General features: G+C 70.4%; 37 protein-coding genes (1 of these 37 cut by a window edge). 22 read left to right on the forward strand and 15 right to left on the reverse strand.

Going from position 1 to position 57,671, the window contains the following annotated elements:
* The 3 genes from AC07NS_RS21715 to AC07NS_RS21725 form a co-directional block, all read left to right on the forward strand.
* Positions 1-1,951 (forward strand): DUF7507 domain-containing protein (locus tag AC07NS_RS21715; RefSeq protein WP_494606640.1); only part of this gene is annotated, 1,951 nt, incomplete at its 5' end.
* Positions 1,948-3,747, forward strand: coding sequence for a type I secretion system permease/ATPase (locus tag AC07NS_RS21720; protein WP_494606642.1), 1,800 nt, complete (start codon positions 1,948-1,950; stop codon positions 3,745-3,747). The genes AC07NS_RS21715 and AC07NS_RS21720, both read left to right, overlap by 4 nt.
* Positions 3,744-5,120: an HlyD family type I secretion periplasmic adaptor subunit gene (locus AC07NS_RS21725; protein ID WP_494606644.1), complete on the forward strand. Its 1,377-nt coding sequence runs from the start codon at positions 3,744-3,746 to the stop codon at positions 5,118-5,120. The genes AC07NS_RS21720 and AC07NS_RS21725 overlap by 4 nt, the downstream gene beginning before the upstream one ends.
* Positions 5,121-5,141: 21 nt before the next feature.
* On the opposite strand, the gene AC07NS_RS21730 is transcribed toward AC07NS_RS21725, so the two are convergent.
* Complete coding sequence (locus tag AC07NS_RS21730) at positions 5,142-5,777, reverse strand: glutathione S-transferase family protein (RefSeq protein ID WP_494606646.1); 636 nt, start codon at positions 5,775-5,777, stop codon at positions 5,142-5,144.
* Positions 5,778-5,876: 99 nt separating this feature from the next.
* Here AC07NS_RS21730 and AC07NS_RS21735 point away from each other — a divergent pair, with 99 nt between their 5' ends.
* From AC07NS_RS21735 to AC07NS_RS21795, 13 genes are all read left to right on the forward strand, one after another.
* A complete protein-coding gene (locus AC07NS_RS21735) occupies positions 5,877-6,863 on the forward strand; it encodes an AraC family transcriptional regulator (RefSeq protein ID WP_494606648.1) in 987 nt (328 codons plus the stop codon).
* A gap of 249 nt (positions 6,864-7,112) precedes the next feature.
* A complete protein-coding gene (locus AC07NS_RS21740; RefSeq protein WP_494606650.1) occupies positions 7,113-11,747 on the forward strand; it encodes an autotransporter domain-containing protein in 4,635 nt (1,544 codons plus the stop codon).
* Positions 11,748-11,919: 172 nt separating this feature from the next.
* Positions 11,920-13,608: a ShlB/FhaC/HecB family hemolysin secretion/activation protein gene (locus AC07NS_RS21745; protein WP_494606652.1), complete on the forward strand. Its 1,689-nt coding sequence runs from the start codon at positions 11,920-11,922 to the stop codon at positions 13,606-13,608.
* 26 nt (positions 13,609-13,634) lie between these two features.
* Positions 13,635-20,204, forward strand: coding sequence for a YDG domain-containing protein (locus AC07NS_RS21750; RefSeq protein ID WP_494606654.1), 6,570 nt, complete (start codon positions 13,635-13,637; stop codon positions 20,202-20,204).
* A 105-nt stretch (positions 20,205-20,309) separates the two neighbouring features.
* Positions 20,310-20,687: a hypothetical protein gene (locus tag AC07NS_RS21755; RefSeq protein ID WP_494606656.1), complete on the forward strand. Its 378-nt coding sequence runs from the start codon at positions 20,310-20,312 to the stop codon at positions 20,685-20,687.
* 16 nt (positions 20,688-20,703) lie between these two features.
* Entirely contained in the window at positions 20,704-20,988 is a 285-nt protein-coding gene (locus tag AC07NS_RS21760) for a putative quinol monooxygenase (protein WP_494606658.1), read from the forward strand.
* 218 nt (positions 20,989-21,206) lie between these two features.
* Positions 21,207-21,722, forward strand: coding sequence for an RNA polymerase sigma factor (locus AC07NS_RS21765; RefSeq protein ID WP_494606660.1), 516 nt, complete (start codon positions 21,207-21,209; stop codon positions 21,720-21,722).
* Positions 21,723-21,821: 99 nt separating this feature from the next.
* Positions 21,822-22,769 (forward strand): FecR family protein, encoded by a 948-nt coding sequence (locus AC07NS_RS21770; RefSeq protein ID WP_494606662.1) that lies wholly within the window; start codon positions 21,822-21,824, stop codon positions 22,767-22,769.
* A 75-nt stretch (positions 22,770-22,844) separates the two neighbouring features.
* Positions 22,845-25,250, forward strand: a complete 2,406-nt coding sequence (locus AC07NS_RS21775) for a TonB-dependent receptor (protein WP_494606664.1) — start codon at positions 22,845-22,847, stop codon at positions 25,248-25,250.
* 102 nt (positions 25,251-25,352) lie between these two features.
* A complete protein-coding gene (locus tag AC07NS_RS21780; protein ID WP_494606666.1) occupies positions 25,353-26,183 on the forward strand; it encodes a glycosyltransferase family 2 protein in 831 nt (276 codons plus the stop codon).
* Entirely contained in the window at positions 26,180-26,935 is a 756-nt protein-coding gene (locus AC07NS_RS21785) for a DUF2334 domain-containing protein (RefSeq protein ID WP_494606668.1), read from the forward strand. Before AC07NS_RS21780 ends, AC07NS_RS21785 begins: the two co-directional genes overlap by 4 nt.
* A 122-nt stretch (positions 26,936-27,057) precedes the next feature.
* The gene (locus tag AC07NS_RS21790) at positions 27,058-29,982 is read left to right on the forward strand and encodes a M16 family metallopeptidase (RefSeq protein WP_494606670.1); all 2,925 of its coding nucleotides are present in this window, start codon (positions 27,058-27,060) and stop codon (positions 29,980-29,982) included.
* The gene (locus tag AC07NS_RS21795; protein WP_494606672.1) at positions 29,979-32,117 is read left to right on the forward strand and encodes a tetratricopeptide repeat protein; all 2,139 of its coding nucleotides are present in this window, start codon (positions 29,979-29,981) and stop codon (positions 32,115-32,117) included. Before AC07NS_RS21790 ends, AC07NS_RS21795 begins: the two co-directional genes overlap by 4 nt.
* An 83-nt stretch (positions 32,118-32,200) precedes the next feature.
* Here AC07NS_RS21795 and katG read toward each other — a convergent pair whose 3' ends face one another.
* Positions 32,201-34,435: a catalase/peroxidase HPI gene (gene katG / locus AC07NS_RS21800; protein WP_494606674.1), complete on the reverse strand. Its 2,235-nt coding sequence runs from the start codon at positions 34,433-34,435 to the stop codon at positions 32,201-32,203.
* A gap of 274 nt (positions 34,436-34,709) precedes the next feature.
* On the opposite strand from katG, the gene AC07NS_RS21805 reads away from it, so the two are divergent.
* From AC07NS_RS21805 to AC07NS_RS21820, 4 genes are all read left to right on the forward strand, one after another.
* Positions 34,710-35,312 (forward strand): RNA polymerase sigma factor, encoded by a 603-nt coding sequence (locus tag AC07NS_RS21805; RefSeq protein WP_494606676.1) that lies wholly within the window; start codon positions 34,710-34,712, stop codon positions 35,310-35,312.
* Positions 35,281-36,258, forward strand: coding sequence for a FecR family protein (locus tag AC07NS_RS21810; RefSeq protein WP_494606678.1), 978 nt, complete (start codon positions 35,281-35,283; stop codon positions 36,256-36,258). Before AC07NS_RS21805 ends, AC07NS_RS21810 begins: the two co-directional genes overlap by 32 nt.
* Positions 36,259-36,362: 104 nt before the next feature.
* A complete protein-coding gene (locus AC07NS_RS21815) occupies positions 36,363-39,590 on the forward strand; it encodes an outer membrane beta-barrel protein (RefSeq protein WP_494606680.1) in 3,228 nt (1,075 codons plus the stop codon).
* A gap of 40 nt (positions 39,591-39,630) precedes the next feature.
* Complete coding sequence (locus tag AC07NS_RS21820; protein WP_494606682.1) at positions 39,631-41,253, forward strand: alkaline phosphatase D family protein; 1,623 nt, start codon at positions 39,631-39,633, stop codon at positions 41,251-41,253.
* Positions 41,254-41,256: 3 nt separating this feature from the next.
* On the opposite strand, the gene AC07NS_RS21825 is transcribed toward AC07NS_RS21820, so the two are convergent.
* From AC07NS_RS21825 to gltX, 9 genes are all read right to left on the reverse strand, one after another.
* The gene (locus tag AC07NS_RS21825) at positions 41,257-42,273 is read right to left on the reverse strand and encodes a Rieske 2Fe-2S domain-containing protein (RefSeq protein ID WP_494606684.1); all 1,017 of its coding nucleotides are present in this window, start codon (positions 42,271-42,273) and stop codon (positions 41,257-41,259) included.
* Positions 42,270-43,397, reverse strand: coding sequence for a hypothetical protein (locus AC07NS_RS21830; protein ID WP_494606686.1), 1,128 nt, complete (start codon positions 43,395-43,397; stop codon positions 42,270-42,272). Before AC07NS_RS21830 ends, AC07NS_RS21825 begins: the two co-directional genes overlap by 4 nt.
* Positions 43,394-44,554, reverse strand: a complete 1,161-nt coding sequence (locus AC07NS_RS21835) for an ATP-grasp domain-containing protein (RefSeq protein ID WP_494606688.1) — start codon at positions 44,552-44,554, stop codon at positions 43,394-43,396. The genes AC07NS_RS21830 and AC07NS_RS21835 overlap by 4 nt, the downstream gene beginning before the upstream one ends.
* Positions 44,551-45,810, reverse strand: a complete 1,260-nt coding sequence (locus tag AC07NS_RS21840) for a cell division protein FtsA (protein ID WP_494606690.1) — start codon at positions 45,808-45,810, stop codon at positions 44,551-44,553. The genes AC07NS_RS21835 and AC07NS_RS21840 overlap by 4 nt, the downstream gene beginning before the upstream one ends.
* Positions 45,807-46,652 (reverse strand): MBL fold metallo-hydrolase, encoded by an 846-nt coding sequence (locus AC07NS_RS21845; protein ID WP_494606692.1) that lies wholly within the window; start codon positions 46,650-46,652, stop codon positions 45,807-45,809. The genes AC07NS_RS21840 and AC07NS_RS21845 overlap by 4 nt, the downstream gene beginning before the upstream one ends.
* A complete protein-coding gene (locus AC07NS_RS21850; protein WP_494606694.1) occupies positions 46,649-47,650 on the reverse strand; it encodes an NAD-dependent epimerase/dehydratase family protein in 1,002 nt (333 codons plus the stop codon). The genes AC07NS_RS21845 and AC07NS_RS21850 overlap by 4 nt, the downstream gene beginning before the upstream one ends.
* A complete protein-coding gene (locus AC07NS_RS21855) occupies positions 47,650-48,654 on the reverse strand; it encodes a 3-oxoacyl-[acyl-carrier-protein] synthase III C-terminal domain-containing protein (RefSeq protein ID WP_494606696.1) in 1,005 nt (334 codons plus the stop codon). Before AC07NS_RS21855 ends, AC07NS_RS21850 begins: the two co-directional genes overlap by 1 nt.
* 142 nt (positions 48,655-48,796) lie before the next feature.
* Positions 48,797-50,077 carry a citrate synthase gene (gene gltA, locus AC07NS_RS21860; RefSeq protein WP_494606698.1) on the reverse strand — a complete coding sequence of 427 codons (1,281 nt, stop codon included), beginning with the start codon at positions 50,075-50,077 and terminating at the stop codon, positions 48,797-48,799.
* 67 nt (positions 50,078-50,144) lie between these two features.
* Entirely contained in the window at positions 50,145-51,566 is a 1,422-nt protein-coding gene (gene gltX, locus AC07NS_RS21865) for a glutamate--tRNA ligase (RefSeq protein WP_494606700.1), read from the reverse strand.
* 178 nt (positions 51,567-51,744) lie between these two features.
* Here gltX and AC07NS_RS21870 point away from each other — a divergent pair, with 178 nt between their 5' ends.
* Positions 51,745-53,805, forward strand: a complete 2,061-nt coding sequence (locus tag AC07NS_RS21870) for a ComEC/Rec2 family competence protein (RefSeq protein WP_494606702.1) — start codon at positions 51,745-51,747, stop codon at positions 53,803-53,805.
* A gap of 53 nt (positions 53,806-53,858) precedes the next feature.
* Positions 53,859-54,617 (forward strand): isocitrate lyase/PEP mutase family protein, encoded by a 759-nt coding sequence (locus tag AC07NS_RS21875; RefSeq protein WP_494606704.1) that lies wholly within the window; start codon positions 53,859-53,861, stop codon positions 54,615-54,617.
* Here AC07NS_RS21875 and AC07NS_RS21880 read toward each other — a convergent pair whose 3' ends face one another.
* The 4 genes from AC07NS_RS21880 to lepB all read right to left on the reverse strand — a co-directional run.
* Entirely contained in the window at positions 54,618-54,998 is a 381-nt protein-coding gene (locus AC07NS_RS21880; RefSeq protein ID WP_494606706.1) for a TonB family protein, read from the reverse strand.
* A gap of 121 nt (positions 54,999-55,119) precedes the next feature.
* The gene (locus tag AC07NS_RS21885) at positions 55,120-56,043 is read right to left on the reverse strand and encodes a bifunctional helix-turn-helix transcriptional regulator/GNAT family N-acetyltransferase (protein WP_494606707.1); all 924 of its coding nucleotides are present in this window, start codon (positions 56,041-56,043) and stop codon (positions 55,120-55,122) included.
* A 141-nt stretch (positions 56,044-56,184) separates the two neighbouring features.
* Complete coding sequence (gene lexA, locus AC07NS_RS21890; RefSeq protein WP_494606708.1) at positions 56,185-56,892, reverse strand: transcriptional repressor LexA; 708 nt, start codon at positions 56,890-56,892, stop codon at positions 56,185-56,187.
* 304 nt (positions 56,893-57,196) lie between these two features.
* Positions 57,197-57,671, reverse strand: the 3' portion of a protein-coding gene (gene lepB / locus AC07NS_RS21895; protein ID WP_494606709.1) for a signal peptidase I. It continues 311 nt past the right edge of the window; only the last 475 of its 786 coding nucleotides appear in the window; its start codon lies beyond the right edge, outside the window — the gene reads right to left on this strand; its stop codon occupies positions 57,197-57,199.

The raw sequence follows: 57,671 nt of genomic DNA on the forward strand, positions 1-57,671 counted from the left end.
CGCCGACGCGGGATCCCTGGTCCGCGGCTCCGATGTGGTGGGCGACAATGACGGCCTGCTGGAGGTCGGTGAAACCTGGGGCTACACGGCCAAGCACACCGTGACCCAGGCCGAGATCGACTCCAACGGCGGCGGAGACGGCGCCCTGGAGAACACGGCCACGGCCGACTCCAACCAGACGGGTCCCGACACCGATGACGCCAGCGTCCCGGTCGATCGCCGACCCAGCCTGAACATCACCAAGGACGCCACCGTCCCCGGAGGAACGGCCGACGCGGCCGGTGAACAGATCAGCTACGTCATCACCGTCGCCAACACCGGCAACACCACGTTGGACGGCGTGACGGTGACGGACCCCTATGCCGACGCCGGCTCGATCGTGCGCGGCGCTGACGTGGTCGGCGACAACGACGCCCTGCTCGAAGTCGGTGAGACCTGGGGCTACACGGCCAAGCACACCGTGACCCAGGCCGAGATCGACTCCAACGGCGGCGGAGACGGCGCGCTGGAAAACACGGCCACGGCCGACTCCAACCAGACGGGCCCCGACACCGACGACGCCAGCGTCCCGGTCGATCGGCGGCCCAGCCTGAACATCGTCAAGGATGCGACGGTGCCCGGCGGCACGGCCGACGCGGCCGGTGAACAGATCAGCTACGTCATCACGGTCGCCAACACCGGCAACACGACGCTGGACGGCGTGACGGTCACCGACCCCTACGCCGACGCCGGATCTCTGGTCCGTGGCGCTGACGTGGTGGGCGACAATGACGGCCTGCTGGAGGTGGGCGAAACCTGGGGCTACACGGCCAAGCACACCGTGACCCAAGGCGAACTGGACTCCAACGGCGGCGGTGACGGGCAACTGGAGAACACGGCCACCGCCGACTCCAACCAGACCGGCCCCGACACCGACGACGCCAGCGTGCCTGTCGCGCAGCGGGCGAGCATCGACATCGAGAAGTACGTCTCGATCGACGGCGGCGCGACCTGGGACGACGCGGACAACCCGATGGGGCCGATCGCGACCTCCGGCGCCAACATCATGTTCAAGTTCGTGGTCGCCAACACCGGCAACGTCATCCTGACCAACGCCTCGGTGACCGACTCGGTGTTCGATCTGAACGGCGCGGCGGCGGGCACGGCGCGGGCGCTGGGAACCCTGGGGGTCGGCGCGAGCACCGAGTTCCAGATCTCCGCCCCCTGGACGGCTGGCCAGCACGTCAACGACGCCACGGCCTCGGGCAGCTATTCCGGCGGTCCGGTCAGCGACCACGACCTGGCCTACTACTACGGCCTGATCGATTGCGTCGGCACCCGCACCCCGGGCTTCTGGCTGTCGCCTAACGGCCTGACCTTCTGGGACGGTACGGTGGGCAACGAAACCAAGTCCGGTCCCGAGTTCCCGACCGGCGAACTGCTGGCCTTCAACAATGGGATCACCGACGGCCCCGACCCGGGCAACAGCAACAAGGAAGAGCGCTACATCCTGCTGGGCGACTACAACGGCAACGGCGTCACCGACGCCGGCGAGGACACCCTGAAGATGTCCCTGGCCATGGCCCTCAAGGTCATCGACGCCTCGCAGAAGCCGTCGCAGGACGCGCGCTACGTCCTGGGTCGCGACGTCATCGCCGCCTGGCTGAACTTCGAGGCCGGCAACGGCGCGGGCGGGGCGCTTGATCCCAACAGCCCGACCTACAAGATGAACCAGGCCATCGACTGGCTGCAGCAATACGCCGACGCCAACCATGACGGCGTGGCCGACTTCAACGGTCAGGCGATCAAGCAGAACAGCGCGGCTTGGCAGGGCTCCGGTTCGGCCTTGCACACGGCGCTCGACGAGTACAACAACCACGGCACGATCAACGGCGTGGCCTATTCCTGCAGCGCCGACGACCACCTGTTCGTGACCATGCTGACCCGCTACCACGAGGACGCCCTCGCATGAGCGGCCGGGTCGGCGAGGGCAGGGCGGGAGGCTCGGGGCGGCGCGCCCTTCCCGAGCCGCTGGCCGGCGCCTTGGGAACCTGCCGGCGGCATCTTCTGATCGCCGCCGGCTTCAGCGCCCTGGTCAACATCCTCTACCTGGCGCCGACCCTCTACATGCTGCAGATCTATGACAGGGTCCTGCCCACCGGCGGGCTCCTGTCGCTGGCGTTTCTGACCGTGGCGGTCGTCTTCGCCCTGGCCACCCTGGCTCTGCTCGACAACCTCCGCCAGCGCATCCTGGTGCGCCTTGGCCTGCGCCTCGACCGCCTGCTGGCCCCGGAGGTGCTGAGCCGTCTGACCGGCGGCCTTGGTCCCGACTCCTGGCCGCGGCTGCGCCAGGCGATGCGAGAGTTCGACGCTTTCCGCAACGTCGTCTCCGGCCCCGCGGCCACGGCTATGCTCGACGCGCCCTGGACCCCGATCTACCTGACGCTCTGCTTCGTCCTGCACCCGCTGCTGGGCGTCATCTCGGTGATCGGGGCGGGGGTCCTGCTGATCCTCGCCATCCTCAACGAGCAGGCCACGCGCACCAAGCTCGAGGCCCTGAACCAGGCCTCGGCCGAGGCCTACGCCACGCAGGAGGCGATCGCCAGCCAGGGCGGACTGGTCAAGGCCCTGGGCATGCGCGAGCCCCTGATCGTGCGCCAGCTGCTCGATCGCCGCGCCGCCGTCGGCCTGCAGGCCGACGCCCAGTTCACCGGCGGCGTCTATACCGGCCTGATCCGTTTCCTGCGTCTCAGCCTGCAATCCCTGGCGCTGGGGACCGGAGCCTGGCTGGCCGTGCGTCACGAGATCTCGGCCGGCGGGGTGATCGCCGCCTCGATCCTGCTGAGCCGCAGCCTGGCGCCCGTCGAGCAGATCGTCGGGGCCTGGAGAAGCGTGATCCAGGCGCGCGACGGCCTGCGCACCCTGGTCGACCTGTTCGAGCGCGCCCCGGCCGCGCCGGTCCGCACGCGCCTGCCCGAGCCCAAGGGCCGGCTGCGGGCCGAGCAGGCCGGCGTCCGCGCCCCCGACGGCGCGGGCATGATCCTGCGCGGGATCTCCTTCGACCTCAATCCCGGCGAGATCATCGGCGTCGTCGGTCCCAGCGGCGCGGGCAAGACCACCCTGGCCAGGGTGCTGGTCGGCGCCCTGACGCCCGACCAGGGCTGTGTGCGCATCGACGGCGCGGACCTTTCCGATTGGCAGTCCGAGCGCCTGGCCGCCCACATCGGCTACCTGCCGCAAAACTGCGGCCTGTTCGCCGGCACGGTGAAGGAGAACATCGCCCGCTTCGCCAGCATCACCGAGTCCGACCCGCGCGAGATCGACGAGCGGGCGGTGGCGGCGGCGACCGCTGCCGGCGCGCACGAGATGATCCTGCGCCTGCCTCAGGCCTACGACACGCCGTTGGGACCGGGCGGTGCCGGGGTGTCGGCCGGCCAGGCCCAGCGCCTGGCCCTGGCCCGGGCGCTCTATGGCGGACCCCAGGTGTTCGTCCTCGACGAGCCCAACTCCAATCTCGACTTCGAGGGCGAGACGGCGCTGGAGCACGCGATCGCCGCCCAGAAGGCGAGGGGCGCGGCCCTAGTGGTCATCGCCCACCGCCTCAACATCCTGGGCGTGGCCGACAAACTGCTGGTGCTGCGCGACGGCGCCATGGACCTCTACGGCCCGCGCCGCGAGGTGCTGCAGGCCCTTGAGGCCCGGGTCGCCGGCCTGCCCCGGCCGGCCAACGCTCCGCCCGACCTGCGGGTCACCGGGGGCGCGCCATGACCGCCTCGCTCACCGTCAGAAAGACCGGGGCGCTGACCACGATCGACGCCTACAAGGAGGACGGCCCCACCGACGGACCTCACTGGGAGCTCCGCGCGGGTCTCGCCGCCGCCGGCCTGTTCTTCGTCGGCTTCATGGGCTGGGCCGCCTTCGCGCCCCTGGATGCGGGCGCCTATGCGCAGGGCGTCGTCGTGGTCTCGGGCAGCCGCCAGGCGGTGCAGCACCGCGAGGGCGGGGTGATCTCCGCCCTGCGAGTGCAGGAGGGCGACAGGGTCAGCCAGGGCCAGGTATTGCTGGAACTGAACGTCCAGGAGGTTCGGGCCCAGGAGCGGGCGCTGGCCGCCCGGGTGTTCGCGGTCGAGGCGCGCCGGGCTCGGTTGATCGCCGAGCGCGACGGCCTGGCCGAGCCGGTCACGCCGGTCGCCTTCGCTGGCCTGCCGGCCGAGGACCAGAAGCTGGCCGACGAGGCCATGGGCCTGGAACGCCGCCAACTGGCCGCCCAGCGCGCGGCCCTGGCCTCTCGGCGCGGCGTGCTGGGCGAGCGGGCCAGCCAGCTGGCCGAGCAGATCAACGGCTATAATCGCCAGCTCGCCGCGAACCGCGAGCAGCAGCGGCTGATCGGCGAGGAGCTGGACGGCATGCGCAAGCTGGCCGCCCAGGGCTATGCGCCGCTGACCCGGGTGAGGGCGCTCGAACGGGCCGCGGCCGATCTCGTCGGAACCGACGGCGCCTATCGCGCCCAGGCCGCCAGCGCCCGCGAGGGCATCGGCGAGACCCGCATGCAGGCCCTGCAGGGCGATCGCGAGCACATGGACGAGGTGATCGCCGACCTGCGCCAGTCGGAGATCGAGCTCAACGACCTCAAGCCGAGGCTGGCGGCGGCGCGCGACCAGCTGTCGCGCGGCATGGTCCGGGCGCCGGCCTCGGGCCAGGTCGTGGGGCTCAAGGTGTTTACGGTGGGCGGCGTGGCCGCGCCGGGCGACGTGCTGATGGAGATCGTGCCGCAGCGCGCGCCGCTGGTCATCGAGGCCCGGGTGTCGCCGAACGACGCCGACGACGTCCATGTCGGCCAGGCCGCCGACGTGCGACTAACGGCCTTCCACGACCGCCACCTGCCGCTGCTGCAAGGCACGGTGACCAAGCTCTCGGCCGACGGCTTCACCGACGACAAGACCGGCGCGCGCTACTTCCGGGCCGAGGTCGCGGTGCCGCCCGAAGAGCTGGCCGCGCTCAAGCAGCCGGGCCGTGAGCCGCCGGCGCTGAAGGCGGGCTTGCCGGTCGAGGTCGTGGCGCCGCTGCGCAAGCGCACGGCGCTGCAGTACCTGCTGGAGCCGCTGCAACAGCGGCTTTTCAGGAGTTTCCGCGAGCAGTGAGGCCGTCTCCGAGGGGCCTCGCTAACCGACCTGCACGAGGTGGCGCAGGCCCTCCGCCATCTCGTCGATCACGCGTTCCACATGCGGGTCTCGCCGCAGGAATTGGGCGTAGGCCTCGGTGACCGAGGCGGGCGCGATCAGGTCCATGCCGAGACGTTCCGCCGTCACGCCGATCGCGAAGAGGGCGGGCGCCAGGGCGCAGTCGGCGATCGTGAGGCGGTCGCACAGGGCGTAGCGCGGTCCCGGCAAGAGGTCTTCGAGCATCGCGACGCCGTTCAGCAGTTCCTCGACGGCCCGGCGGGCGCTCGCGGCGTCGGTGCGCGGCTTTGCCAGGGCGACCATCGACGGCATCAGATAGAGATCGACGTGCCGCACGAGAATCCGCGCTATCGCCCGGTCGAAGACATCGACGGGCATCAGGGACGGCGCCTCCGGGAACCGCTCTTCCAGATACTCGAGCAGGACAGCCGACTCCCAGATGGAGCCGCGGTCCTCGAGCAGGACCGGGATGCGGCCGGTCGGGCTCAGGTCTCGAAAGTGGCGATTGTCGCGCCAGCCCGCGGGCGGCGGGACCAGGTCGATAGGCAGGCCCTTGGCGTAGATCGCGATGCGGACGCGCGCGGCGAACGGGGACACGGGAAGGCTGATCAGGTCCATCTAGGTTTCAGCGGGCTCCGGTTGTCCTTTGCCGAGTCTTGGCATACCGGTTGGCGCTTGTCGCCAAGCCGACATAGTCCGCGACCTTTCCGCATCAAGATGACGTCCGCCAGCAAACCTTCCGCCTCGAGCGCCTTCGCCAGGTTCACCGACGCCGAGACGATGGCGCTGGCGATCGGCGACATCAATTCGGGCGCGAAGCCGCTTCCTCTGGAACGGACCAGCCGGCGCTTCGACGGCATGCTGGCGCGGGCCAGCTTCGGCGGGTTGAACCTGGGCATGGGCCGCTTCGCCCAGGGCATCGCCCAGACCGCTGCGATCCCCGGCGTCCACACCTTCATGTTCGCCACCGAGCCGGGGATCATGCGGCGTGTCTCGGGGCGCAAGCTGTTCGGCCGGCACATCTTCCACTTCCGGCCCAACGAGCGGACGGTTACGGGCTCTCCGCCCGACATGCCGTGGGCTTTCGGCATCGTCACCATGCCGTTCGATCGGCTGACGACGCACGCCCCCGACCTGATGGGCGCCGGCCATAAGGCGCCGCTGGACGAGGATCGGATGTTCGTCGCGCCGCCGGCGGCCATGAACGAACTCATCGTGCTGATGAGCGACATTTCCGGCGTGATTCAGAACACGCCCGAGATCCTGGCGGAGCCGCAGCCGTCCAAGGCCCTGTCGGGCGCGGTCGTGGACAAGCTCATGGCCTGCCTCGCCCAGGGACTGGTCAAGCCGGATCGGGCCGCGCTTGGCCGCCACCGCCAGATCGTCGCCCGCTTCGAGCGCGCCCTGGACGAACGCCCCGAGGAGATGCTGTCGCTGGGCGACATCTGCAGGGTCGTGGGCGCGGCCGAGCGGACGCTCAACCTTGCCTGCCAGGAATTCCTGGGGGAAAGCGCGGTGCGCTACGCCCGCAATCGTCGCCTGGACCTCGTCCATGCGCGGCTGCGAGCTTCCGATCCGGCGACCACCCTGGTGACCAATGTCGCCATGGACCACGGCTTCTGGGAACTGGGCCGCTTCGCCCAGGCCTATGGCCTGCGCTTCGGCGAACGTCCTTCGGACACCCTGCGCCGCAACGCGCACTGACCTTATCTCCAAACTCCACCGTTCATGCCGGGATCGCATAGTCCGATGCCCGCCTCGCTGGCAGGGACGGGCGGACACGTGTCATGCGGATCCTCGACTTGGCCGGCCTGAAGAGTCGCCGTCGATCCCTGTTTGCACGTGCGTTTCAGGGGGATCGGGCCTGGGCCCAGGCCAGCGCGTCGCGTGACGCGATCTGACGTCCCTGCGGTTCAAGAACGGCCCGCCAAGACGGGCCTGGCAGGTGTCAAAGTGCGGCAGTCGATCAACAAAGCGCCGGCGTTCAACAACACGCGGGCCATCCGCACCTCGGTCTCGCTCACGGTGTTGGCGCTGGCGGTCGGCCTCGGCGCCCCGATGGCCCAGGCCCGCCAGATCACCCAGGGCGGCGGCGCTGGCGCCGGCTATGGCTCCCATACGCCCCAGGGCGGCATCGCCGGCGGCGCCGGCGGCGCCTCCGGCGCTGGAAGCTACGGCGGCTCGGCGGCCACCACGCCGACCGGCTCGGCGGAAGCCGGCGCCGGTGGCGCCGGAGGGCAGCCCGGGGCGCTGAACGACCTCTCGGCCGGCGGCGGCGGCGCGGCCGGCGCCGGCGCCGGCGGCGACGGCGGCCTGGGCTGGCAGCTGGCTTCGACCGGATCCATTTCGCTGGCCGTCGACTTCGCCGGGACGGACGGCGCCAACGGCGGCGCTAGCGCGGCGGGCGGCGGCGGTGGCGGCGGGCTCGTGCTGACGGGGACGAACGTTCAGCTGTCGACCGCGGGCTATGACGTCACGGGCGGCGATGGCGGCGAGGGCAGCGGCGGCGTCGGCGGCGGCGGTGGCGGCGGTGGCGGCGGCGCTGGGCTGGTGCTGCTGAACGGCGGCTCGGTGACCGTGGAAGGCGGGGCGGGCGGTTCGGCCAGCGCCATCACGGGCGGCACCGGCAGTTCGTTCGGCAACGGCGGCGCGGGCCTGTTCCTCTACAACGGCGGCGCGTTGAACGTCGTCAGCGGCACGATCACGGGCGGGGCGGGGGGCACTTTCGCCAGCTGGGCCGGGGCCGGCGCCGCCGGTGTGCTCAGCAACCTGGGAACCATCGTCAACGCGGGTACGATCACGGGCGGCGAGGGCGGCTACGGCTATTCGAACGGCGGGGCGGCCGGCATCGGCGTGATCGCCTGGGGCGGCACGATCGAGAACAGCGCGACCGGGGTCATCGCCGGCGGCGTCGGCGGGCGCGGGAACGGCAACTTCGGCAACAACTATTCCGGCGCCGGCGGGGCGGGCATCGTCTTCACCGGTGGCCAGCCGGGGCTGCTGGTCAACGCCGGAACGATCCAGGGCGGGGCGGGCGGCCCGGCCTCCAACGCGATCCGGCGCGGGGCTGGCGGCCGCGGCGTGGTCGGCGCCAGCACCGGCTCCACCACCATCATCAACTCAGGCACGATCATCGGCGGCGTCAGCGTAAGCTTCCAGCGCGCCTATGCGATTGAGCTGTTCGGCAGCGACAACCGCCTGGAGCTCCATGCGGGCTCGTGGATCCGTGACGTCGTGGCGGTGACCGGCGGCGGCTCCAACAACGTGCTGGCCCTGGGGGGCGCGGACGACGACACCTTCGACGCCTCGCATATCGGGTCGGACGGGGCCGTCGACGGCTACGGCCTGATGGGCTTCGACACCTTCGAAAAGCTGGGCGCCAGCACCTGGACCCTGACGGGGACGGGCAACCAGACCTGGTCGCTGCTGGAAGGCGTGCTGAAGGGCGACAGCAACAGCCTGGCCGGCAGCGTGGTCTTCGGAACCGGCGCAGGCAGCCGGGGCGTCGTCTTCGACCAGGCGTTCGACGGGGTCTATCGCGGCCAGATGAGCAGCGGCGGCGCGGTGACCAAGACCGGCGCCGGGACCCTGACGTTGACGGGCGAGTCCGCCTCGAACTGGACGATCTCCGGCGGCGGGGTGATCATCCAGGCCGGTCTGTTCGGCAACGATGCGACGATCGACGCCGGCGCGTTCCTGACCCTCGACCAGAGCAGCAACGGAACCTATGGCTTCGTGCTTTCGGGCGCTGGCGAGTTCCGAAAGGCGGGCGTCGGAAAGCTGGTCCTGACCGAAGACTCCTCGGCCTTCACCGGCGCGACGGCCGTCAACGCCGGAACCCTGTCGGTCAACGGCTCCCTGGCGGGATCGACCATCACCGTCGCCTCCGGCGCGACGCTGGGCGGTTCGGGAACGGTGGGCGACACCATCATCCAGAGCGGCGGCCATCTGGCGGCCGGCAACTCGGTCGGTACGCTGTCGATCGCCGGCGACCTGACCCTGGCGGCGGGTTCGAACCTCGACATCGAACTGGGCGCGCCGGGCGCGTCTTCGGCCTTGCCCGGCGTCAGCGACCGCCTGGTCGTCAGCGGCGACCTGGCGCTGAACGGCGTGGTCAATCTTTCGCAGAGCGCCGCCTCGGCCGACGGCGTCGCCGGCATCGGCTACTATCGCCTGATCACCTATGGCGGGGCCCTGACCGCCAATACGGCGACGATCAACTCCACGCTGTCGCTGAGCAACGTGAACTACGCGCTGCAGGCCGGCAGCGGCCGGGTCGACCTCTACATCAGCAACGCCCTCGTTCCTGGCGACAACACCCTGCAGCACTGGCAGGGCGGCGACGGCGTCTGGAGCGCGACGAGCACCCAATGGCTGAATGACGGCGGCAACGCCCCGGCCGCCTGGGCGGGCAAGTACGCGATCTTCAAGGACGCCGGCGCCTTCACGGGCGGCACGGTCACGGTGGACGGCGCGCAGAGCTTCATCGGCCTCCAGTTCGTCGACGAGGGCTATGATCTGACCGGAACCGGTCAACTGGTCACCGTCCCGGGTACAAGCGAGATCCGCGTGCTGGCCGACGTCGCCAAGATCGGCGTGGCGATCACCGGCGCGGGCGCGATCACCAAGACCCAGGCCGGAACGCTGATCCTGACCGGCGCCAACACCTATGCCGGCGGGACAACGATCGATGCTGGCACGCTGCAGATCGGCGACGGCGGGACTTCGGGCTCGATCGTCGGCAATGTCGGCAACCGCGGCGTGCTGGTCTTCAACCGTTCCGACGCCATCACCTTCGCCGGTCGGATTTCCGGCTCGGGCGCGGTGCGCATCCTGGACGGCGGCGTGACCTTCACCGCCAACAACATCTATGCCGGCGGCACGACCATCGCCTCGGGCGCGCAGTTGAACCTCGGCGCCGGCGGCACGAGCGGCTTGATCGGCGACGCCGTCGTCAACGGGGCCTTGCTGTTCGACCGCTCCGACAGCCTGACCTTCGCCGGGACGATCAGCGGCTCGGGTTCCCTGCGCCAGGTCGGCGCTGGCAAGACCGAACTGACGGGCGCCTCCGGCGGCTTCACCGGCGCGACCACGGTCGAGCAGGGCACGCTGGCGGTGAACGGCGTGCTCGGCGGAACGCTGGACGTCTGGTCTGGCGCGCGCCTGCAAGGCGTCGGCACGGTGGGGACCACCGTCGTGTCGGGCACGATCGCGCCTGGCAACTCGATCGGCACGCTGAACATCGCCGGCGGGATCACCTTCAAGCCGGGCTCGGTCTTCGAGGTCGAGGCGAACGCGGAAGGACAGTCGGACAAGATCCTCGCCTCCGGCGCGGCCACGATCCAGGGCGGGACCGTCAAGGTGCTGGCGGGCGCGGGCACCTACAAGCCGCAGACCAGCTACCTGATCCTGCACGCCGACGGCGGCATCGCGGCCGGCGGCAAGTTCGACGACGTCACCTCGAACCTGGCTTTCCTGGATCCCTCGCTCAGCTATGACGGTTCGAACGTCTATCTGCGGCTGCGGCGTAACGATATCAGCTTCACCGACATCGGCGTGACCCCCAACCAGGTCGCGACGGGGGCTGGCGTCGAGCACCTGGGCTGGGACAACCCGGTCTTCGATACGGTGGTCAACCTCTCGGCCGAGCAGGCGCGCGACGCCTTCGACCAGCTGGCTGGTTCGGACCATGCCAGCCTGCGCGGGTCGCTGATCCAGGACAGCCGCTTCGTGCGCGACGCGATCCTGGCGCGCGGCGACCTGGCCGGCGTCGACGGAACGTCGGCGTGGGGACAGATCTTCGGCGGCTGGGGCTCGATGAAGGGTGATGGCAACGCGCAGAGCTACGACCGCGACATCCAGGGCCTGCTGACCGGCTATGACGGCTCGCTGGGCCGGGATATCCGCGCCGGCGTCGCCGTGGGCTACAGCGCCAGCGACCTGAAGACCACGCGCGCCAAGCACGAGGTCGAGACCTATCACCTCGGCGGTTATGTGCTGGCGGAGCGTGGCGGGGTGTCGTTCCAGTTCGGCGGCGCCTATGCCTGGCATGAGGTCGAGGCCTCGCGCCGGGTCGCGTTCGGGACGTTCGCCGAGACCCTGTCGAGCGACTATTCGGCCCACACCTACCAGGCGTTCGGCGAGGTCGCCCTGAAGCACGAGGTGGCCGGCACGACGCTGCAGCCGTTCGCCGGCTTGGCCTATGTCGCACTGACCGATTCCGATGTCGGCGAGCAGGGCGGCAGCGCCGCGCTGCACGGCGGCGGAGACGAGCACCTGACCTACGGCTCGGTCGGCGTGCGTCTGAAGAGCGATCTGAGCTCCGGGGAGCTTCACCTGCGTCTCGCCGGCTCGGCCGCGCTGCGCCATGCGTTCGGCGATCGCGCGCCGACCATCGACCTGGCCTTCGCCGGTGCGTCGTCGTTCCGTATCGTCGGCGCTCCGATCGACAAGGACAGCCTCGCCGTCAATCTGGGCCTGGAAGCCGACCTCGGCGCGAGCGCCGTGCTGGGCGTGAGCTACAGCGGGGACTACGGCGACCGCGCCACCGATCACGGCGCTCGCGCCCAGCTCAGCTGGAGGTTCTGACCGGCGGGCGAGGGGGCGGCTCACGATTGCTCGTTGCAGAACCGTGTTATACTAAACCGGCGCGAGTCATGACGTAACGGCGTTGTGACAACGCCGAGTTCGGTGGCAAGGGGGCTTGCAAGTGCTGATGAGGATGCGTCGCGCCATCTTGGGCGCGGGGGCGACGACTTGCATGGGCGCGGTCCTCGCCGCCGCCGTTTCCTTCGCTTCGCCCGCCGCGGCGCAGGTGACCCTGCCGTCGCGCCAGGAACTGGACCCCGCCAACGCCGCCCCGATCGCCGCCGCGCCGCGCGGCGACCTGTTCAAGGGCGTCGAAGCCGGTCCCTGCGCTTTCCGCGACAGCCCCGTCAAGGTCACCCTGAAGGCGGTGGAGTTCCAGGGCGCGCGGTCCGGGCCGCTGGCGCTGTCGGATCAGGCCCTGGCCTCGACCTATGCCGAGTTCATCGGCCGCGAGGCGCCGGTCAGCGTGGTCTGCGACATCCGCGACAGGGCCGCGACGCTCTATCTGCGGCGTGGCGTTCTGGCCAGCGTGGTCATTCCCGAGCAGCGGATCGTCGAGGGCAAGCTGGTCCTGACGGTCGTCGAGGCGCGGATCGCGGCGGTGAACTATCACGGCGACGCCGGCCCGGCCCAGAAGCAGGTCGTCCGCTTCCTGGATAATCTGCGCGGCCTGACGCCGTTCGATCTGGACGTCGCCCAGCGCTACCTGCTGCTGGCCTCCGACGTGCCCGGCGCGCGCATCCAGTCGGTGCTGAAGGCTTCGCCGCAAGGGCAGGGCGCGCTGGATCTCGAGATCACCATCACCCGCGACTCTATCGACGGCTCGGTGGTGACCCAGAACTACGGCTCCAAGACCGTGGGCAGGGACCTGACCCTGGCGCGCGTGGATTTCAACGGCTTCACGTCGCTGGGCGAACGCACCTCGATCCTCGGCTACGGCACGCTGTCCAGCGACGAGCAGCGAGTCATCCAGGCGGCCGAGCGCTTCTACATCGGCGGCGACGGCCTGGTGGCCGACCTGTCGGGCGCGTGGGGCTGGACCCGTCCGGGCGACGTGCTCGAGCCGCTGGAGCTGGAGGGTTATTCCTTCGCCGGCAGCCTGCGCCTGACCTATCCGTTGGTCCGTCACCGTCGCCACAACCTCAACATCGGGGTCGGGCTGGACTGGGTGGACCAGAAGGTCGAGTTCGGCGGCGGCGCGGCCGTGCTGACCGAAGACAAGCTGCGGGTGTTCTTCCTGCGGCTGGATGGCCACTACGCCCCGGCCGCGCTGGCGTCCCACTCGATGGCCATGACCGGCCTGGTCGAGTTGCGTCAGGGAAGCAACGGCCTGGGCGCTAGCAAGTACGGCGACCTGTCGGCCTCGCGCTTCCTGGGCAAGCCCGCCGCCACGGTCATCCGGGCCGAGGGCGAGGTCGGCGGCCGCCTGGCCGGACCGCTGATCGGCAAGCTGATCCTCGCCTGGCAGCATACGGACGATCCCCTGCTGTCCTACGAGGAGTACGGGGTCGGAAACCTGACCGTCGGGCGCGGCTACGACCCGTCGGCGGCGTCCGGCGACCGCGCGATCTCGGGCTCGGTCGAGATCAGCACCACGCCGCTGGCCCTGCCGTTCCGTCTGAAGAACGGGGGCAGGGCGGCCTGGCGGCCCTACGCCTTCTATGACGCGGCCCAACTGACCAACCTGGGCCTGGGCGGCGGCAAGCTTGACCTGGCCTCGGCCGGAGTGGGCCTGCGCGCGCAGGTCACCCCGCGCGTGGCGCTGGACCTGACCTGGGCCAAGCCCTTCGACAGCCCGTTCGGGGTCGGCGACGAGCCGCCCTCGCGGGTCCTGATCTCGCTGTCCGCCGCCCTGTTCTAGACCGTCGAAGACCCGGAGCGTCCACCATGACCCCGTCGCCGATCCGCCCGACCTTCTCGCGCAACGCTTCGCCTCCCACGCGTCGGAACAAGCTGCTGGCGGCTTCAGCCCTCGTCAGCTCCCTGATGGGTGGCGTGGCGGCGATGCTGGCCCAGTCGGCCGTGGCTGGAACCCTGCCGGGCATTCCCAGCGCCGCCAACATCACGGTCTCCTCCGGCGGCTCGCAGCCGGTGATCAGCTTTCCCGACGCCATCACGCTGCAGATCGACCTGAACGCGCCCCGGACGGTCATCAACTGGTCCGCCCTGCACGTCAGCAGCGGCGACACTATGGATTTCCTGTTCGACGCCAGTAGCGACATCGTCCTGAACAAGACCACCAGCCTGATCCAGATCGACAACGGTGCGGTCGTGACCGGCAAGGTCGGGGTGGCGACGGGCGGCAATATCTGGTTCTACTCGCCCCAGGGCGTGATCGTCTCGCCGGGCGCGACCATGAGCGCCGGCGGGTTCGTGTTCAGCAAGGGCTCGGGCCTGGTCGACGCCAGCTTCGTGGCGTCCGCCGCGCCGCTGAACACCTTGCGCGCGGCGGCAGACGCCCTGATCCAGATGAGCACGGTCAGCGCGGCGACCAGCGCCTCGGTCAACAGCAGCGGCGACGTGGTGCTCAGCGCCACCAGCGGCGCCCTCAGCGTCTCCACCGCCGTGGGCGCCACGGTGAGCATCTCCACCACCTCGGGATCGATCACCGCCAGCGAGGTCACCGCCACCAGCGGCGCGGCCACCGTCGCCGCCGGCGGCCCTGGCGCGACCGTCACCCAGATCACTGGCGCCACCGGGGTGACCGTCTCCTCGAACAACAACAGCTCGGTCGGGGCGGCCACCACCACGACCTCGGGCGACATCCTGATCACCAGCAACGGCTCGGCGTCGCTGACCCTGGGCAATTCGGCGCGCGACGTCACCATCAGCGCCCCGCAGGTCTTCGTCAGCACCATCGACGCGGCGCGCGACGTGTTCGTGACCGGTTCGACGACCGCCTATGTGACCAACCGCATCTTCGCCGGCGACGACATCGAGATCACGGCTTCCGCCGGCGACGTCTCGGCCGGCGGCGCCTATCTGAAATCGACCGGGCAGGACGCTACCGACGACGCGCACATCCTGCTGCGGTCCGACACGGGTTCGGTCAACGCCGGCAACACCCTGCTGACCCAGGGAACCGGCGCGCAGGCCGGCGACATCACCATCCAGGCGGCGACGACCGCGAGCCTGGGTACGGCCAGTTCCACGCGCGACATCAAGGTCAGCGGAACCTCCGCCAGCCTGAGCAACGGCTCGGCGGCGCGCGATATCGCCATCACCGCCACCAGCGGCACGGCGACCGTCACGACGGCGGCCACGGCCGGGGACGATGTCATAGTCAACGCGAACGGCGACGTCCTCGCCGGCGGCGCGACCCTGAAAGGCACGGGCGCGGGCAGCGTGGGCGTCCCGGGCAGTATGGGCGGCTCCTACGTCTATGTCGCGTCGGCGGCGGGGGCGGTCAATGTCGGCTCGGCCATCACGGAGGGAACCGGCACGGCGGCCGGCGACGTGGTGGTTTCGGCCAGCACCACCGCCACCCTAGGTTCGGGCAGCGCCAGCCGGGACTTGAATGTTTACGGGGCGTCGAGCAGCCTGACGAGCGGCTCTGCGGCGCGCGACCTCTTCGTCAACGCTGGGGCCGGGACCGCGACCGTCGTCACGTCCGCCACGGCCGGAGACGATGTCGAGATCACGGCGACCAGCGACATCCTGGCCAGCGCCGCAACGCTGAAGTCGACCGGCGTCGGCGCCACCGACGACGCCCACGTGCTGGCGCAATCGGCCAACGGCGCGGTCAATGTCGGCACGGCGATCACCCAGGGAACGGGCGTGGCGGCGGGCGACGTCACCTTCGACGCGGGCGACACGATCACCGCGGGCTCGGCCCAGGCGACGCGCGACGTGAAAGCGGTCGCGGCGGGCGACATCGACCTGACGTCGGCGACCTCCGCCCGCGATATCACCGTGACCTCCAACGGCGGCCAGGCGATCCTGCGCGCCGCGACGCTGACGGGTTCGGGCTCGGGCCACGACCTGTCGATCACGGCCGTCGGCAACGCGGTGCTGGGCGATCCCGACTATACGGCGATCACGACGGCCAATCTCTTCAGCCGCACCGGCGGAAACACCGGCACGGCCAGCGTCAAGTCGACGGGCGGCGACGCCATGGTCCATCTCGACACCAGCGCCCTGATCGACACGCTGGAAGGGGCCAATATCGACGTGACCGTCGCCAGCGGCCTGGCGAGCTTCGGCACGATCACCGCCCTGACCGGCAATCTCTACGCCGAGACCTACGAAGGCGGCCTGAGCATCGGTTCGGCCACGGCCAGCAGCGGCACGCTGGATCTCTATGTCGCCGGCGGCGACCTGACGATCACGGGCTCCGTCCACGGCGGCGGCCGCACCCACCTGGAGACCGACGGCCTGCTGGACGGAACGGCCGCGACGCTGATCTCCAGCGACGACGACCTGACCCTGATCGGCGGCGACGTCGACGTGGGCGAGGTGACGGCCGGTCTGGCGCTGGACGCCACCGCCGCGACCGGAAACATCGTCGTACAGAAGGCCGTGGCCGGCGAGACCGTCGTGGTGGCCGCGATCGATGGAGACGCCACGCTGCGCGGCGCCGAGGGGCCGGACGGCGTCACGGTGCTGGCCATGAACAAGGCGACCTTCGGCGCCGACGACAAGGCCTCGATCACCACCGCCAACTACGCGATCACCAATCCCAGTTGCGGTTGCGGCACGGATGGCCTGCAGATCCTGTCCTATGACGGCGACGTCGTGGTCAACATCAACTCGGCCAGTAATGGGATCACCCTGGTCGGGGCGGCGATCGACGGCAGCGCGACCGTCGTCCAGAAGACCGGCGACCTGGTGATCAGCGAGCTGGCGGCCTACGACATCACGATCGAGGCGATGGCCGGCACGCTGGACGTCAGCGCCATCAGCAGCGGCGGGGACTACACGGTCACCGCCCAGGATTTCGTGGGCGACAGCCTGACGCCCTATCTGTTCAACGGCGACATCCGCGACGTCACCATCACCGACACCCTGGGCGACCTGGACCTGGGAAGCCTGTCGCTCTACGCCGGCCGCAAGCTGACCATCACGGCCCAGAACGGCGCGGTGAAGGGTCTGGCTCTGCTGGACGCGGGCACGGGGGTCGGCGACGGCGAGGTCAGGGTGACCGGCGCCGGGATCGCGCTCGACACGGTGCAAAGCGACGGCGACGTCATTCTGGACGCCGGGACCGCCCTCGTGAACGTGGCGACCAGCGTCAGCATCGACGGAACCTATGGTCTGACCGGCGGCTCCTTCTCGGCCGCCGCCCTGACGCCGCTCGGCGCCAAGGCGGGATCCTGGACCATCGTCGACAAAGCCGGCAGCTTCGATTTCAGCGCCACTCCCCTGCAGTACGGCGGGGGGATCAGCGTCACCGTGGACGCCGGCGCCATCATCGGCGGCGACATCACCAGCGACACCGGCGGCATCTATGTCGAAGCCGACAGCGGTCAGTTGGGTGCGTTGGACGGCGCGGCGGGCCAGGTCAGGGCGATCGCCAATGTCGGCGGCATGTCGGTGGCGTCGGCCACGGGCGCGGACCTGATCCAGGTTTCGGCGACCAACGGCGCAGCCAGCCTGGGAGCGGCCGTCCTGACCGGAACCGGCGCCAACAGCCTGACGGTGCATAGCGCCAGCGGCGACGTGGTGTTGGGCGCGGCGACGCCGGGCGCCATAACCACGGCCAACATCGTCACGTCGTCGGGCGCCAGCACGATCGTCGAGGCTTCCGCTCCGGCTGGCCAGGTCGACGTCAATCTGGATCACACCACCACGGCCGACCTGACCACGATCGAAGCGTTGGGCGAGGTCGACATCACGGTCGTGAACGGCTCGCAAAGGATCATCGCGGCGCGGTCGACCAATGGAGCGGTCCGGATCGACGGCCCCGACGGCGCCCTGACGGTGGATGAGCTGGCTGCCGGCGCTAGCTCGTGGGTCAACGGCGGCGGCGACACGCGGCTGGTCTCGGCCGATGTCACCGGCGATCTCGACGTGACCTCGGCCACGGGCGCCCTGCGGTTCGGGGACGCGACGCCCGGCCGGGTGATCGAGGTCAGCGGCGCCCTGACCCTGGATGCGGCGACCGACGTCGCCCAGCAAGGCGTACTGAAGGCCAATTCGCTAGGCGTGACCTCTGGGACGGGCGTCGTCCTGCTGGGCGCCAACGAAATCTCCTATCTGGACGCGGTCAGCGTCACGGCCGGCGGTTTCGCCTTCAACGACACCCTGGCCTTCGACCTCTACGGCCCGATCACCGCGACCGGCCAGACGGTGGACCTGCGGTCGGCCCACGCCATCGGCCAGGTCTCGACCGGGATCATCACCGCCCAGACCCTGACCGGATCCTCGGTCGGCGGGGCCAATTTCGGCGCCGCCAACCAGGTGGCGCAGCTTGGCGACTTCACCAACACGGGCGGCCTGCTGAAGCTGGTCGACGGGCGCTCGCTCACCATCACCGGAACCGTGCTGAGCACGGGGGCGCTGGCCCTGACCTCTCACGCCGGCATGACCTTCGCCAGCACGGGCAAGGTGACGGCCGACGGGACGGGCGACGCGATCGTTCTGGCCTCGGACGGAACCTTCACCAATGCGCGCGGCGCCGACGCGGTGACCGCCACCAGCGCCGCCGGCCGCTGGTTGATCTACACCCAGGCGGTGGGCAATCCGTCCGGCTCGACGGCGGCTAACAGCTTCAACGGCCTGTCGGGCAAGAGCTTCTATGGCTCGGCCTACGACTTCTCGAACGAAACCTTCGCCGTGGCGCCCAATGCGGGCAACCGCTTCGTCTACGCCTATCAGCCGACCCTGACGGTGACGCCCGACAGCCGGATCGTGACCTATGACGGCAGCGTTCCGACCACCTCGGCGACCATCACCGGTCTGGTCAACGGCGACCTGGCCGCCGACGCCTGGTCGGGCGCGCCCACGGTTTCGGGCGCGACCAGCAGGAACGCGGGGACCTACGTCCTGACCGCCGGCGCGGGGACCCTGGCCTCGGACCTGAACTACGCCTTCTCGTACGGGACGGGTTCGCTGCGCATCGATCCCAAGGTTCTGACCGGCGTCCTGACGGCCGACGACAAGACCTATGACCGCAGCACCGCCGCCACGGGCGTGGTGACCCTGGCTGGGGTGATCTCGGGCGACACGGTCGGGGCCGCTGGGACCTATGCGTTCGCCGACTGGAACGCCGGGACGGGCAAGACCGTCACAGCCTCGGGCGTGACGCTGTCTGGCGGCGACGCTGGCAACTACAGCTTGAGCACGGTGTCGTCCGACACGGCCGACATCTTCAAGAAGGCGATCACCGGCGCCCTGACGGCCAACGACAAGACCTATGACCGCAGCGTCACCGCGACCGGCGTGGTGACACTGGCTGGGGTGATCTCGGGCGACACGGTCGGGGCCGCTGGAACCTATGCGTTCGGCGACTGGAACGCTGCAACTGGCAAGACCGTCACCGCCTCGGGCGTGATCCTCTCCGGCGGTGACGCCGGCAACTACAGCCTCGGCGCGGTGTCGTCCGACACGGCGGACATCTCCAAGAAGGCGATCACCGGCGCCCTGACGGCCAACGACAAGACCTACGACCGCAGCGTCACCGCGACCGGCGTGGTGACACTGGCTGGGGTGATCTCGGGCGACACGGTCGGGGCCGCCGGGACCTATGCCTTCGGCGATTGGAACGCCGCGAACGGCAAGACCGTCACCGCCTCGGGCGTGACCCTCTCCGGCGGCGGCGCCGGCAACTACAGCCTGGGCGCGGTGTCGTCCGACACGGCCGACATCTTCAAGAAGACCATCACCGGCGTCCTGACCGCCAGCAACAAGACCTATGACGGCGCGACGACCGCTAGCGGGACGATCGGCCTGACTGGCGTCGTGACCGGCGACACCGTCTCGGCCGCGGGGGTCTACACCTTCGCCGACAAGAACGCGGACACGGGCAAGGCCGTGACGGTGTCGGGCGCGACCCTGGCCGGCCTGGATTCGGGCAACTACAGCCTGGGAGGCGTCAGCGCCGGCCTGGCCGACATTCTGCGCCGGTCGGTGACGGTGTCCGCCGACGACACGTTCAAGGTCCAGGGCCATTTCGACCCGACCCTGACCTATCGCATCACGGTGGGCGACCTGGTGGCGGGCGACGCCTTCACGGGCGGCCTGGTCCGCGACGCCGGCGAGACGGCCGGCGTCTATGCGATCACGCGCGGAAGCCTGGGCCTGTCGGCGAACTACGACCTGACCTTCACCGGCGCGGTGTTCACGATCGATCCGCTGCCGCCGGCCGAGCAGAACGCCTCGACGACTCTGAAGCATCTCAACGCTTCGCCGGACTTCACCCTGGACTGGGATCCCGAGCTCAAGCTGGAAACCCAGGGGGCGGGCTGCCCGGGCGAAGGCTGTCCGCCGCAGCCCGCGACGGTGGCCTTGCTTCAGTAGACAAGCCGCCTGCGGTGCGACCGACTTTGACGTCGCTCGGCGGCACCTTTGCCACCGAGCGGCGACTCGCGGTCTGTAGGGCGTCGCATCGCGCGAGGATTCATCATGACCCCTGAGGCCTTTTCGACTCTGGCCGTCCGTCTGGGCGCGGCCGTGCAGGTGCGGCCCGTGCTCGACACCGTCCAGTTCCGAGTGGGCGGCCGCGCGTTCGCGACGCTGGGCTGGCCGGAAGCCGGCTGGGCCGTGGTCAAGCTGAGCCTGAAGGACCAGGCCGCGGCCCTGGCGATGAGCGATGCGGTGGCGATCGAACCGAAGCGTCCGCGCGCCTCGGGCGTCACGCTGGTCTGGCTCAAGGGCATGGACGAGGACACCATGGCCTACATCCTGGCCGCCGCGTTCGGCGTGGCCTACGCCAAGGCCGCGCGCTCGCGAGCGGGCAGGGGGCGCGGCGCCGTGCTCGGCGCGGCCAAGGGAGCGGCGTGAGGTCGTGAGCGCGGGCGTGAAGATCGTCGCCGTGCTGGCCGCCCGCGAGGGCAAGGGCGCTGCGCTGGAGGCGCTTCTGCTGGGCATGGCCGGGGCCTGCCGGGCCGAGCCGGGCAATCTGCGCTGGGACGTCTGGCGCGACCAGGCCGACCCGACCCGGTTCGTGCTCGACGAGCTTTATGTCGACGACGCAGCGGTGGCCGCTCACCGAGCCAGTCCGCACTTCGCGACCTATCTGGCCAGGATCGGCGACTTGGCCGAGCGGACGTCCCTGGTGCTCGATCCCGCCGACCTGGGGTGAGCCGTTAAGCCCGGACAGGTCCGTTTCAGGCGAAATTCCCCAGGTTCCTGCCGCCCGCCGGCAATATCGTATTTGCGTCCGTCGTCGGGATATGGTGGTGACAATTCAGGTTCGCTGGTCAGGTCCGCTGGCCAAGCCGGCCGGATCGACGCCAGTCGGGCGCGTTCGGACATGCGTAGGGGAGGTCGAGGCTGTCGGGGGTCCAGCAAGCGCCGTCTTTGCTTGCGCTTTATGAAGAAAAGCGCCTGAGCCTCGTACGCCTGTTCACCGCGCGGCTGCGTTCGCGCGCCGAGGCCGAAGATCTCGTCCAGGAACTCTATTTCAAGGTCACGGCCATCGAGGGCGACGCCGCGTCGGCCGGCGGCGGCGCGGCCCTGCTCTACCGCATGGCCGAGAACCTCATGCTGGACCGCCTGCGCAGCGCCCAGCGCGGCCAGGCGCGCGACGAGCACTGGCGACGCACCCAGGGCGGCGAGGGTCTGGTCGACGGTGATCAGGCCGCCGACGCGCCGTCGGCCGAGGCCGTGGTCGAAAGCCGCCAGCGGCTGGCCATCGTGCTGCGCGTGCTCGAAGAGTTGTCGCCGCCGGTCGCGCGCGCCTTCCGCCTGCACAAGCTGGAAGGGTTCAGCCATTCGGAGACCGCCGCGGCCATGGGCGTGAGCCGCAGTTCAGTTGAAAAGTACGTAAGCTCGGCCTTGAAAGCCGTGGCCAGGAGGCTGCATGACGAGTCGTGACGCGGCCTGCGGTTTTTTTGACGAACTTTCTGGAGGTGATCGTTCGTCGGTGACGTCTACTGTATGGGCGTGCGTCGGTGGGCGCGGGGACAGGGTGGCATGAGCCTTTCGCGAAGGAACATGGATGAAGCCGTCGATTGGCTGGTTCGCCTGCAAGGCGAAACGGTCGACGCCGACGACTGGCTTGCCTTCGACGCCTGGTTGAACGCCGCGCCGGAGCATGGCGAGGCCTACGACGTCGTCGCCGCCCAGGATGAGGAGCTCAAGCGTCTGTCGGCCGTCTCGCCGTCGGCCGTGGTCACCCCGCTTCGCCCGCGGCCGTCGCGCCGCGCGTGGCTGTGGAGCGGCGGCGCCGCGCTGGCCGCCGCCTTCGTGGCCGCGGCGGTGCTGGGCCCGGGCCTGCTGAATTCGCCGGACGAGACGATCTACGCCACCGGCAAGGGAGAGCGCAGGACGATCGCGCTCGAAGACGGCTCGCATGTCGATCTGGCGCCCGGCTCGCGCATGGTCGTGCGGTTCACGCGCGGCGAGCGCCACGTCGATCTGGGCGACGCCCAGGCGATCTTCGACGTCACCAAGGACCCGTCGCGGCCCTTCGTCATCGCCGCCGGCGACACGCGGGTGCGCGTGGTCGGCACCCGATTCGACGTGCGTCATCGCGACGGACGGGTCTCGGTGGGCGTCGAGCGCGGCCTGGTCGAGGTGTCTCCGGGCGACTCGAAGACCTATCGCCTGCCCCCGGGGCGCGGCCTGACCCATGTCGAAGGCGCCAATGACGCCAAGCTCGCCGATCTGGCGCCGGGCGAGGCCACGGCCTGGCGGAACGGGCGATTGATCTATCGCGACAGGCCTTTGACCGAGGTGGCGGGGGATCTGAACCGCCTGTTCGACAAGCCCGTGCGCATCGTGGACGGGAAAGCCGGGGGGATGCGACTTTCCGGCGTGTTGATCGTCGATGGCCAGGATGCGATGGTCTCGCGCCTGGCCAAGCTCATGCCGCTGGAAGTGGCGGTCGCGGACGACGCGATCGAACTCCGCGCGCGCTAGCGCCGCCAGAATTTTCTAGGCGGGCCTTTGCGGGCCAGGGGTGCGGCGGGGGCCATGCAGCGGGCAGTGGGACGAATGGCGCGGCCGCCCTGGCCGTCGCGACTCGCTCGCGCCCTGCTGGCGTCGGCAGCTGTCTCGGGCCTGGCCGCCGGTTCCGCCGCCGCCGCTGATCTCACGCTCCATATTCCCGCCAAGAGCCGCCGGGACGCGCTGATCGACCTGGGCGTCCAGGCCGGGGTCAGCCTGGGCGGCGCTTCCAACTGCTCGGGCCGCGCGTCGGCCCTCGATGGCCGCATGTCGCTGCGCAAGGCGCTGGAAAGCCTGACGGCCGGCGGCGGCTGCGATTTCCAGATCATCGACGCGGTCACGGTCAGGATTGTGGCCCGGGTGGCGCCGCCTCCGGCCGCCACGCCGCGCTCCTCGGCGCCGACCGAAGCCTCGACCCAGGTCGACAGCGTCCTCGTCAGCGCCACCAAGCGCGGCGCGCCGCTGAACGCCGCGCCCGGCGGGGTCAGCGTCGTACGGGGCGAGCGCCTGCGGGAGCTCGACGCCGTCGACACCACCGGCGTCTCCCTGCGTACGGCCGGCTTCCTGACCACCAATCTCGGCGCGGCCCGCAACAAGATCATGCTGCGCGGCCTGTCGGACGGCGCCTTCACCGGGCGCACCCAGCAGACGGTGGGCACCTATCTCGACGACGTCCCGCTGACCTACAACGCGCCCGATCCCGACCTGCGGCTGATCGACGTCGAGCGGGTCGAGGTGCTGCGCGGTCCCCAGGGCGCGCTCTACGGCGGCGGCTCGTTGAGCGGCATCTACCGCATCGTCACGCGCCGGCCAGAGCTGAACCAGTGGTCGCTCGAGGCGAGGGCTGTCGGGGCCTCCACCGAATCCGGCTCGGCCAGCGGCAAGATCGAGGGCGTGCTCAACGTTCCCCTGGTCGCCGACCGCGCCGCCATGCGCCTGGCGCTCTTCGACGATGTCGACGGCGGCTATGTCGACGACGTGAACCTGCGTCTGTCGAACGTCGACCGCACCACCCGCAAGGGCGGCCGCTTGGCGGTGACGACGCGCCTGAGCGACAACTGGACGCTGGATCTGTCGACCGCCGCCCAGGATCTGGCCTCGAACGACACCCAGTACACGACCCCGGACCTGGGCGGCCATCGCCGAGCCAACCAGGTGCGCGAGACCCACGGCAACCGCTTCCGCGAAGCCGCCGCCACCGTGACGGGATCGGGCGCCTGGGGGCAGTTTGAGTCCTCGACCGGCTTCGTGCGCCACCGCTACGCCAGCCGTTACGACGCCACCGCCGCCGTCGAGCAGATGAGCGACACGGCCGTGGACCTGGGCCTGTTCGACGAGGGCAGCGACGTGCGCCTGTGGGTCGAGGATATGACCTGGACCTCGCCGTCCGATCGGCGGCTGACCTGGCTGCTGGGCATCTACGGCCTGGTGGGCGAGGAGCGCAGCCGGGGCGAACTGCGCGGCAGCACCTCGCGCCAGAGCTTGCGACTGTACTACGACGAGACCCGCGTCGACCGCCGCCGCGAAGGCGCGCTCTACGGCGAGACGACCTGGGCCATCGGCGCGGGCTGGTCGGCCAGCGCCGGCGCGCGGGCCTCCGACAGCCGCGTGCGGACCGTCTCGTCGATCATCGCGCCGTCTCCGGGGCGATCGCGCGACTTCGACAAGGAGACCAGCTTCTCGGGGGTCTCGACCAAGCTGTCGATCCAGAAGAGCCTGAGCGGGGGAGGGATGATCTACGCTCTCACCTCCGAGGGCTACCGCTCGGGCGGGTTCAACTCCGGCGGCCTGACCCCGCCGTCGCCGAGTCTCGACCACTTCTCGCCCGATCACCTGCGCAACTACGAGATCGGCGCCAGCCTTCGCCCCATGGCCGGCAGGCTGACCCTGCGCGCGGCCCTGTTCCACGACGTCTGGCGCGACATCCAGACCGACCAGTACCTGAGCTCGGGCCTGTCCTACACCGCCAATGTCGGTGACGCCCGCAACACCGGGCTGGAGCTGGAGGGCCTCGTTCGGCTGGGCCAACGCTGGCAACTGCAGGGCAACGCCCTGCTTAATCGGCCGCGGATGGTGCGCATCGCCACCAGCTTCGCTTCGGTCAATGACGCGGCCCTGCCTGGGGTGCCCGACCTGTCGGCGGGCGCGACCCTTCGCTACGAGCGTCCGTGGGGAACCCGGCGGATCGTGCTGACCAGCGACGTCAACTATGTCGGCCGATCGCGCATGACCTTCGATCCGCGCTATTCACCGGAGATGGGCGGCTACGTCACCGGCCGGCTGAGCGGTCAGCTGCGCGGCGACGACTGGAGCCTGGGCCTGGCGGTCACCAACCCGGCCAACACCTCGGGCGACACCTTCGCCTACGGCAATCCCTTCTATTTCGGCCAGGTGCGCCAGGTCACGCCGCTGCGTCCGCGCACCTGGACCGTGGAACTCGCCAAGGCCTTCTGACGTTGTGCATGGTTATCGTGCATTTTCCTTGAGGGGGCGCCTTTCCGGCGCCGTCTGACCCATGACGGATCTGCGACACGCAGGTCCTCGGGGGAACTACCGATGACCATACTCTCGGGCCTGGTCTGCGCTCACAATGAGGAAGCGCGTCTGGCCGACTGCCTGGCCGCCTTGTCGTTCTGCGACGAGATCGTGGTGGTGGCGGACCGTTGCTCGGACCGCACCGAAGCCATCGCCCGCCGCATGGGCGCGCGGGTCGTGTCGGGCATCTTCCCGGTGGAAGGCGTGCGCAAGACGGCCGGCGTGGCGGCCTGCCAGGGCCAGTGGGTGTTCGAGCTCGACGCCGACGAGGGCGTGCCGCCCGAACTGGCCCGCGAGATCCGCACCGTGGTCAAGGCCGCCGACAGCGCTGACTGGTACCAGGTGCCGGTCGACAACTACATTGGCGAGCGGTTGGTGCGGCGGGGCTGGGGCGGCTCGTTCGGCGCCTCGTCGGTGGCGCGCCTGTTCCGCAAGGGCGTCAAGACCTGGAAGAACGACCGCGTACATCCCGGCACCGTGTTCACCGGCGAGTGCGGCGGCCGGCTGCACGCCGCCATCGTCCACAAGGTCGACGACGACCTCCCCGACATGATCCAGCGTCTGAACCGCTACACCGACCTGCGCGCCCAGGACCTGGCCGACAAGGGCAAGGTCAAGGGGCTGGCCGACGACGTCTTCCGCGGCGTGCGCCGGTTCTTCAAGTGCTACGTCTCGCGCCAGGGCTACAAGGAAGGCGATTACGGCTTCGCGATCGCCGTGATGGCCGCCCTCTATCCTCTGCTGTCGAACCTGAAGGCGCGCGAGCTGATGGCTTCCCGCCGCACCCTGGTGATCAGCGCAGAGCCGACCGGCGCTTCGGCGTCCGAGCTGGTTCTCGGCCAGGCCGGATGATCGATCGCCTGCTCATCCTGGCCATGCTCGGCCCGGAGCTGGCGCTGTGGCGCCGCGCCGGACGCCGGCCCGTGGTCTGGTGGCGCGACGACGACGCCCGCCGCACCGGACCGGCGCTGACGCTGCTGCTGGGCATGTCGGCCCTGTACGACGCACCCCTGACCGTGGCCGCGATACCAGACGGCGACCTTCCGGCCCTGGCCGGCGCCTGCGGCGTGACGCCCGGCGTCGAACTGGCCATTCATGGTTTCCGGCACGAGAACCGCGCCCAGCCGGGGCGGCCTTCCGGCGAGGTGGTCGATGGCGACAGCCTCGCCGACGTGCTCGGATGGTTGGACGCGGCCCTGGCCGCCTTCGCGACGGCCGGGGTCAGGCCCTCGTTGTTCGTGCCGCCCTGGAACAACGTGCACCGCACCCTGGAGACGGCCCTGGCCGTCCGTGGCATAGGCCTGTCGGGCTATGACGGGATGCTCGCGCCCGAGGCGCTGCCGCCGCGCATCGACGCCCATCTGGACCTGATGCGCTGGAAGCCGACCGCCCGCTTCCGCGGCGCTCGCCGGTTCCTGGATCGTGCGCGCCGCCTGCTGGCCGATCGCCGTCGCAAGCGCGCCTGGAACGAACCGATCGGGCTGCTGACCCACCATCTCGATCACGACGAGGCCGCCTGGCGCTTCCTCGCCCTGATCCTGCCGGTTCTGCGCCCGCAAGCCAGGCCCTTGTTCTCGACCGAGGTCGCTTCGCAGGCGGCCTGAGCGGCGCGAGACCCGCTGCGCAAGAGGCGGCTAGCCGAAACGTCCCACAACCGATAAGCACGCAGAGTTGCGTGAGCGTGTATGCTCTCGTGCGCGTTTCGGGGCGTCTTGGGGGCGTGAAAGTGTCGAGATACGGAGGCGTCGCGGGGGCGGCGTTGGTGATGGGGGCTGCTCTGCTGGGCGGTCCGGCCATCGGTGAGGAGCCGGCCAAGGCGCCGTCGGTCGAGGCGAAGGCGAACAAGGCCGACGCGAACAAGACCAAACCGGTTGAGAAGGCGGTCGATCCGACCGTCGCGCCCGATCCCGCCGTGCGCCAGGGCGTGCTGCCCAACGGCCTGCGATACATGGTCATGCGCAACGCCGTGCCGAGCGGCGCGGTGTCGCTGCGCCTGGCCGTCGACGTCGGCAGCCTGGAAGAAAGCGAGGCCGAGCGCGGCACGGCCCATTTCGTCGAGCACATGGCCTTCCGCTCCACCCGTCGCTATCCGGAGGGCGGTCCCGACCGGGTGTTCGCGCCGTGGGGCGTGGTGTTCGGCCGCGACCAGAACGCGGTCACCGACTACTTCTCGACCTCCTACATGCTCGACATGCCCAAGCCGGACGACGCCCAGTTGAAGACGGGCCTGGGCTGGCTGCGCGACGTGGCCGACGGCGTGATCTTCACCACCGACGGCGTCACCCGCGAGCGCGGCGTGGTGCTGGCCGAGATGGAGACGCGGGGCGGGCCGCAGATGGACGCCCAGCAGGCGATCTCGCGCTTCCAGGCGCCGGGCGCGCGCTCGGTCCAGCGGCTGCCGATCGGCACGCGCAAGACGCTGGACGCGGCCACGCCCGCCAGCCTGAAGACGTTCTACGACGCCTGGTACCGGCCCGAGCACGCCGTGGTCACGGTGGTCGGCGACCGGTCTGTCGAGGTGCTGGAGGCGCTGGTCCGCGAGACCTTCTCCGACTGGAGCGGACGCGGGCCCAAGCCTGTCCGGGCCCCGGTGACGGCCACGCCGGCCAAGCGTGACCTGGACGCCTTCGCCATCGCCCATGAAAGCCTGCCGACGGCGATCAGCGTCTGCCGCCTGCGGCCGGGCGTTCCGCCGCAGGTCGACACGGTCGAGATTCAGCGCCGCGAGATCATGTCCCAGGTCTGGCAGACGATCTTCAACCTGCGCCTGGCCCGCCGCGTCTCGGCCGGCGAGACCCACCTGCTGGGCGCCCTGGCGTTCGGGGCCGAGACCCGCGAAATGTCGGTGACCTGCATGGTCGCCATGCCCACCAACGACTCCTGGGAGGCGGCTCTCGCCGAGAGCCAGGCCGAGTTCAACCGCCTGGCCAAGACGCCGCCGACCGACATCGAGTTCGAAGCCGCCGTCGAGAAGATCCGCTCGATGGTGCGCGGCGCCAGCACCAACGCCGCCTCGCGCAAGTCGCCGGACCTGGCGTCAGGCCTGCTGGGCAAGGCCCTGGCCGGGCAGGTCGCCCGTTCGCCGGCCGACGCCCTCTACGTCTTCGACCGCGCGGTCGAGAACGCCACGGTCGACGACATGCGGGCCGCCATGGCCGAGGACTGGTCGGGAACCGGGCCGCTGCTGTCGGTGACCGGCGCCAAGCCGCCGACTCGCGAAGCCCTGCTGGCCGCCTGGACCCGCAACGGCGACGCCGTCAGCGACACGCCGCTCGTCAAGCCGGCCTCCAACGCCGTCTGGGCCTATGGCGATTTTGGTCCGGCGGGGCAGGTGGTCCGGCGCGAGACCATCGCCGATCCGGGCTTCGTGCGGCTGACCTTCGCCAACGGCCTCGTGCTGAACTTCAAGCAGACCGACATCCAGCCCCACAAGATCGAGGTGCGCCTCAACTTCGGGGCGGGCCGCCGCGAGATCGCCGACAAGGACAACACCATCGCCGAGTTCGGCCTGGCGATGATGAGCAGCGGGGGGCTGGGCAAGCACAGCGCCGAGGACCTGGAGACGCTGTTCCCGACCGGCGGCCTGGTGAACTTCGACACCAATCTGGGCGTCACGACCTTCTCGATCGACGCCTCGATCTTCGGCGACACCCTTGGCCGTGAACTGGAGATCCTGGCCGCCTTCGTGACCGATCCGGGCTTCCGCAGCACGCTCGACGCGCGCCTGCCGACGGCCGCCGATCTGGCCTATCGCTCGATGCGCAGCCTGCCGCCATCGACCCTGTCGGACGCCATCGCCAAGCGGTTCGATCCCACCGGCGCCAGCAGCCTGCCGCCGCAGTCGGAGCTCCTGGCGATCCGCTCCTCCGACTTCTCCCGCGTGCTGCGTCCGGTCCTGACCACCGCGCCGCTGGAACTGACCATCGCCGGCGACATCGATGAAGCCACCGCCATCCGCGCCGCCGCCCGCACCTTCGGCGCCTTGCCGGCCCGCCCGGTGACCGACCGCGCGCGCCCGGACGTCCACTTCCTGAGCTATCCGGACGGTCCCGTGCCGCCGATCCGCGTCGAGCACGGCGGCTCGGCCGACAAGGCCGCCGCGGCGCTGATCTGGCCGCTGTACGTGGCCTCGCCCGAGCGCCGCAAGGAAGAGTACGCCCTGAAACTGCTGGCCTCGGTGTTCGACACCGCGCTGCGCAGGCGCATCCGCGAGGAACTGGGCAAGACCTACGCGCCGGTCGTCTCGACCGCGACGCCCGACCATGGCGACCAGGGCGTGCTGGAGGTCTCGATTGAGGCAGATCCCAAGGACCTGGCCAATCTGGCGACCGAAGCCGAGGCCGTGGCGGCACGGCTGCGCAACGGCGAGATCACCGAGCAGATGCTGACCGACGCCCGCCAGCCGATCCTGGCCACCATCCGGGCCAATCGCGAGACCACCTCCTGGTGGGCCGGCGCCATGGCCGGTTCCGCCAGGGATCCGGCGGTCCTGCAGGAGGCCCTGCTGGTCGAGCCCCTGGTCACCTCGCTGACGGTCGAGGACCTGCGCGCGGCCGCGCGAACCTGGCTCAAGCGCCCGCCGATCGTCGGCTTCGCCTATCCCGCCGCCAACGCCAAGACCGCCGAAGTCTCGACGGGAGCCGCCCGATGATCTCTCGCGCCCTTCATGCCGCCCTTCATCCCGCCCTGCTGATCGCCCTGGCCGCGACCGGCGTCGCCCACGCCGCCGCCGATCCGCGCGAGGCGTGCCTCGCGGCCGACACCTCCAAGCGTCTCAGCGACCGCGAAGTCGTGGCGGCCGACTGCACCACGGCTCTGGACGCGGGCGTCCAGGATCCAGGGGTCAAGACCCGCCTGCTGGTGGCCCGCAGCAAGGCCCGTTGGCGGCTCGACAAGAACACCGAGGCGTTGGCCGACGCCGACGCCGCCCTGAAGCTGTCGCCGGGCGACGTCGAGGCCCAGGTTGCGCGGGGCGCGGCCCTGTTCCATCTCGACCGCGACGACGAGGCCCTGGCCATTTTCGACGCCGTGCTGAAGACCCATCCGGCGCACGCCGACGCGCTGCTCTATCGCGGCCGCGTCAAGCAGTGGACCAAGCAGGACGCGGCCGGCGCCCGCGCCGACTACGACGCCGCTATCGCCGCAGATCCTCGGTTCTTCCGCGCCTATCTGCAGCGCGCCGACCTGCTGGAAAGCACGGACCCGGCCGCGGCCGAGCGCGACCTGAAGACGGCCATGGGCGTGACCGACGATCCGTACAGCGCCCAGTTGCGCCTGGGCGAACTCTACGAGGGCCAGGAACGCTACGCCGAGGCGCGCAAACTCTATGACGCCATGGTCAAGGCCGATCCCAAGGACGGCTACGCGCTGAGTTATCGCTCGATCCTGCGCGGATCGACGGGCGACAAGTCCGGCGCCCTGCGCGACGCCAAGGAGGCCGTGCGGGTGGATCCCAAGGAGTCCCGCGGCTTCTACGCCCTCGGGGTCGCCTATGACCAGCTCGACCAGTTCGAGCCCGCCCGCGACGCTTATCGTGAAGCGCTGAAGATCGATCCCGACTATTCGCGGGTCCTTCGGGCGCTGGGCGAGCTGCTGCGTCGGAACAAGGCCTATGACGAGGGCCTGGTCGTGCTGAACAGGGCCCTCGAGCTGGACGCCAAGGACGGCGACGCACGGTTCCAGCGCGCCCTGTTGCTGAACGCCAAGGGTGAACCCGCCAAGGCCAAGGCCGACTACGACGTGCTGATCGCCGACAAGGTCGAATACGCCGCCGCCTACTACAACCGAGCCCTGTTGTTGAAGGATCAGGGCAAGTGGGAAGCGGCCCTGGCCGACTACCGCAAGGCGGCCGAACTGGACCCGAAGGACCCCGACGCCCCCAACGGCGCCGGCGAGGCCCTGGGCGAGCTGAAGCGGGGCGAGGAGGAACTGGCCGCCTACGCCGAAGCCCTGCGGATCGATCCGGCCAACGTCCAGGCCTATATCAACATGGGCGTCGCCTATAACGAGCGGCAGGACTGGCCGCGATCGCTGGACGCCTATCGCAACGCCGCCAGGCTGGCGCCCAAGCGGCCGGACCTGCAGGTCGCGATCGCCGAGCTGCTGTCGTGGCAGGGCGACGACAAGGGCGCCCGCAAGCTCTACGACAAGGCCATCGCCCTGAACCCCGACCGGGCCGCCAGCTGGGCCGCGCGGGCCGACTATCACCGCGACCAGGGACGCCCGAGCGACGCCCTGGCCGACTATGCCCGGGCGCTGAAGCTGGAGCCGGACGACATCGACCTGCGGGTGACCCGCGCCAGCCTGCTGCGGAACCAGGACGACTTCGCCGGCGCCATGGCCGATCTCGACGCGGCCCTGGCCGTCGATCCGAAGTCGGCCTACGTCCATAACAATCGCGGCCTGGCCTATTTCGCGGCCAAGGATGATGCGGCGGCGCTTGCGGCCTACGAGGCGGCCATCGCGGCCAAGCCCGACTACGAGCCGGCCTACTACAATCGCGCCGACGTCTTCATCCGGCAGGACCGCTATGACCGCGCCATCCGCGACCTCAACGTCTCGCTGAAGCTGTCGCCGGGCGACGTCATGACTCTGACCCGCAAGGGGGCGGTCTACTGGTACCTGTCGGATTATCGCCGGGCGACCGAGGAACTGGACGCGGCCATCGCGGGCGATGCGACCTATGCCGAGGCCTGGGAGTGGCGCTCCAAGGTCAAGGCCAGCCAGGGCGACACGGCCGGCGCGGCCCGCGACCTGGCGGAATCCAAGCGCCTCTCCGGAAGCTAAAGGAAAAGGCCGAAGCTGAAAAAGGGGAAGGGCGCCGTCCTCGCGGACAGCGCCCTTCTGTCGTCTAGAGCCGTTTCACAGGATCAGTTGAGGTCCAGGCGGTCGGCGTTCATGACCTTGTTCCAGGCCGCCACGAAGTCCTTGACGAACTTGCCCTGCGCGTCGGCGCTGCCGTAGACCTCGGCCAGGGCCCGAAGCTCGGCGTGGGAGCCGAAGATCAGGTCGACGCGGGTCGCGGTCCAGCGGGGCTGGCTGTCCTTGCGGCCGTGCCCGGCGAAGGCGTTGACCGCCGTCGGGCTCCAGGTCGTGCCCATGTCCAGCAGGTTGACGAAGAAGTCGGTCGTCAGCTGGCCCGGGCGGCTGGTGAAGACCCCGGCCTTCGAGCCGCCGGCGTTGGCGCCCAGCACCCGCAGCCCGCCGATCAGCGCCGTCAGCTCCGGCCCCGAAAGGCGCAGCAGCTGCGCCCGGTCGACCAGGGCCTCTTCCGGGGCCATGAACTGCTCGCCCGACCGCCGATAGTTGCGGAAGCCGTCCGACAGCGGCTCCAGCGGCGCGAAGGAGTCGGCGTCGGTCTGCTCGGCGCTGGCGTCGCCGCGTCCAGGCGCGAACGGCACTTCCACCGGCGTGCCGGCGTCCTTGGCGGCCTTCTCGACCGCCGCCGCGCCGCCCAGCACGATCAGGTCGGCCAGCGAGATCTTCTTGCCGCCGGAGCCGTCGAAGTCCTTCTTGATCCCTTCGAGCACGCCGAGAACCTTGGCCAGGACCGGCGGATCATTGACCTCCCAGTCCTTCTGCGGGGCTAAGCGGATGCGCGCGCCGTTGGCGCCGCCGCGCTTGTCCGAGCCCCGATAGGTCGAGGCCGAGGCCCAGGCCGTCGAGACCAGCTCGGCCACCGACAGGCCCGAGGCGAGGATCTTCTGCTTCAGCGCCGCGACGTCCGAGGCGTCGACCAGCGGGTGGTCGGGCGCCGGGATCGGGTCCTGCCAGATCAGCGTCTCTTCCGGCACCAGCTTGCCGAGGTAGCGCGGCTTGGGGCCCATGTCGCGGTGGGTCAGCTTGAACCAGGCGCGGGCGAAGGCGTCGGCGAACTGCTCGGGATGTTCGAGGAACCGGCGCGAGATCTTCTCGTATTCCGGGTCGAACCGCAGGGCCAGGTCCGTGGTCAGCATCCGCGGCACGTGCTTCTTGGAAGCGTCGTAGGCGTCGGGAATGTCGGCCGGGGCGTCCTTGGCCCGCCACTGCTTGGCGCCGGCCGGGCTTTCGTGCAGCTCCCATTCGAACTTGAAGAGGTTCTCGAAGAAGTGGTTGCTCCACTTGGTCGGGGTCTGGGTCCAGATCACTTCCGGGCCGCCGGTGATGGCGTCGGCGCCGATCCCGGTGCCGTGCTTGCTGGCCCAACCCAACCCTTGCGCCTCGATCTCGCCGCCCTCGGGCTCGACGCCGACAAAGGACGGGTCGCCCGCGCCGTGGGTCTTGCCGAAGCTGTGGCCGCCGGCGATCAGGGCGACGGTCTCCTCGTCGTTCATGGCCATGCGGGCGAAGGTGTCGCGGATGTCGCGCGCCGCCGCCTTCGGGTCGGGATTGCCGTTCGGGCCTTCCGGATTGACGTAGATCAGGCCCATCTGCACCGCGCCCAAGGCCGGGTGCAGCTGTCGCTCGCCGCTGTAGCGCTCGTCGCCCAGCCACGAGCCTTCGGGGCCCCAATAAAGCTCCTCGGGCTCCCACTGGTCGGCCCGGCCGCCGCCGAAGCCGAAGGTCTTGAAGCCCATCGACTCCAGCGCGACGTTGCCGACCAGCACGTAGAGGTCGGCCCAGGAAAGCTTGGCGCCGTACTTCTGCTTGATCGGCCACAGCAGGCGCCGGGCCTTGTCGAGATTGGCGTTGTCCGGCCAGCTGTTGAGCGGCGCGAACCGCTGCTGGCCGCCGCCGGCGCCGCCGCGCCCGTCGGTGATCCGGTAGGTGCCGGCGCTGTGCCAGGCCAGGCGGATGAAGAGGCCGCCATAGTGCCCGAAGTCGGCCGGCCACCAGTCCTGGCTGTCGGTCATCAGGGCGTGCAGGTCGGCGACCACCGCGTCGAGGTCCAGGCTCTTGAAGGCCTCGGCGTAGTCGAAGGCCTCGCCCAGGGGATTGGACCGCGGCGAATGCTGATTGAGGCCTTCGAGGCGAAGGCTCTGGGGCCACCAGTCACGATTGCCGTGGCCGCGGCCGTGTCCGACGGGGCATTGGCCCTTCGCGCCGGTCTCGACATTCCCATCCATCGTCGCCTTCCTCCCTGGCTTATGTCTGCTGCTTGCCCCCGGCGCGTAGTCAACGCGCATCCGCCGATAGGTAAAATTGATTGTTCCTATCATCGCGATAGACGCCGCCAACTGAAGCGGGGTCGAGCTTCAGATATAGCTGCAAGTAAATCGCAAGAGCATTTGTGCGCGACGCGACGATTACGCCGGACGCGGAGGAACTGCTCCAATCGCGTCACCGCAGCGGGACTGTCATGAAATCGGTCTAGGCATGCCGCCCAATCGAGGCGTCGACCGGTCCTGCGACCGCGCCGCGCCGTCCAACCTCCAGCGAGCGGATCAGGCCAGTCTGCGGATGAGCGGCGCCGACAGGGAAAGAACACGGTGGTTCCTGCGGAACATCCTGCCCCACGAGCCGGCGCTCAGGGGCTGGCTGTCGTGCGCCGCCCCGTCCGGCATGGATCCGGAGGACGTGATCCAGGAGGCCTACACCATCCTGGCCGAGCTCGAGACGGTGGAGGGCATCCGTCACCCAAAGGCCTATCTCTTCCAGGTGGCGCGCTCAGTGATCATGCGGCACGTCCGCCGGGCCCGCATCGTTTCCATCCACGCGGTCGACGATCTGGAGCGGCTGGATCACCCCGACGACGACGCCTCGCCCGAGCAGCGGACCATCGATCGCGACGAGCTTCGCCAGTTGGCGCGGGCCATAGCGGCCATGCCGCTCAAGACCCGCGAGGCCTTCGTGCTCAGGCGGGTGAGGGGGCTGCCCCAGCGCGAGATCGCGGCGCGGATGCGTATTTCGGAGAATACGGTCGAAACCCACATTTCCCGGGGCGTCCTGTTCTTGATTGATTGGTTCGGTCGTGGCGGAAACAAGCGGTCCCAAACCTCTAAGTACGCGGAACCGGAGATTGCCCCGCGAGATGGCGAAACGAGACACCAGTCGCGACATTGACCAGGCGGCGTCGCAATGGACGGCGCGACTGGATCGCGGGCCGCTGACTTCGGAGGAAGAGGCGGGTTTGCAAGCCTGGCTGGGCGGGGATCCGCGGGCCAAGGGCGCGCTGCTGCGCGCCCGGGCGCTGTCGATGATGAGCGAGTCCGCCCAGGCCCTGGGCGAGCGCTTCGACCCGGCCGTGTTCGAGGCGATCGCGCCGCCGCCGCCGGGCCGTTCCCGCCGCCAGGCCTTGCTGTGGGCCGGAGGCGCGACCGCCGCGGCGGCGCTGGGGGCCCTGGGCGTCGGCGTGGCGAGCGCCGGAACCATGGTCCGCACCCGCCGGGGCGAGATCCGCCTGACGCCGCTGGAGGACGGCTCCAGCGTGCTGCTCAACACCGACAGCCGCATTCGCATCCGCTACGACAGGGGCGAGCGGCGCGTGGCCCTGCTGGACGGCGAGGCCTATTTCTCGGTGGCGCGCGACGACGACCGCCCCTTCGTGGTCGAGGTCGACGGCCGCCGGCTGACGACGTCCCAGGCCGGCTTCAGGGTGCGCAGGCTCGACCGCGCGCCGGTCGAGGTGCTGGTCAACCAGGGCCGGGTGGACGTCGTGGACGGCGGACCGGGTCTGGCCCTGGCCGCCAACAGCCGCATGGCCCTTTCCGGCCCCGCCGCCGGGCGGCCCCAGCGCCTGGCGCCCGAGACGGTGACGCGCGAGCTCGCCTGGCGCGACGGCAAGCTGGCCTTCGAGGGCGAGCCACTCGCCGAGGCCGCGGCGGCTTTCGCCCGCTACAGCGACACGACGATCGAGGTGCGCGATCCCGTCCTGGCCCGCGAGCCGGTGACCGGCCTCTTCGCCGCCAACGACCCTGTCGGTTTCTCCCGCGCGGTGGCCCGGGTGTTCGACGCCCGGATCGAGGTCGAGCGCCGCGGCGTCGTCCTCACCCGCGCGCCGGCCTCCTGACGGCGCTTTCCGCGAAAGTTTTGTGAACGATAGCGGAAGCCCCGGGCCGGCGGCTCTCAACGGCGAACGTCGCGAGCCGAGCGACGATTGGGGGCTACCAGCCGATGCGTTCTCTTCATTCCGTCCTGACCTGCGGCGCGGCCGTCTGCGCACTGTCGATCGCCATGCCCGCCCAGGCGCAGGAGCGCGTGTTCGACATTCCGGCCCAGCCGGCGGTGCGCGCGATCCCTGAACTCGCCCGCCAGGGCCAGGTGCAGATCATCGCTCCGGCCCGTGGCCTGGAAGGCGTTCGCACCCCGGCCGTGAAGGGCAGGATGGACGTCCGCACCGCCCTGGCCCGCCTGATCGCCGGCACGCCGCTGCGCATCGACTCCGACGACGGCCAGATCATCACCCTGCGCGCCGAAGGGCAGGGCGGGGCGCGTCCCTCGGCCGGCGCCGGCGTGGTGCGCGGCCGCGTGCTCAACACAGTGACCGGCGAGTTCGTGCGCAACGCCGAGGTCCGCGTCGCGGGGACGCCCATCGTGGCCTACACCGAAGCCGGCGGCGACTTTCGCCTGGTCGGCGTTCCGGCCGGCGATCTCACGGTCGTGGTGAAGTACGCGGGCCTGCAGGAGGCCCGCGCGGCGGTCAGTGTCGCGCCCGGCCAGATCTCGGCCCTGAACTTCGAGCTCACGGCCTACGCCGCGGCCGGCGACGAGGTCGAGGCGATCACGATCACCGCCAAGCGCGACGGCGTCGCCAGCGCCATCATGGAGCGCCGGGCCTCGACCAACGCCAAGAACGTCGTCGCCGCCGACAATTTCGGCGCCCTGACCATGGGCGACGTGGGCGAGTTCATGAAGAACATGCCGGGCCTGTCGCTCGACTACACCGAGGTGGACGCCACCGCCGTGCGTATCGGGGGCCTGGATCCCAAGTACTCGACCTTCACGTCCGACGGCGCGCGGATGGCCACGGCCACTTCCAACAACAACGCCGGCCGGCAGAACTCCTTCGAGCAGATGTCGATCACCGGCGTCGACTCGATCGAGCTCAACAACACCCTGACCGCCAGCATGGACGCCGACTCCCCCGGCGGCGCGATCAACCTGCGCTCCAAGTACGCCTTCCAGCGCAACGGCCGCCTGCTGCGCTTCCAGCTCGGCGGCGTCGGCACGTCCGACTCCGGGACCACGCGGATCTATTTTCCCGACGACGAGAAGCACGCCCGCATCTTCCCCTCGGCCCAGATCGGCTATGGCGACGTGTTCCTGGACGGCCGCCTGGGGATCGCGTTCAACGCCAGCTACAACGCCAACTACGTCCAGCAGGACCGCATCCAGACCGACTGGTCCTATCTCGCCAACGGCCGGGTCATGCCCTACCAGGTCATGTGGCGTCCGGGTCCGAAGTTGACCCACCGCCAGGCCGCCAATCTCAGCGTCGACTACAAGATCACCGACAAGCTGGCCTTCAGCCTGCGCAGCAACTACTCGTTCTATGACGTTGAGTACTTCAACCAGTACACCTACCTGATCTTCGGCACCTCGACGACGTCGCAGACCACGGCTGACTCCACGCCGACCCACATCGTCGTCAATCCGAACGGAACCAACACCCGGCTGCACACCCAGTATTCGCACCGCTACGCCGGCACGCCGTCCTGGCTGGTCGCGCCCAAGCTGGAATATCGCGGCGACACCTGGGAGGCCGTGCTGCGCGGCAGCTACGCCGCCTCGGAGTTCAATTTTCGCGACAACAGCAAGGGCTTCTTTCAGCGCACCGACAGCTACCTGACGCGCATCGGCTTCACGCTGGACCGCGCCTCGGAGGACTCCAACGTCTGGACGCTGAAGCAGACCGCGGGCCGCTCCTGGAGCGACCCGACCAGCTTCAACCGCGACGACGACATCGGCAACAACATCCGCACCGCCGAGTCCGACGCCAAGAACAACATGTACGGCGCCTATTTCGACGTGAAGAAGCGGCTCGAGGTCGGCGTCGTTCCGGTCACGCTGCTGGCCGGCTTCGGCGGCCGCAGCAACGACTGGCGAACCAACGAGGGCTCCTACCAGCAGTTCCAGTATGTCGGCCCGACCGGCGACCTGACCCAGAAGGCGCCCGAGGCGGTCATTCCCTGGACCCAGGGCTACCAGTTCAAGATCCTCGGCTTCGACGCCGGCAACATGAACGCCCAGGGCTGGCGCGCCGACAGCAACTACGGCGTCTACGACATCTACGAGGCCCACCCCGAGTACTTCGTCGCCGACACGGTGGGGAACCTCAAGCGCAGGCTCGACAACAACAAGCGCATCCAGGAGGACATCACCTCGGCCTATTTCGAGGTCCAGCCGCGCTACGGCCGCGCCAAGTTCGATCTGGGCCTGCGTTATGAGAAGACCGAGACCGCCGCGCGCGTCGCCGACATCCGTCCGGCCAAGGAGGTCACCGCCGCCGGTCTGTCGACCAGCACGGTCGCGGGCCTGCTCTACCAGTACCACAACGGCGTCTACACCACCCGCCGCGGCGAGTACGACGACTGGTTCCTCAGCGGCGGGGCCAAGTACGAGTTCACCAAGCGGCTGGTCGGCCAGCTGGCCTTTAGCCAATCGATCCTGCGTCCGGACTACGCCAACCTCGGCGGCGTTGTGGCGGTCGACGACAACAACCTGATCGTCACGGTGCCCAACCCGCTGCTCAAGCCCGAGCACTCGACGAAGTATTATGCGGGCCTGCAGTATTTCCTCGAGCCGTCCGGCGTCGTCGGCGTGTCGGTCTACCAACTCGACATCAAGGACATGCAGGTCACCGGCATGACGGTCGATCCCGAGGACGTCGGCTACAGCGCCGGCGACTATGTCGGTTACACCTTCCGCAGCGCCCAGAACCTGCCGGGGACCAGCACCAACAAGGGCCTGACCCTCGAATACGACCAGCAGCTGACCTTCCTGCCGGGCATGCTGCGGGGCTTTGGCCTGCGCGGCTCGGTCACCCGCGTCGATCCCGACGGCGAGCGGGTGAACATGCCCAAGGTCTCGGCCAACTGGGGCCTGCGCTACAGCTACGGGGCGTTCGACTTCCAGCTGACCGGCAATTCGCAGTCGAAGTACCGGACCAGCGCGCTCAGCAACACCCCGACCACCGCCGCCAACGGCATTCTTTACCATGCGCCGCGCGAGCTCTGGAACATCAGCGCCAGCTACAAGATCAACAAGCAGTTCGAGGTGATGCTGGCCGGCCGAAACATCTTCAACGCGCCCGACGTCGTCTATTCGAACATTCCCAGCCGCGTGCAGCAGTACAGCATCTACGGCTCGATGTGGAACATCGGGGTCAAGGGTTCCTTCTGATCCGCCGCCTCAATTCATCACGTTCTTCGGAGGACCGGACATGGTTCTGAACATCGATCGCCGCAGCCTCGTGCTCGGCGCGGGCCTGGGTCTCGGCGCCCTGCTGCTGCCCGCGGGCGCGGCTCTGGCCGCCGGCCTGACCGGCGCGACCGGCTTCACCCACAACGTCGCCAGCGGCGAGCCGGCGGCCGACTCCATGCTGCTGTGGACGCGCTACGTTCCCGATGCCGCCGCCGACGTCGTGCGCCTGCAGGTCGAGGTGTCGCTCGACCAGGGCTTCGCCCGCATCGTCTCGGGCGGCGTCGTCCGCACCGGCGGCTATCGCGACTGGACCGCCAAGGTCACGGTCGACGGCCTGAAGCCGGGGACCGTCTACTGGTACCGCTTCATGGCGCCGGACGGGACGCGCTCTCCGGTCGGCCGCACCAAGACCCTGCCGGAGGGCCAGGTGTCGCGCTTTAACCTGGCCGTCTTCTCCTGCTCGAACCTGCCGTACGGCTACTTCAACGCCTATGGCCACGCGGCGGCGCGGACGGATCTCGATTTGTGGCTGCACGTCGGCGACTACATCTACGAGGGGCCGGGCGTGCAGCGCGAGGGCTTCGAGCCCGACCGCATTCCGCTGCCCGCCAACGAGATCCTGGCCATCGCCGACTATCGCCTGCGCTACGCCAGCTACCGCGCCGATCCCGACCTCCAGCGCCTGCACCAGATGGCCCCGATGGTCGCCCTCTGGGACGATCACGAGTCGTCCAACGACAGCTGGGAAGGCGGAGCCCAGAACCACCAGCCGGCGGAAGGCGACTGGAACCTGCGCCGGGCCGCGGCCATGCAGGTCTATCGCGAGTGGATGCCGGTCTCGGACGAACCGTGGAAGGCCTATCCGATCGGCGCCCTGGCCACGCTCTACCGCACGGAGTCGCGCCTGCTGGCCCGCACCCAGCCGGCCGACATCGGCGCGACCTTCAAGGCGGCCGATCCCGACGCGGCCCTGAAGGCCTTCCGCGACGGCCCCTGGCGCGACCCCTCGGCCACCATGCTGGGCACGACCCAGGAAAGCTGGCTGGCCCACGCCTTCAAGGCCAACGCCAAGACCACGGCCTGGCAACTGGTCGGCATGGGCACGATCATCGGCCGCACCGTCATGCCCGCCGACGCCGTCGACTGGCTGAAGCCGGACACCAGCGAGCGCAAGGTCGCTGGCTACCGCAACAACATCCGCGCCGCCAGGCAGGGCCTGCCGATGTGGATGGACCGCTGGGACGGCTATCCGCAGGCCCGCGCGCGGCTCTTGAAGGCCGCCCAGGCCGCCGACGCCGACCTCGTCATGCTGGCCGGCGACAGCCACAACGCCTGGGCCTTCTCCCTGGTCGAGGACGGTCGTCCCGCCGGTGTGGAGTTCGCCGGCCACAGCGTCACCTCCAACGGCCTGGAGGGCGACATGGGCGCCGATCCGGCCTTGGTGGCGCGGGGCTTCATGGCCGACAATCCGGAGATGAAATGGGCCGACACCAGCCGTCGCGGCTACATGATGATCGAGGTCACGCCCCGCCGCGTGACCGGCGAATGGCTGTTCATGAAGACCATCAAGACTCGTGACGCGGAGGTGGCGGGCGCGCACCGCATGTCGGTCGAGCGCGGCCGGCGCATTCTGTCGGCCTGATCTTCAGAGCCAGATGGTGTTGGGGCCGTCCACCGACGGCTCCAACGCCTCGCCCTGGTAGAGGCGCGTCAGGGGCGTGGTCACGCGGTCGGTGGGACCGGACTTGAACCGAGGGCCTCCGAAGGCGGCGATGGTCGCGTACTGCCGCTCCAGCGCGCGGCGGTCCTGGGCGGCGACCGGGCGCACGAAGGCCATGATCGCCTGGCGCTTCAGCCAGGCCGGCGCGCGGCCCTTCGGCGTGGTCCAGCAGCCGAAGCCCCGGAAGCGGTCCTGCGTCTCCGGCACGAAGAAGGCCGTGGCGCATAGGGTCAGGCTGTCCTTCTTCTCCCAGCGCCCCTGGAACGTCACCGGCGGATAGTAGCGGCCGACGCTGCGCTGGCGATCGCCCTCCAGCAGCCGCGACATCCAGCCCCGGTCGGGCTCGTCCTGCTCGTAGACCACCTCGACGCCGTTCGGGTGTTGGATCACGGTCTGGCGCACGGCCTGGCGCTTGCCGCTGACCCGGATCAGGCCGTCGTGCACGAAGTTGGTGTGGAACGGGTCTAGGATGTTCTCCAGCGCATCGAGGGCGCGGGCCTTCCACGGTGGCTGGCTCCACCAGAAATGATCGTGGTCGGGATCGCCTAGCAGCGGCGGCAGCACGAGGTCCGGTTGCTCCGGATCCGGCTCCAGCCGCACGAACACCGCCCCGTGCCGCTCGACCAGATCGATCCGTCGCGCGCTCAGGCGCTCGGCGTTCACCGCTTCGCTGGTCCCCGGGATCTCGACGCAGCCGCCCGAGCCGTCGAACTTCCAGCCGTGATAGGGGCAGCGGATCGCGCCATCGACCACCTTGCCGTCCGACAGCGGATAGTTGCGGTGTGGACAGCGATCCTCCAGCGCTGCGGCCGCGCCCTGGGCGTCGCGGAACAGCACCAGCGGCACGCCGGCCAGTTGGCGCGCCAGGGGCTTAGCCGTCAGCTCCCTGGACAGACAGACGGGCAGCCAGGTTCGGGTCAGGCCGGCGGGGAAGGGCGTCATCCGGCGGCGATCCTTTCCAGGGTCGGGGTCAGGGCGTCCAGCGCCTTGGCCAGCAAGGCGTAGCCCGCCCGCCGCCAGGGGGGAAGATGGTCGTCGAACACCATCTGGTGCTCCAGCGCAGGGGTCGCGCCCCGGTGGCGCTTGAAGGCCGCCGCGCCGGCCGAGCCGTTGACCGCCAGGCCCTGCTCGACGGCGTGCTGGACCGACAGCGCCATGGCGATCCGGAACAGGCCCTCGGCCTCGGGCCGGCTTCTGTCGTGACCCAGCATCGGCGTGGCCAGCTCGCCGCCGCAGGTCTGGTCGGCGGCGAAGGCGACAATCTGGCCCGACGCCGCGCGCACCAGCGACAGGTGCAGCACGCCTGCCGTGATGGCCGCCGCCAGCGCCGCCGCCGTGTAGCGCGGATTGGCGCGGGAATATTTGTCGATATAGACGCCGGCATAGAGCGCCAGCAGCCGCTCGATCTCCGCCGGCGTCTGCCTGGCGTCGGTCTCGACCGTGAAGCCGCCGGCTTGCGCGAGGGCGAGATCGCGCCTCACGTCGCGGCGCGGCGCCCATTGCCTCTCGGGATCGGGCAGGCGCCAGATCAGCCGGCTCAGCAGCCGCCGCCCGCCGGCCGTCCGCATTCGCGCCAGCAGGCCGGCGTGATCGACGGCGTTCAGGCTGCGCCAGACGATCGTCCGGTCGGGATAGGCCGCCCGCAGCGCCGTCAGCGCCTCGTCGAGCCCAACGCCGTCCCAGCCGCCGTGCAGGCTGGTCGAGAACAGCAGGTGGTTCACATGGACGGCGTCGTCGGCCCGGGTGACCCGCAGCAGGCCCTCGGCCAGCCAGGACGCGGCCTTGGCCGCCAAGGCCTCGCCGCCCTTCAGTTCGCGGTCGATCTCTTCGCGCAGGGTTGGCCCGTAAGTCACCGTCGGCGCGGTGAGCCAGCAGGCCTGCCGTCCTTGCGGGATCGCGAGCGCAAGCGCCCGATCGTGTAGCTGCAGCGCCGCCAGGTCGAAGCGAGCGTTCTCCAGCGCGCCAGCCGGCCCGAGAGCCGCCAGGGCGCGCGCGTAGGCGCCGACCGCCGGATCGCCCCAGTCCAGCGCCGGATCATCCACGGCCGCGACCCGCACGGCGCTCACGCCGGGTCTCCGTTCCACTCGATGTCGGCCGTCATGGCCGCGGCCAGCGAGCGGCCGGTCGCTAGCGCCTTCAGGCCGAACGCCGCGCTGTCGACCAGCGCCCCCAGCAGCGGCGCCCGGTCGCCCGGCGCGGTCAGCACGTCGCGGCCGTCTCGGCGCAGGGCGTTCCAGTCGGCCAGACGTCGTTGCCGCAGCGCGGCGGGTAGGCCCAGCAGCCACAGCGCCGGCGCGACATGCAGCGGCGGCGCATCGTCCGGCTCGACGCATGGCCCGTCCGCCACGAAGGCCCGGCCGAACGCCGCGCTGCGCTGGAACAGGTGCACGCCGCTGGTCGCCCGCGGATTGCACTCCAGCAGCCAGGGCGCGCCCTCGGCGTCGATGATCACGTCGCAGGCGAACTGTCCGTCGCTGACGATCTGCTCGGCCAGCTTGGCGGCGAGATCCCGCAGCACTGTCACCGTCTCGGCCGGTGGCGCGACGAACGCGTAGCTGGCGCCGCCCCGATCTCGCCAGGCCGAACCATAGGCGCTGAACGCCGTCAGCCGTCCGCCCCGCGCTACGGCGTAGAACGACACCTCGGTCCCGACCACGCAAGCCTGCGCCACCCACGGCCGCTCGGGCGATATCGGCAGGGCCGCGACCTGCTCGGCTGCGGGCCGGATTAGGGCATGGACGCCGAAGCGGGAATATTCCGGCTTGAACACCAGCTCGCCCGCCGGCGGCAGGCCGGCCAGGTCGGCGGGGCTGGTCAGGCTCCAGGTTCGCGGAACCGGCAGGCCTTCGGCGACACCCGCCTCCGCGAACAGCCGCTTGGAATGCAGCCGTCGCAGCGTTGCGAACGACGGCGCGAACAGCGTCGCGGCCAAGGTCGGGCGCCGCTCGGCCAGCGCCGCCAGGTGGAACACCTCCTCGCAGGTCGCCACGACCAGGGTCGGCGCCAGCGTATCGACCAGGTCCTCGACGTCGTGGGCGAAGGTCTCGGGCCGCGTCACCGGCGAGGCGTAGGCGTGCACCGCCTCGGGCGCCTTCGACAGCCGCGCCGCCCGTGACGGGCTGCAATCGGCCATGCGTACGCGCACGCCCGCCGCCCGGAACGACCGGGCCAGGTCCAGCGCCGCCGGTGCCCTCGCGCCGGTGATCAGGACCAGCGGGCTCACGGCCGCCACCGCACGCGCCGCCGCTTGGGCCGGGTCTCGACCTCGGCCGAGACTTCCGCCGCTACGGGCCAGTCCACGCCATGCGCCGCCAACAGCGCCTCGATCGCCGCGCGGGCCGGCGCGACGTGCGCGGCTTCTTCGACCAGAACCCGAACCCCGCCCGGCGAAGCCTCGGCCCGCCACGGCGCCAGCGGCGTTAGCGCCGCCTCCAGCACCGCTTCGACCTCGCGCGGAAAGATCATCGCCTCGCCCGACCGCCAGACGTCGCCGATGCGCCCCTCTACCGGCCGGATCGCCAGCCGCGGCGAACCGCAGCGGCAGGGCGGGGCTGGTTCGATCAGGTCGTCCAGCCGCACCCGCACCATCGGCTGGGCCGTGCGGCGCAGGTCGGTGACGATGGGCCGAAAGCGCGTCCCGCCGGGCAGGGGATCGCGCTCGACGATCAGGTTCTCCTCGTTGAGGTGCAGGGTCCCCAGGCGGCACGGCGCGCCCAGGAAGCCCTCGGTGGCCTGATAGAGCGGCGCGGGCCGGCGGCCGAACGCCCCGGCCAGCAGTTCGCCCTCGCGCTCGCCCAGCGGCTCGGCGCCGTAATAGAGGCCCTCCAGCCCATGGACCCAGCCGTCGGTCTCGCCCAGCCGCGCCAGTCCGGCCAGCACGTGCGGCGGGGCCACCAGATGGGTCGGCGCGAAGGCCCGCAGGGCGGCGGCCTGGGCCTGCGGGCGCTCGTCGAGGCCGATGAAGGCGAAGGCCGCGCCCGCGCTGCCGATGTCCTCGTAGAGCCTGTTGTTGGCCCGCAGGATCAGGGCGGCGCGGATCGGACGCAGCAGCCGTCCCGGCGCGACCAGCTTGCCCAGCAGGGTCCCGATATAGTGGTCGCGCTCGGCCGGGGTGGTCAGGAACACCCCGCGCGCGCCCTGGCTGCCGGTCGAGAACCCCGCCTGGGCGCCGCCGGGCAAGGCGGCCTCGCCCCCATCCTCCGCCGCCTGCGCCGCCGCCAGGATCGAGGCCGCATCGAGCCCCAGGCTGTTCCAGGCCGAAAGGTCGCCGCGCACCTGCGCCGGCTCGTGCACCGGAAAGTCCGCCAGCGGCCGCCCGGCCAGGGACGCCAGCGCCGGCGTCCGGGCCAGGGCCGGTGCGAGCCGCCGCCAAAGCCGGGCTTGCCGCCGCTCAAGCGCCGCCCGGTCGCGCAAGGACCGCTCGGTCAGCCGCGCGTCCAGATAGGCGGCGGCGATCCGGCCTGCGCGGCCCAGGCTCAAGGGGTTTCCGCGGTCGCCGCCGCCTCCCGGCAGTGCGACGGGGTCAGCACCACTTCGGGCGCCCGCGTGTGCAGGGCGTGAAGGTCGCCCAGGGTCGCGCGATAGCGGTCGGTGCGGCCCAGCAGGGCGGTCGTGAAGGCCGGCGGCGGGCGGTTCTCGCGGATCGCCTTCAGCGACCAGGCCGCGTCGCCGACGAAGAACCACAGCCGATCGTCGCTCCCCCGCGCCGCCAGCCCCCAGTGGCCGGGGCAATGGCCGGGCAGCTCGACGGCGATCAGGCTGCCGTCGCCCAGCAGGTCCGCGCCGCTCTCGAACGGCGCCAGTTCGGAGGGCAGGGCGATGCGCGGCCGGTCCTCGAAGAACACCGCCCGCGCCTCCACATCGGCCGGCAGCAGCCCGGCCAGCAGGCCCCGCCGCACGCCCGCGAACCGGCTCAGCCCCTGAATCTGCTCCAGTCCGGCGCGGGCGCAGAGGATCTTCGCGTTCGGAAAGGCCGGCAGGCCCGCCACGTGGTCGCCGTGGAAGTGCGAGACGATCACGCCCTGGATGTCGTCGGGCGTCAGGCCGAATCGCCCGATCTGGCGGGCCACGGGCTCGTCCTCGCCCAGGGTCACGGGCGTGGCCAGCGCATAGAGCTTTTCGGGCCAGCGGCGGGTGGCGCGGAAGAAGGCCGGGTCATAGCCGGTGTCCCACAGCAGCGGTCCCGCCGTCGGGTGCAGGATCAGGGCGGTCAGGGCCGGAAAGTCGACCGGACACAGGCTGCCGCCGCGCAGGGCCGCGGCCTCCGGGTGCACGCAGGCGCCGGCCTTCAGCAGGTGGATGTCGCAGCGCACGGCGGTCATGCCCGCGATCCTTCGGTCCAGAGGCGGGCCAGTTCAAGGGCGGCGGCGCGGGCGTCGTGGCGGGGCGTCCAGCCGAGGTCGCGCCGGGCGGCGGTCAGGTCGAAGGTCTGGGAGAAGGCCAGGGTCGCCGCGCCGTAGCGGGTGATCGGCGGCTCGGGCCGTCCGGGCAGCAGGGCAGCCACGCCCTCGGCCAGCGCGGCCCCGGCGAACAGCAGCGGCCAGGGCGCGGACATCAGCCGCAGCGATCGGCCGGTCGCCGTCGCGAACTCCAGCGCGAAATCCCTAACGCTGACCGCCGTCCCGCCCGAGACGTTGAACGCCCGCCCGCCGATCGCCGCGCGCCGCTGGTCGGCCAGCAGCAGGGCCTGGGCCGCGTCGCGCACGTCGGTCAGTTCCACCAGCGCCCGGCCGCCGCGCGGCAGCGGCGCGCGGCCCCGGGCGACCAGCGCCAGCAGGCGCGGCAGCAGCACCTTGTCGTCCGGCCCCACCAGGGCGCGTGGCCGCACGGAAACCGTGAAGAAGTCCGGCCCGTTCGCCGCCAGCACCAGCCGCTCGGCCGCCAGCTTGGTGCGGGCATAGGCGTTCATCGGCCGCTCTGCCGGCGCGTCGGCCTCGGTCAGGTTCAGCCGGTCGCGCGGCTCGGTGTAGATCGACGGCGACGAAACGAAGACCAGCCCCTCGCAGCCGGCGGCGCGAGCAGCGGCCAGCAGGTCGCGGGTCATGCCCACATTGGCCCGCTCGAAGGCCTCGTCCGGTCCCCAGGGGCTGGACAGGGCCGCGGCGTGGAACACCACGTCGATGTCCCGGCAAAGCTCGGCGGCGCGACCCGGATCGGCGACCAGGTCGGCCTCCACCGTCTCGACGCCCATGGCCCGCAGCCGTCGCGCGGCCGCCGCATCGCGCCCCGTCGCCCGCACGGCGTAACCCTCGGCCAGCAGGGCGGCGGTCAGGGCAAGGCCCAGCCCGCCCGTGGCGCCGGTGACGAGCGCCTGGCGCATCAGACCCGCAGGACCATCGCGCCGATGCTGATGCCGGCGGCCGTGCCGACCAGCAACACGCTCGAGCCCGGCGTCAGCCGCCCGTCTCGCCAGGCGCTGTGCAGGGCGGTGGGAATGGAGGCGGCGATCTGGTTGCCGTGCTCGCCGAACACGTCGACCACCCGGGCCGGATCTCCGCCGACCATCTTGCGCAGGTGATCCAGGCCCGGCCGGCTGGCCTGGTGAGGCACGATCAGGCCTACGCTCTCCCGGTTCAGGCCGGCGTCCTCCAGAACCTTGTCGATCACCGGCGGCAGCCGCTTGGCGGCGGCCTTGAAGATGCCGAACGGGTCCATGTGGAACTTGGCGGCGTCCTCGAAGGCCTCCAGCCCGTCCTCCAGCCGCACGCGCGAGCCGCCGGCCTTCAGGGTGGCGAGATCCCGGCCCTCGCCATAGCTCTCGAACCGGCGGGCGAGCAGGGCCGGGCCATCCTCATCGTCTCCGGCCTCCAGGCAGGCCGCCGCCGCGCCGTCGCCGAAGATCGCGCTGGCCGTCGGTTGGCGCCAGTCCAGGCCCGCCGAGGCGATGTCGCTGGAGACCACCAGGGCCCGACGCCAGCGCCCGGTGGCGAAGCCCATGGCCGCCACGTCCACCGCCGCCAGGAACGACAGGCAGCTCTGGTTGACGTCGAAGGCGCTGATGCCCGAGCGGCCCAGGCCCAGGGCCTGCTGCACCAGGATCGAGGTGCCGGGGATCGGCTGCTCCATAACCCCGCCGGCCCCGATCAGCACGTCGAACTCGCCGTCCGCCCAGCCGGCCGCCGCCAGGGCGTCGCGCGCCGCCGCCGCGCCCATCATCGAGGCGGTCTCGTCGGGCGAAGCGAAGCGGCGCGAGGTCAGGCCGAACTGGGATTGGGTGAAGCCGGCCTCACGCCCGTAGCGGGCGTCCAGCTCGTCGGAGGCCAGGGCCAATCGGGGTTCGTAGACGCCCAGGCCGCACAGCCGCAGCGGCGTGAAACCAGACATTACGCGACCCTTCCAAAGCGCTACAGAGATCAACGCTTAGTCGTGTGCGCTCGCGTCCGCAACGAAGCACAAGGTAGGCGCGCAAACAAAAAGGCCTCGCTTTCGCGAGGCCTTTCCGTAATTCCGAAGCCGGAAGAAGCGCTTAGCCGCGCTTCTCGACGTCGATGTAGTCGCGCTGGGTCGAGCCCGTGTAGAGCTGACGCGGACGACCGATCTTGCGGGTCGGGTCCTCGAACATTTCCTTCCACTGGCTGATCCAGCCGACGGTGCGGGCCAGGGCGAACAGCACGGTGAACATGTTGGTCGGGAAGCCCATCGCGCGCAGGGTGATGCCCGAGTAGAAGTCGATGTTCGGGTACAGCTTGCGCTCGATGAAGAACGGATCGCTCAGGGCGATCTTTTCCAGCTCCATGGCCACTTCGAGCAGCGGGTCGTTGATGCCCAGCTGGCCGAGGACCTCGTGGCAGGTCTTCTGCATGACCTTAGCGCGCGGGTCGAAGTTCTTGTACACGCGGTGGCCGAAGCCCATCAGCTTGTGCTTGCGCGCCTTCACGCCCTCGATGAACTCGGGGATCTTGTCGACGGTGCCGATCTGCTCGAGCATCTCCAGGGCTTCCTGGTTGGCGCCGCCGTGCGACGGGCCCCACAGGCAGGCGATGCCGGCGGCGATGCAGGCGAACGGGTGAGCGCCCGACGAACCGGCCAGACGGACGGTCGAGGTCGAGGCGTTCTGCTCGTGGTCGGCGTGCAGGATGAAGATGCGGTCCATGGCGCGGGTCAGGACCGGGTTCGGCTTCCAGTCCTCGGCCGGGACCGAGAAGCACATGCGCAGGAAGTTTTCCGAGTACGACAGGTCGTTGCGCGGCGACACGAACGGCTGGCCGATCGTGTACTTGTAGGCGCGAGCGGCGATCGTCGGCATCTTGGCGATCAGGCGGTGGGCGCTGATCTCACGCTCGCGGGCGTCGTCGACGTTCATGCTGTCGGCGTAGAAGGCCGACAGGGCGCCCACGGCGCCGGTCATGACGGCCATCGGGTGGGCGTCGCGACGGAAGCCTTCGAAGAACCGGTCGAACTGCGCGTGCAGCATCGTGTGGTAGGTGATGTTGTTCTCGAACTTGGCCAGTTCGGCGGCCGTCGGCAGTTCGCCGTTCAGCAGCAGGTGGCAGACTTCGAGGAACGACGACTTCTCGGCCAGCTGGTCGATCGGATAGCCGCGGTGCAGCAAAACGCCGGCTTCGCCGTCGATATAGGTGATCTTGCTCTCGCACGACGCGGTCGAGGTGAAGCCCGGATCGAAGGTGAAGTGGTCGCTTTCGCCATAGACCTTGCGGATGTCCAGAACGTCCGGACCCGTGCTGCCCTTGAGGATCGGCAGGTCGTAGCTCTTATCGCCGATCGTCAGCGTGGCTTTGTCGGTCATGCGAGAGACCCTTTCAATAATGGAACGATCAGTCCAGTTTTGTATTTCGCGGGTGCGTTATAGCGCCTCATGCGCGCGACGCCAGCGCGTCGTCAAGACGCCCCAGCGACTCGTCACGACCAAGGGCGGTCATGATCTTGTTCAGGTCGGGCGCCTGGGCCCCGCCGGTGAGGATTCCGCGCAGCGGCGGGCCGAACTTGCCGAAGCCGACAGCCTCCGATTCCGCGAACGATTTCAACAGCGTCTCCAGCTCCGAAACGCCCCAGACCGGAGCGGCGGCCAACTGGTCACGAAGTCGTGCGAGGCGCGCGACCGTTTCCTCGGAAAGCTGCTTGGCGGTTTTTTCTTCGAGCGTCAGCGGGCGCACCTTGAGCGCGAACGCCACGTGTTCACCCAACTCCAGGATGGTCTTGGCGCCTTCCTTGACCTGCGGAACGGCGCCGGCGATGCGCGCTTCGGCGTCGGCCGGCAGGTCGGTCCCGGCGGCGGTCAGGGCCTTCAGCGTCAGGGCGGTCAGGCGCGCGTCGTCGGCCTGGCGCAGGTGCTGGCCGTTGATGAAGTTCAGCTTGGCCCAGTCCAGGCGGGCAGGGGCCTTGACCACGTCCTTGACGTCGAACCAGCTGATCGCCTGTTCGTCGTTGAACACCTCGTCGTCGCCGTGGCCCCAGCCCAGGCGCGCCAGGTAGTTGCGCATGCCCTCGGGGATGTAGCCCATGTCGGCGAACTCGCCGACGGCCTGCGCCCCGTGGCGCTTGCTGAGCTTGGCACCGTCGGGGCCGTGGATCAGCGGGATGTGGCCGAAGGCCGGCACGGTCCAGCCATTGGCCTGGTAGATCAGGGTCTGGCGGGCGGCGTTGTTCAGGTGGTCGTCGCCGCGGATCACGTGGGTGACGCCCATGTCGTGGTCGTCGACCACGACGGCCAGGTTGTAGGTCGGGGCGCCGTCAGCCCGCAGCAGGACCAGGTCGTCGAGATCGGCGTTGTTGAAGGTCACCGGACCCTTGACCTGGTCGTCGACCAGCGTCGTGCCCTCGGTCGGGCCCTTGAAGCGGATGACGTGCGGCAGGCTGGGATCGTTGGGCGGCGGTGCGTCGCGCCAGGGCGAGCGCAGGGCCGGGCCGCCGGCCCGAGCCAGTTCGCGCGCGGCGGCCAGCTCCTCGACGGTCATCCAGCAGCGATAGGCGCGGCCGGCCGCCAGCATCTCCTCGACGACGGCCCGATGGCGGTCGGCGCGGCTGTACTGGAAGACGACTTCCTCGTCGGACTTCATGCCCAGCCAGTCGAGGCCTTCGAAGATCGCGGCCACGGCCGCTTCGGTCGAACGCTCGCGGTCGGTGTCCTCGACGCGAATAAGGAACTTCCCACCCGTATGGCGTGCATATAACCAGTTGAACAGCGCCGTTCGGGCGCCGCCGATATGCAGGAAGCCGGTCGGCGACGGGGCGAAGCGGGTGACGACGCCGCTGGGGGCGGGGGAGGAACTGGACATAGGCTTCGAAGCTGACGGTCTGGAGGCCGCGGGGGCGGCGGGAGGCTCGGCGGCTGCGCGCGACGCAAGCGCCGGCCGCTGGGCGGCGCGTCTTAGCACGGCCGTTCGAAGGTGTCCTAGTCCCGCGGCGCTCGCTTCACAGGCGATCGATGAGGCAAGGCTCAACGCCGGCCGCTGGATGCTGTGGGCGCCGGTCGCCTTCGGCCTGGGCGCGGCCGGCTATCTGGAGCTGAAGGTCGAGCCGTCCTGGTCGCTGCTGGCCCTGGTCGCGCTGGCCTTGGCCGTGCTCGCCATCTGGAGCCGGGGCTGGCCGCGCTGGAGCGGCCTGGCGATTCCCATGACCCTGGCCGCCTTCGCGGCTTCGGGCGGCTTGGCCGGCAAGATCCGCTGCGACCGCGTCGCCGCGCCGGTCATGCCGGTCGAGCGGAGCGTGCGGGTGATCGACGGATTCGTCGTCGACGTGGTCTCGCCCGGCGCGGCCGGACCACGCCTGCTGATCGCGCCGGTGTCAATCTCACGGCTTTCGCCTTCAGCCACGCCCACCCGGATCCGCGTCAGCCTGGCCGAGGGCGAGACCGCGCCGTCGCCCGGTTCGCCCCTGCGGCTGAAGGCCATGCTGTCGGCCCCGCCGCCGCCAGCCGCGCCCGGGGCCTACGACTTCGCCCGCGACGCCTGGTTCAACGGCGTCGGCGGCGTCGGCTTCGTGGTCGGCCAGATCGAGGACGCCGCGCTGGATCCGCCGCCCTGGCGGCTGCGCCTCTCCATGGCGATCAACGCCGTGCGCTGGGACCTGGCCTCGCGCATCGTCGCGCGCCTAGGGCTGGACAGCGGCGGCATCGCCGCGGCCATGGTCACCGGCCACGAGGCCTGGGTGACGCCCGAACAGACCGAGGCCATGCGCGCCTCGGGCCTGGCGCACATCCTTTCGATCTCCGGCCTGCACATGGCCATCGTCGGCGGCTTCGTGTTCGCGGCCGTGCGACTGCTGATCGCGGCCTGGCCGTGGGTCGCCCTGCGGGTCTCGGGCAAGAAGATCGCCGCCGTGGCCGGTCTGGCGGCCGTCGGCGCCTACCTGATCATCTCCGGCGCGCCGCCGCCGGCCCTGCGCGCGGCGATCACGGCGGCCGTGGCTTTCCTGGCGATCCTGGCCGACCGCCAGGCCGTCAGCCTGCACGGGCTGGCCCTGGCGGCCCTGATCATCCTGGTCGCCCAGCCCGAGTCGGCCGGCGCGCCCGGCTTCCAGATGTCGTTCGCCGCCACCGCCGCCCTGGTCACCCTGGCCGAGGCCTGGCCGCGCCAGCCGCGCGAGATCTCGGTGCCCTGGCCGATCCGCTTCACCCAGGCCGCCATGGGATGGCTCGCCATCAGCGTCGGGGCCAGCTTCGTGGCCGGCATGGCCACCGGCCCCTTCGCCATGCAGCACTTCAACCGCGTCGCCGTCTGGGGCTTGCCGGCCAACCTGGCGGTGTCGCCGCTGTCGTCCTTCGTGATCATGCCGTTCCTGGCGGTCGGGGCCGTGCTGGAGCCGCTTGGCCTAGGCGCGCCGTTCCTGGCCGTCGCCGGCTGGGGCATAGACGCCATGACCGCCATCGCCCGCTGGTTCGCCGGCGCCCACGGCGCCCAGCAGGTGGTCGCCAGCGGCCCGCCCTTCACCCTGGCCCTGTCGTTCCTGGGCATCATGCTGCTGTGCCTGTGGAAGGGCCGGCTGCGCTGGCTTGGTGTTCCGCTGGCTCTCGCCGTCGCGCTCTGGCCGCGCCCGGCGCCGCCCGACCTGTGGATCGCCGCCGACGGCGCCACGGCCGCCGCGCGCCGGGGCGGGGAGGCGGTGCTGCTGCGCCCCGACGCCCGCCGCTTCGGCGCCGATCTCTGGGCCCGTCGCCGGGGTCTGACGCCCATCGCCGGCAAGGACTTCGCCTGCGACCGCGTCTCCTGTGCGCCGCTCGCGTCGGCCCCGGTCGCCGTCAGCCTGTCCTGGACCCGCCGCGCGCCCGACTACGCCGGCCTGCAGCGTCTCTGCGCCGGGGCGCAGGTGGTGGTGTTGCGCGGACCGCGTCCCGCCGTCCTGCCGGCCGCCTGTCACGACGCCGTCGTGCTGGCGGGCGAGGATTTCGCCGCTCGCGGTTCGGCCGAGCTCTGGCGCCGCCGCGACGGCTGGTGGATCGTCTGGGCCCAGCCCCTGCGGGGGAGGCGTCCCTGGGTGACGACTGCTGACAGAATTGCGCAAGAACCGGGCGGATAACGCCAGCTGACCGGTGTAGCCGGCCCTCTGCTTTCTCGAGTGAAGGACTACCGATGACCGACGCCGCCAACTTCGCCGCCCGCCGCGCCGCCTTCCGCGCCCTGCACGCCGACGGCTTCTTCGTCCTGCCCAATCCGTGGGACGCCGGCGGCGCGGTCCGGCTGCGGAAGCTGGGCTTCAAGGCCCTGGCCTCGACCAGCGCCGGCATGGCCTGGTCCTGGGGCCGCGCCGACGGTGAGGTCACGGTCGATGAGGTGCTCGAGCATCTGCGCGCGCTGGTCGCCGCCACCGACCTGCCGGTCAACGCCGACTTCGAGGCCGGTTTCGCCGACGCGCCCGAAGGCGTCGCCGCCAATGTCGCCCGCGCCGTCGAGACCGGCGTCGCCGGCCTCTCGATCGAGGACCGTATCGGCAAGGATCTCTACGAGCTGCCAGACGCGGTCGCCCGCATCGCCGCCGCCCGCGCCGCCATCGACGCCTCGGGCCAGGACGTGATCCTGGTCGGCCGCACCGAAGGCTTCCTGATCGGTCGCGACGACCTCGCCCCGACCATCGAACGGCTCAAGGCCTATGCCGACGCCGGCGCCGACTGCCTCTACGCGCCGGGCGTGACGAAGTACGACGACATCGCCGCCATCGTCGCGGCCGTGGCGCCCAGGCCGGTCAACGTGCTGCTGTGGGGACCCGACATGAAGCTCGCCGACCTGCCGGGCCTGGGCGTGCGCCGCGCCAGCACCGGCGCGGCCCTGGCGGCGGCCGCCTGGGCCGGTTTCGACGCGGCGGCCAAGGAACTGGCCGGTCTGGATCGCTGATCAGCGGACAGTGATGTCCGGAGCGCCGCGACGGATGCGGTATTCGAGCGTGATCAGCAGATCGCGGCCGGCGGTCGGCCGTCCGTCCCGCGTGACGGCGTCCACGTCGTGCCTGGCCAGCAGCTTGAGGGCGGCCAGACCAAATTCGGGGCTGTTTGACGGTGTTACGTTCAGCACGGCGCAGTTCGTCAACACGCCCTTGCTGGCGATCGTGCAACGCGCCTGGACGTCTCCAGTCCTACCAACCCGCATGGCGCGATCGGGATAGAAGCCGCCGAGCTGGCTGGAGGCGTGGAACCCGATGTCCGCGAGCGTCAGCGGCGGTTCGGCCGCCGGCGCTTGCAACGCCAAGGCCAGCATCACTCCGATCATCGCGGTCATCCCCTCTGGCATCCCCTCTCTGGTTGTCGATCGTGGCTAGGACGCTTCGGGGGTGAGGTTCGAGGGCGCGGACCTGCCAGGTTCGCGCTCCTGCGCCGTCATCGGTGCGGTTCGACCCGCTCTAGAGGAGCTCCAGCGACCAGATCTGGTCGACCAGGTCGTGGCCGAACTGGCGGCCCGGCGTTTCGCGGACCAGTTGGAAACCCGCCCGTTCATAGAGCCGACGAGCGGCGGTCAGGGCGCTGACGGTCCAGAGGTCCAGCCGTTGGTAGCCGAGCGCGCGGGCGCGGGCCACGCAGGCCTCGACCAGCCGTCCGCCCACGCCCAGTCCGCGCGCCTGCGCTTCCACATAGAGCAGCCGCAGCTTGGCGACGCCCGGCGCATCGCCGCGCACCAGGAAGATCGAGCCGACCATCCGGCCGCCGGCCTCCGCGATCCAGGCGTCGTCCCGGGTAGGATCGAAGTTGTGGTGGAAGTCGGCCAGGATCCCCGCGACCAGCGCCTCGTAGTCGCCGTTCCAGCCGTACTCGGCCGTGTAGAGGGCCTGCTGGCGGGAGGCGACGAGGCCCAGGTCGCCAGGCCGCAGGGCCCGCAGCGTCACCTCCGGCGCGCCGCCCTCGAACACGTCGTTGATCGCGCCGGCCGCCTCGATCAGGCGCGCCCGCTGCAGCGGATGCAGCCCCTCGATCAGGGCGCCGACGCTGGCCCGGGTGTTGGCCTCAAGAGCCGCGAAGGTCGCGCGGCCCTCGTCGGTCAGGGTCAGCAGCTGGTGGCGGCCGTGCGCCGGGTTTTCGCGCGCCGTGACCAGGCCCCGCTCGGAGAAGCGCTTGATCGTGCGGCTGACCTGGGCCGGATCCAGGCGCAGGGCGCGGGCGAGGTCGGCGGCCACGGGATCGGTCCGGTTGGCCAGTTCGTAGAGGACCCGCGCCTCGCTCAGCGTGAACGGGCTGCCGTCATAGCTGGCGTCCAGCAGGCCCAGGCGGCTTGTGTAGACGCGGTTGAAGGCCCGCAGGGTGGCGACGTCGGTGTCGTGGCGATCGGTCATGCGGCCTCCAATGTTGATCGCGTCAATATTGGAGTTTTGTTGATTGAGTCAACACAAGCGTGAGGGGCGCTTCTCGCAACGAAAAGGGACGCGACCTTCCGATCGCGTCCCTTCGAAATCCCGGCCTTCAGGCTGTCGCCGTCAGTGATAACGACGGATCAGGCCCACCAGCTTGCCCTGCACCTCGACCTGGTCGGGGCCGAAGATGCGGGTCTCGTACTTGGGGTTGGCCGCTTCCAGGGCGATCGAGCCGCCTTTCTTGCGCAGGCGCTTCAGCGTGGCTTCCTCGCCGACCAGGGCGACGACGATCTCGCCGCTGTTGGCCGTGTCGCCCTTCTTGATGATCACATAGTCGCCGTCGAGGATGCCGGCCTCGATCATCGAGTCCCCCTGCACCTCGAGGACGTAGTGCTCGCCGCCGCCCAGCATGGTCTCGGGCACCGGCAGGCGGTCGCGTTCGTGCTGGATGGCGTCGATCGGCGTGCCGGCGGCGATGCGGCCCAGGATCGGCAGCTCGCGGCTGTCGTTGGCGACCGGCAGGGTCGGGGCAGGGGCCGAAGGAGCGGGGCCGCCGCCTTCCAGCACCTGCGGCCGGAACGCGCCTCGGCCCTTGGGCGGGGCGGCCGTCGTGGCCTGCTGCGGCAGCTTCACCACCTCCAGCGCCCGGGCCCGGTGGGCTAGGCGACGGATGAAGCCGCGCTCTTCCAGGGCCGTGATCAGCCGGTGGATGCCCGACTTCGACGCCAGGTCCAGGGCCTCCTTCATCTCGTCGAAGGAGGGGGAGACGCCGGTCTCCTTGATCCGTTCGTGGATGAACATCAGCAGCTCGTGCTGCTTGCGGGTGAGCATGACGGCCTCGCAAGTCGTCGCGGAACAAACCGCAAACCTTTCGAGTGTTCTCTAGGTGTTCTTGGTTAAGGTCAAGTGAATTACAGCGACCGGCGTTCTGCCAATTTGCTTGCAGCGCCCATGTCAGGACCTGCGTCCTAAGCGACTGATTTTACGCCGGATAAGTCCGCCGTTCTCAGTCGGTCGCGCAGGGCCGCGAAGACGAACCGAGCCGTGATTTTCCGTAGACGGTGCGATCGCGCCGCGCCCGAAGCGCCGAGAATATCACCGCCGATACCGCGATTCCCGGCCCGCGGCCCCTGATTCACAGCCGCTGGAAAGACCGATTCCATCGCGGGCCGGCGCCGCTTTCCCACGAGAACACCACCATCTCGGCCCGGCCGACCAGGTTCTCGAACGGCACGAAGCCCATACCGATCTGCGCGGGCAGATTGGCGTCCACGGCCGGGTTCCAGGCGCAGCGAGCCTGGCCGGGCGGGATCGGGCCCGGGTCGAAGCGGCTGTCGAGCGAGTTGTCGCGGTTGTCGCCCATCACGAAGTAGCAGCCCTCCGGCACGCGATAGACCGCGGTGTTGCCGGCCGCCGTGCGCGGGCCGTAGCTGTTGATCAGGTGGGTCCCGCCACCCGGCAGGGTCTCGGCGAAGTGCTCGGTCGGCAGCACGCCGAACGGCGTGTCCTCCATCCGCGTCCCCAGCGGCCGCAGAGCCACTGGCGCGCCGTTGATGCGCAGCACCCCGTCCACCACCTGCAACTCGTCGCCGGGCAGGCCGATCAGGCGC

The sequence above is a fragment of the Caulobacter sp. GW821-FHT10A10 genome (assembly GCF_059415745.1).

Bases quoted from the DNA above. Each gene is read 5' to 3' on its own strand.
- AC07NS_RS21870 (WP_494606702.1), top strand. From the start codon at position 51,745: ATGCTGTGGGCGCCGGTCGCCTTCGGCCTGGGCGCGGCCGGCTATCTG.
- AC07NS_RS21815 (WP_494606680.1), top strand. From the start codon at position 36,363: ATGCGTTCTCTTCATTCCGTCCTGACCTGCGGCGCGGCCGTCTGCGCA.
- AC07NS_RS21820 (WP_494606682.1), top strand. From the start codon at position 39,631: ATGGTTCTGAACATCGATCGCCGCAGCCTCGTGCTCGGCGCGGGCCTG.
- AC07NS_RS21875 (WP_494606704.1), top strand. From the start codon at position 53,859: ATGACCGACGCCGCCAACTTCGCCGCCCGCCGCGCCGCCTTCCGCGCC.
- AC07NS_RS21810 (WP_494606678.1), top strand. From the start codon at position 35,281: ATGGCGAAACGAGACACCAGTCGCGACATTGACCAGGCGGCGTCGCAA.
- AC07NS_RS21825 (WP_494606684.1), bottom strand. From the start codon at position 42,273: ATGACGCCCTTCCCCGCCGGCCTGACCCGAACCTGGCTGCCCGTCTGT.
- AC07NS_RS21855 (WP_494606696.1), bottom strand. From the start codon at position 48,654: ATGTCTGGTTTCACGCCGCTGCGGCTGTGCGGCCTGGGCGTCTACGAA.
- AC07NS_RS21845 (WP_494606692.1), bottom strand. From the start codon at position 46,652: ATGACCGCCGTGCGCTGCGACATCCACCTGCTGAAGGCCGGCGCCTGC.
- AC07NS_RS21795 (WP_494606672.1), top strand. From the start codon at position 29,979: ATGATCTCTCGCGCCCTTCATGCCGCCCTTCATCCCGCCCTGCTGATC.
- AC07NS_RS21750 (WP_494606654.1), top strand. From the start codon at position 13,635: ATGACCCCGTCGCCGATCCGCCCGACCTTCTCGCGCAACGCTTCGCCT.
- AC07NS_RS21720 (WP_494606642.1), top strand. From the start codon at position 1,948: ATGAGCGGCCGGGTCGGCGAGGGCAGGGCGGGAGGCTCGGGGCGGCGC.
- AC07NS_RS21735 (WP_494606648.1), top strand. From the start codon at position 5,877: ATGACGTCCGCCAGCAAACCTTCCGCCTCGAGCGCCTTCGCCAGGTTC.
- AC07NS_RS21785 (WP_494606668.1), top strand. From the start codon at position 26,180: ATGATCGATCGCCTGCTCATCCTGGCCATGCTCGGCCCGGAGCTGGCG.
- AC07NS_RS21725 (WP_494606644.1), top strand. From the start codon at position 3,744: ATGACCGCCTCGCTCACCGTCAGAAAGACCGGGGCGCTGACCACGATC.
- AC07NS_RS21755 (WP_494606656.1), top strand. From the start codon at position 20,310: ATGACCCCTGAGGCCTTTTCGACTCTGGCCGTCCGTCTGGGCGCGGCC.
- gltX (WP_494606700.1), bottom strand. From the start codon at position 51,566: ATGTCCAGTTCCTCCCCCGCCCCCAGCGGCGTCGTCACCCGCTTCGCC.
- AC07NS_RS21805 (WP_494606676.1), top strand. From the start codon at position 34,710: ATGAGCGGCGCCGACAGGGAAAGAACACGGTGGTTCCTGCGGAACATC.
- AC07NS_RS21730 (WP_494606646.1), bottom strand. From the start codon at position 5,777: ATGGACCTGATCAGCCTTCCCGTGTCCCCGTTCGCCGCGCGCGTCCGC.
- AC07NS_RS21770 (WP_494606662.1), top strand. From the start codon at position 21,822: ATGAGCCTTTCGCGAAGGAACATGGATGAAGCCGTCGATTGGCTGGTT.
- AC07NS_RS21885 (WP_494606707.1), bottom strand. From the start codon at position 56,043: ATGACCGATCGCCACGACACCGACGTCGCCACCCTGCGGGCCTTCAAC.
- AC07NS_RS21775 (WP_494606664.1), top strand. From the start codon at position 22,845: ATGGCGCGGCCGCCCTGGCCGTCGCGACTCGCTCGCGCCCTGCTGGCG.
- AC07NS_RS21880 (WP_494606706.1), bottom strand. From the start codon at position 54,998: ATGACCGCGATGATCGGAGTGATGCTGGCCTTGGCGTTGCAAGCGCCG.
- AC07NS_RS21745 (WP_494606652.1), top strand. From the start codon at position 11,920: ATGGGCGCGGTCCTCGCCGCCGCCGTTTCCTTCGCTTCGCCCGCCGCG.
- katG (WP_494606674.1), bottom strand. From the start codon at position 34,435: ATGCGCGTTGACTACGCGCCGGGGGCAAGCAGCAGACATAAGCCAGGG.
- AC07NS_RS21780 (WP_494606666.1), top strand. From the start codon at position 25,353: ATGACCATACTCTCGGGCCTGGTCTGCGCTCACAATGAGGAAGCGCGT.
- lexA (WP_494606708.1), bottom strand. From the start codon at position 56,892: ATGCTCACCCGCAAGCAGCACGAGCTGCTGATGTTCATCCACGAACGG.
- gltA (WP_494606698.1), bottom strand. From the start codon at position 50,077: ATGACCGACAAAGCCACGCTGACGATCGGCGATAAGAGCTACGACCTG.
- AC07NS_RS21850 (WP_494606694.1), bottom strand. From the start codon at position 47,650: ATGCGCCAGGCGCTCGTCACCGGCGCCACGGGCGGGCTGGGCCTTGCC.